52 protein-coding genes and 1 tRNA gene (1 of these 53 running past the window's edge) are annotated in these 57176 nt (G+C 58.6%); 17 read left to right on the plus strand and 36 right to left on the minus strand.

The genetic code is table 11. From position 1 onward, the window contains the following. Nucleotides 1-375 precede the first annotated feature (375 nt). Nucleotides 376-2577: a catalase/peroxidase HPI gene (gene katG, locus ACR0AJ_RS20150; protein WP_480741764.1), complete on the minus strand. Its 2202-nt coding sequence runs from the start codon at nt 2575-2577 to the stop codon at nt 376-378. A 397-nt stretch (nt 2578-2974) separates the two neighbouring features. Here katG and ACR0AJ_RS20155 point away from each other — a divergent pair, with 397 nt between their 5' ends. Beyond that, complete coding sequence (locus ACR0AJ_RS20155) at nt 2975-4591, plus strand: GMC family oxidoreductase (RefSeq protein WP_480741766.1); 1617 nt, start codon at nt 2975-2977, stop codon at nt 4589-4591. 3 nt (nt 4592-4594) lie between these two features. Here ACR0AJ_RS20155 and ACR0AJ_RS20160 read toward each other — a convergent pair whose 3' ends face one another. Continuing rightward, nucleotides 4595-5440, minus strand: coding sequence for an SDR family oxidoreductase (locus ACR0AJ_RS20160; RefSeq protein WP_170349453.1), 846 nt, complete (start codon nt 5438-5440; stop codon nt 4595-4597). A 90-nt stretch (nt 5441-5530) separates the two neighbouring features. Between ACR0AJ_RS20160 and ACR0AJ_RS20165 the strand changes: the two genes are divergently transcribed. Further along, nucleotides 5531-6163 (plus strand): class I SAM-dependent DNA methyltransferase, encoded by a 633-nt coding sequence (locus ACR0AJ_RS20165; RefSeq protein ID WP_170349455.1) that lies wholly within the window; start codon nt 5531-5533, stop codon nt 6161-6163. 4 nt (nt 6164-6167) lie between these two features. On the opposite strand, the gene ACR0AJ_RS20170 is transcribed toward ACR0AJ_RS20165, so the two are convergent. Then, the gene (locus ACR0AJ_RS20170; RefSeq protein WP_170349457.1) at nt 6168-7157 is read right to left on the minus strand and encodes a sterol desaturase family protein; all 990 of its coding nucleotides are present in this window, start codon (nt 7155-7157) and stop codon (nt 6168-6170) included. An 11-nt stretch (nt 7158-7168) separates the two neighbouring features. Next, a complete protein-coding gene (locus tag ACR0AJ_RS20175; RefSeq protein ID WP_480741768.1) occupies nt 7169-7924 on the minus strand; it encodes a class II aldolase and adducin N-terminal domain-containing protein in 756 nt (251 codons plus the stop codon). 116 nt (nt 7925-8040) lie between these two features. Here ACR0AJ_RS20175 and ACR0AJ_RS20180 point away from each other — a divergent pair, with 116 nt between their 5' ends. From ACR0AJ_RS20180 to ACR0AJ_RS20195, 4 genes are all read left to right on the plus strand, one after another. Beyond that, entirely contained in the window at nt 8041-8916 is an 876-nt protein-coding gene (locus ACR0AJ_RS20180; protein ID WP_170349460.1) for a LysR family transcriptional regulator, read from the plus strand. Between the two features lie 144 nt (nt 8917-9060). Continuing rightward, nucleotides 9061-10863 carry an adenine deaminase gene (ade, locus tag ACR0AJ_RS20185; RefSeq protein WP_170349462.1) on the plus strand — a complete coding sequence of 601 codons (1803 nt, stop codon included), beginning with the start codon at nt 9061-9063 and terminating at the stop codon, nt 10861-10863. Continuing rightward, on the plus strand, nt 10860-12323 hold the full coding sequence (locus ACR0AJ_RS20190; protein WP_480741770.1) for an AMP nucleosidase: 1464 nt from the start codon (nt 10860-10862) through the stop codon (nt 12321-12323). Before ade ends, ACR0AJ_RS20190 begins: the two co-directional genes overlap by 4 nt. 130 nt (nt 12324-12453) lie before the next feature. After that, complete coding sequence (locus ACR0AJ_RS20195; RefSeq protein ID WP_170349467.1) at nt 12454-12741, plus strand: HU family DNA-binding protein; 288 nt, start codon at nt 12454-12456, stop codon at nt 12739-12741. 61 nt (nt 12742-12802) lie between these two features. Here ACR0AJ_RS20195 and ACR0AJ_RS20200 read toward each other — a convergent pair whose 3' ends face one another. The 3 genes from ACR0AJ_RS20200 to ACR0AJ_RS20210 form a co-directional block, all read right to left on the minus strand. After that, nucleotides 12803-13036, minus strand: a complete 234-nt coding sequence (locus tag ACR0AJ_RS20200; protein WP_480664474.1) for a hypothetical protein — start codon at nt 13034-13036, stop codon at nt 12803-12805. A 170-nt stretch (nt 13037-13206) separates the two neighbouring features. Next, nucleotides 13207-13560 (minus strand): hypothetical protein, encoded by a 354-nt coding sequence (locus ACR0AJ_RS20205; protein ID WP_480649344.1) that lies wholly within the window; start codon nt 13558-13560, stop codon nt 13207-13209. A 145-nt stretch (nt 13561-13705) separates the two neighbouring features. Further along, the gene (locus tag ACR0AJ_RS20210; protein WP_170349838.1) at nt 13706-14902 is read right to left on the minus strand and encodes a BCCT family transporter; all 1197 of its coding nucleotides are present in this window, start codon (nt 14900-14902) and stop codon (nt 13706-13708) included. A 182-nt stretch (nt 14903-15084) separates the two neighbouring features. Here ACR0AJ_RS20210 and ACR0AJ_RS20215 point away from each other — a divergent pair, with 182 nt between their 5' ends. Then, nucleotides 15085-15972 carry a DMT family transporter gene (locus tag ACR0AJ_RS20215; protein ID WP_170515191.1) on the plus strand — a complete coding sequence of 296 codons (888 nt, stop codon included), beginning with the start codon at nt 15085-15087 and terminating at the stop codon, nt 15970-15972. Here ACR0AJ_RS20215 and ACR0AJ_RS20220 read toward each other — a convergent pair. Further along, a complete protein-coding gene (locus tag ACR0AJ_RS20220; protein ID WP_480649347.1) occupies nt 15948-16469 on the minus strand; it encodes a glutathione peroxidase in 522 nt (173 codons plus the stop codon). The genes ACR0AJ_RS20215 and ACR0AJ_RS20220 overlap by 25 nt on opposite strands. Before the next feature lie 142 nt (nt 16470-16611). Here ACR0AJ_RS20220 and msrB point away from each other — a divergent pair, with 142 nt between their 5' ends. Both msrB and msrA read left to right on the plus strand, forming a co-directional pair. Next, nucleotides 16612-17061: a peptide-methionine (R)-S-oxide reductase MsrB gene (msrB, locus tag ACR0AJ_RS20225; RefSeq protein ID WP_170349474.1), complete on the plus strand. Its 450-nt coding sequence runs from the start codon at nt 16612-16614 to the stop codon at nt 17059-17061. Continuing rightward, nucleotides 17058-17567, plus strand: a complete 510-nt coding sequence (msrA, locus tag ACR0AJ_RS20230; protein WP_170349476.1) for a peptide-methionine (S)-S-oxide reductase MsrA — start codon at nt 17058-17060, stop codon at nt 17565-17567. The genes msrB and msrA overlap by 4 nt, the downstream gene beginning before the upstream one ends. Before the next feature lie 21 nt (nt 17568-17588). Here the strand turns inward: msrA and ACR0AJ_RS20235 are convergent, their stop codons facing one another. From ACR0AJ_RS20235 to ACR0AJ_RS20265, 7 genes are all read right to left on the minus strand, one after another. Continuing rightward, nucleotides 17589-19592, minus strand: coding sequence for a hydantoinase/oxoprolinase family protein (locus ACR0AJ_RS20235; RefSeq protein WP_480741773.1), 2004 nt, complete (start codon nt 19590-19592; stop codon nt 17589-17591). 72 nt (nt 19593-19664) lie between these two features. Next, complete coding sequence (gene queG / locus ACR0AJ_RS20240; protein ID WP_480741775.1) at nt 19665-20702, minus strand: tRNA epoxyqueuosine(34) reductase QueG; 1038 nt, start codon at nt 20700-20702, stop codon at nt 19665-19667. A gap of 74 nt (nt 20703-20776) precedes the next feature. Further along, a complete protein-coding gene (gene fzlA / locus ACR0AJ_RS20245; protein WP_170349481.1) occupies nt 20777-21442 on the minus strand; it encodes an FtsZ-binding protein FzlA in 666 nt (221 codons plus the stop codon). Nucleotides 21443-21500: 58 nt separating this feature from the next. Then, complete coding sequence (mtgA, locus tag ACR0AJ_RS20250) at nt 21501-22235, minus strand: monofunctional biosynthetic peptidoglycan transglycosylase (protein WP_170376661.1); 735 nt, start codon at nt 22233-22235, stop codon at nt 21501-21503. Between the two features lie 116 nt (nt 22236-22351). Then, a complete protein-coding gene (gltB, locus tag ACR0AJ_RS20255; RefSeq protein ID WP_480741778.1) occupies nt 22352-26884 on the minus strand; it encodes a glutamate synthase large subunit in 4533 nt (1510 codons plus the stop codon). Further along, nucleotides 26881-27315, minus strand: a complete 435-nt coding sequence (locus ACR0AJ_RS20260; protein ID WP_170550445.1) for a GFA family protein — start codon at nt 27313-27315, stop codon at nt 26881-26883. The genes gltB and ACR0AJ_RS20260 overlap by 4 nt, the downstream gene beginning before the upstream one ends. Nucleotides 27316-27344: 29 nt before the next feature. Further along, the gene (locus ACR0AJ_RS20265; RefSeq protein WP_170349487.1) at nt 27345-28778 is read right to left on the minus strand and encodes an NAD(P)-dependent oxidoreductase; all 1434 of its coding nucleotides are present in this window, start codon (nt 28776-28778) and stop codon (nt 27345-27347) included. A gap of 229 nt (nt 28779-29007) precedes the next feature. Between ACR0AJ_RS20265 and ACR0AJ_RS20270 the strand changes: the two genes are divergently transcribed. Next, on the plus strand, nt 29008-29811 hold the full coding sequence (locus ACR0AJ_RS20270; RefSeq protein WP_170349488.1) for an undecaprenyl-diphosphate phosphatase: 804 nt from the start codon (nt 29008-29010) through the stop codon (nt 29809-29811). Here the strand turns inward: ACR0AJ_RS20270 and ACR0AJ_RS20275 are convergent, their stop codons facing one another. After that, nucleotides 29812-30795, minus strand: a complete 984-nt coding sequence (locus ACR0AJ_RS20275) for a complex I NDUFA9 subunit family protein (protein WP_480741780.1) — start codon at nt 30793-30795, stop codon at nt 29812-29814. 199 nt (nt 30796-30994) lie between these two features. Between ACR0AJ_RS20275 and ACR0AJ_RS20280 the strand changes: the two genes are divergently transcribed. Both ACR0AJ_RS20280 and ACR0AJ_RS20285 read left to right on the plus strand, forming a co-directional pair. Further along, nucleotides 30995-31081, plus strand: a tRNA-Leu gene (locus ACR0AJ_RS20280). Between the two features lie 442 nt (nt 31082-31523). Next, on the plus strand, nt 31524-31709 hold the full coding sequence (locus ACR0AJ_RS20285; RefSeq protein WP_170349490.1) for a hypothetical protein: 186 nt from the start codon (nt 31524-31526) through the stop codon (nt 31707-31709). Nucleotides 31710-31764: 55 nt separating this feature from the next. Here ACR0AJ_RS20285 and ACR0AJ_RS20290 read toward each other — a convergent pair whose 3' ends face one another. The 15 genes from ACR0AJ_RS20290 to ACR0AJ_RS20360 form a co-directional block, all read right to left on the minus strand. After that, nucleotides 31765-32460, minus strand: a complete 696-nt coding sequence (locus ACR0AJ_RS20290) for an RraA family protein (protein WP_170349491.1) — start codon at nt 32458-32460, stop codon at nt 31765-31767. Beyond that, a complete protein-coding gene (locus tag ACR0AJ_RS20295) occupies nt 32457-33152 on the minus strand; it encodes an alpha/beta fold hydrolase (protein ID WP_170349492.1) in 696 nt (231 codons plus the stop codon). Before ACR0AJ_RS20295 ends, ACR0AJ_RS20290 begins: the two co-directional genes overlap by 4 nt. Continuing rightward, nucleotides 33149-34273, minus strand: coding sequence for a cobalamin-independent methionine synthase II family protein (locus ACR0AJ_RS20300; protein WP_170349493.1), 1125 nt, complete (start codon nt 34271-34273; stop codon nt 33149-33151). Before ACR0AJ_RS20300 ends, ACR0AJ_RS20295 begins: the two co-directional genes overlap by 4 nt. 10 nt (nt 34274-34283) lie before the next feature. Further along, on the minus strand, nt 34284-34886 hold the full coding sequence (locus ACR0AJ_RS20305) for a class I SAM-dependent DNA methyltransferase (protein ID WP_480668250.1): 603 nt from the start codon (nt 34884-34886) through the stop codon (nt 34284-34286). Continuing rightward, nucleotides 34883-35842: a cupin domain-containing protein gene (locus ACR0AJ_RS20310; protein WP_480741783.1), complete on the minus strand. Its 960-nt coding sequence runs from the start codon at nt 35840-35842 to the stop codon at nt 34883-34885. The genes ACR0AJ_RS20305 and ACR0AJ_RS20310 overlap by 4 nt, the downstream gene beginning before the upstream one ends. A gap of 153 nt (nt 35843-35995) precedes the next feature. Continuing rightward, nucleotides 35996-36985 (minus strand): nuclear transport factor 2 family protein, encoded by a 990-nt coding sequence (locus tag ACR0AJ_RS20315; RefSeq protein ID WP_170349496.1) that lies wholly within the window; start codon nt 36983-36985, stop codon nt 35996-35998. After that, on the minus strand, nt 36982-38025 hold the full coding sequence (locus ACR0AJ_RS20320; protein ID WP_217353036.1) for a LacI family DNA-binding transcriptional regulator: 1044 nt from the start codon (nt 38023-38025) through the stop codon (nt 36982-36984). Before ACR0AJ_RS20320 ends, ACR0AJ_RS20315 begins: the two co-directional genes overlap by 4 nt. Further along, complete coding sequence (locus ACR0AJ_RS20325; protein ID WP_480741785.1) at nt 38025-38789, minus strand: SDR family NAD(P)-dependent oxidoreductase; 765 nt, start codon at nt 38787-38789, stop codon at nt 38025-38027. The genes ACR0AJ_RS20320 and ACR0AJ_RS20325 overlap by 1 nt, the downstream gene beginning before the upstream one ends. Then, a complete protein-coding gene (locus ACR0AJ_RS20330) occupies nt 38789-39841 on the minus strand; it encodes an ester cyclase (RefSeq protein WP_480649366.1) in 1053 nt (350 codons plus the stop codon). Before ACR0AJ_RS20330 ends, ACR0AJ_RS20325 begins: the two co-directional genes overlap by 1 nt. Beyond that, nucleotides 39838-41169 carry a histidinol dehydrogenase gene (hisD, locus tag ACR0AJ_RS20335; protein WP_170349500.1) on the minus strand — a complete coding sequence of 444 codons (1332 nt, stop codon included), beginning with the start codon at nt 41167-41169 and terminating at the stop codon, nt 39838-39840. The genes ACR0AJ_RS20330 and hisD overlap by 4 nt, the downstream gene beginning before the upstream one ends. Nucleotides 41170-41180: 11 nt before the next feature. Beyond that, the gene (locus tag ACR0AJ_RS20340) at nt 41181-41711 is read right to left on the minus strand and encodes an ester cyclase (protein ID WP_170361133.1); all 531 of its coding nucleotides are present in this window, start codon (nt 41709-41711) and stop codon (nt 41181-41183) included. Nucleotides 41712-41837: 126 nt separating this feature from the next. Continuing rightward, entirely contained in the window at nt 41838-42992 is a 1155-nt protein-coding gene (locus ACR0AJ_RS20345; protein ID WP_480649368.1) for a carbohydrate ABC transporter permease, read from the minus strand. A gap of 1 nt (nt 42993) precedes the next feature. Continuing rightward, nucleotides 42994-44016 (minus strand): carbohydrate ABC transporter permease, encoded by a 1023-nt coding sequence (locus tag ACR0AJ_RS20350; RefSeq protein ID WP_170349503.1) that lies wholly within the window; start codon nt 44014-44016, stop codon nt 42994-42996. 67 nt (nt 44017-44083) lie between these two features. After that, on the minus strand, nt 44084-45295 hold the full coding sequence (locus tag ACR0AJ_RS20355; protein ID WP_170349504.1) for an ABC transporter substrate-binding protein: 1212 nt from the start codon (nt 45293-45295) through the stop codon (nt 44084-44086). 48 nt (nt 45296-45343) lie between these two features. Further along, entirely contained in the window at nt 45344-46417 is a 1074-nt protein-coding gene (locus ACR0AJ_RS20360) for an ABC transporter ATP-binding protein (RefSeq protein WP_170376623.1), read from the minus strand. 164 nt (nt 46418-46581) lie between these two features. Between ACR0AJ_RS20360 and ACR0AJ_RS20365 the strand changes: the two genes are divergently transcribed. Both ACR0AJ_RS20365 and ACR0AJ_RS20370 read left to right on the plus strand, forming a co-directional pair. Continuing rightward, nucleotides 46582-47580 carry an ester cyclase gene (locus ACR0AJ_RS20365; RefSeq protein WP_480741789.1) on the plus strand — a complete coding sequence of 333 codons (999 nt, stop codon included), beginning with the start codon at nt 46582-46584 and terminating at the stop codon, nt 47578-47580. Continuing rightward, nucleotides 47577-48440: an amidohydrolase family protein gene (locus tag ACR0AJ_RS20370; RefSeq protein WP_480741791.1), complete on the plus strand. Its 864-nt coding sequence runs from the start codon at nt 47577-47579 to the stop codon at nt 48438-48440. The genes ACR0AJ_RS20365 and ACR0AJ_RS20370 overlap by 4 nt, the downstream gene beginning before the upstream one ends. Nucleotides 48441-48581: 141 nt before the next feature. Here the strand turns inward: ACR0AJ_RS20370 and ACR0AJ_RS20375 are convergent, their stop codons facing one another. From ACR0AJ_RS20375 to ACR0AJ_RS20385, 3 genes are all read right to left on the minus strand, one after another. Further along, the gene (locus ACR0AJ_RS20375) at nt 48582-50120 is read right to left on the minus strand and encodes a tripartite tricarboxylate transporter permease (RefSeq protein ID WP_170349508.1); all 1539 of its coding nucleotides are present in this window, start codon (nt 50118-50120) and stop codon (nt 48582-48584) included. A 10-nt stretch (nt 50121-50130) separates the two neighbouring features. Continuing rightward, nucleotides 50131-50562, minus strand: coding sequence for a tripartite tricarboxylate transporter TctB family protein (locus ACR0AJ_RS20380; RefSeq protein WP_170361122.1), 432 nt, complete (start codon nt 50560-50562; stop codon nt 50131-50133). Nucleotides 50563-50634: 72 nt separating this feature from the next. Then, nucleotides 50635-51603 (minus strand): Bug family tripartite tricarboxylate transporter substrate binding protein, encoded by a 969-nt coding sequence (locus ACR0AJ_RS20385; RefSeq protein WP_170349510.1) that lies wholly within the window; start codon nt 51601-51603, stop codon nt 50635-50637. 152 nt (nt 51604-51755) lie between these two features. Between ACR0AJ_RS20385 and ACR0AJ_RS20390 the strand changes: the two genes are divergently transcribed. The 3 genes from ACR0AJ_RS20390 to ACR0AJ_RS20400 are packed head-to-tail and all read left to right on the plus strand — an operon-like array spanning nt 51756 to nt 54848. Next, nucleotides 51756-52427: a response regulator transcription factor gene (locus ACR0AJ_RS20390; protein ID WP_480649375.1), complete on the plus strand. Its 672-nt coding sequence runs from the start codon at nt 51756-51758 to the stop codon at nt 52425-52427. After that, a complete protein-coding gene (locus ACR0AJ_RS20395; protein ID WP_480649377.1) occupies nt 52420-53817 on the plus strand; it encodes a sensor histidine kinase N-terminal domain-containing protein in 1398 nt (465 codons plus the stop codon). Before ACR0AJ_RS20390 ends, ACR0AJ_RS20395 begins: the two co-directional genes overlap by 8 nt. After that, nucleotides 53814-54848: an ABC transporter substrate-binding protein gene (locus ACR0AJ_RS20400; protein ID WP_170376611.1), complete on the plus strand. Its 1035-nt coding sequence runs from the start codon at nt 53814-53816 to the stop codon at nt 54846-54848. Before ACR0AJ_RS20395 ends, ACR0AJ_RS20400 begins: the two co-directional genes overlap by 4 nt. 4 nt (nt 54849-54852) lie before the next feature. On the opposite strand, the gene ACR0AJ_RS20405 is transcribed toward ACR0AJ_RS20400, so the two are convergent. Together ACR0AJ_RS20405 and ACR0AJ_RS20410 are read right to left on the minus strand one after the other, a co-directional pair. Next, nucleotides 54853-56394, minus strand: coding sequence for a heme biosynthesis protein HemY (locus ACR0AJ_RS20405; RefSeq protein WP_170349514.1), 1542 nt, complete (start codon nt 56392-56394; stop codon nt 54853-54855). Between the two features lie 10 nt (nt 56395-56404). After that, nucleotides 56405-57176, minus strand: part of the annotated coding region (locus ACR0AJ_RS20410) for a COG4223 family protein (RefSeq protein ID WP_480741793.1) (this coding region is incomplete at its 5' end). The annotated region continues 356 nt past the right edge of the window; 772 of its 1128 annotated nt are in view.

A 57176-nucleotide genomic window follows, 5' to 3' on the forward strand; every position in this document is an offset into this window, starting at 1 on the left:
ATAACCTCAGCGCGCCCGCCTAACAAATCCCTCAAGATGCCCCCAGTCTCTCCTGAGCGTCTCCGCCGTCTCCAGCGTCCCAACACCGCCTCAGCAGCGCCGGTGAAGGGGTATTTACGGATTAGGTCTGGGACCTGCAACCCCCATTTTGAAAAAACTACGCTTTTCCCCTCAGAAACTTACCCACCTTAATGAAATCAATAAGTTAACTTAACAATTCGTGGGAAAAACCCGCTTACAGGCCACTGAAATTGGGGGAAGGGTTGATCTATGGGCGGAATCGTACCCAATGCTTGGTATGCGCCCCGGGGCTGGGCCAAAGAAAACGCCGCCCGAGTCTCTTCGGACGACGCAATCATTACGTTAGTCGCGTGTTTACGACAGATCGAAGCGATCCGCGTTCATCACCTTGTTCCAGGCCGAGACAAAGTCGCAGACGAATTTGCCCCCGGCATCGGCCTGACCGTAGACCTCGGCCAGCGCTCGCAGTTGCGAGTTTGACCCAAAGACCAGATCAACACGTGTTCCGGTCCACTTGACCGCCCCGCTGGTGCGGTCGCGGCCTTCATAGACGCCGTTGCCCGCAGCTTTCCACTCGGTACCCATGTCCAGCAGGTTGGTAAAGAAATCGGTGCTGAGCGTGCCGACGTTGTTAGTGAACACACCATGTGTTGTGTCGCCGAACGTCGCGCCCATTACCCGAAGCCCGCCAACCAACGCCGTCATTTCCGGGGCTGACAGAGCCAGCAGCTGCGCCCGATCGATCAACAGTTCTTCGGGCGATACGCTGTAGTCGGACTTTTGATAGTTCCGGAAGCCGTCTGCAAATGGCTCCATCACCGAGAACGACTCGACATCCGTCTGATCCTGCGTCGCATCTGTGCGGCCCGGGGCGAACGGTACCTGAACCTCATGACCCGCCGCTTTGGCGGCCTGTTCAATACCGGCTGCACCGCCCAGAACGATCACATCGGCCAAAGAGACCCGTTTGTTGCCCGACTGCGCATCGTTAAACGCTTTCTGAACGCCTTCCAACGCATCCAGCGCTTTGGACAGCTTCATCGGTTCGTTCACGTCCCAGTCTTTCTGCGGCGCAAGACGGATGCGGGCGCCATTGGCTCCGCCGCGCTTGTCCGACCCGCGGAATGTCGAGGCCGAAGCCCAGGCGGTCGACACCAGTTCAGAGACCGACAGGCCGGCTGCCAGAATCTTGCTCTTCAGGTCAGCCGCATCCGTGTCGTCGATCAGGTCGTGATCCACGGCCGGTACATTGTCCTGCCACAGCAACTCTTCGGTCGGGGCCTCATCACCGATATAGTTCGAGCGCGGGCCCATATCGCGGTGGGTCAGCTTGAACCAGGCACGGGCAAAGGCGTCCGCGAACTCTTCCGGGTTCTCGTGGAACCGCTTTGAGATCGGGCCATAGATCGGGTCCATGCGCATCGCCATGTCCGCCGTTGTCATCATTGTCTTGACCTTTTTCGACGGATCATGCGCCGCAGGGGCCATATCTTCTTCTTTCACGCCGACCGGTTCCCAGATCCAGGCGCCCGAGGGGCTTTTGGTCAGGTTCCAGTCATAGCCGAACAGCAGGTCGAAATAGCCATTGTCCCATTGGATCGGGTTCGCGGTCCACGCCCCTTCGATCCCGCTGGTGGTGGTGTCGTCACCCTTGCCCGAACCGAACTTGTTTATCCAGCCAAGGCCCATTTCCTCGATCGGCGCAGCCTCGGGTTCCGGACCAACTAGATCGGGATCACCTGCGCCGTGTGCCTTGCCAAAGGTGTGACCACCCGCGACCAATGCGACTGTCTCTTCGTCATTCATTGCCATCCGACCAAACGTGTCGCGGATGTCACGACCAGAGGCCAACGCATCAGGCTGCCCGTCGGGGCCCTCGGGGTTCACATAGATCAGGCCCATCTGCACGGCGGCCAGCGGGTTTTCCAGATCACGCTCGCCTGAATAGCGGCTATGGGGATTGTCTGTCGGAGCGAGCCATTCCGTTTCCGTACCCCAATAGATGTCTTCTTCGGGTGCCCAGATGTCTTCGCGGCCACCGGCAAAGCCAAAGGTGTTGCCACCCATGGATTCGATGGCGCAGTTACCGGCCAAAATAATCAGATCTGCCCAGGAAATCTGATTGCCGTATTTCTGTTTGATTGGCCACAACAGACGGCGCGCCTTGTCCAGGTTGCCGTTGTCCGGCCAGCTGTTCAGCGGCGCAAAGCGTTGGTTGCCGGTCGACGCGCCACCACGGCCATCTGCGGTCCGATACGTTCCGGCGCTGTGCCAAGCCATCCGGATGAACAGTCCACCGTAATGACCGTAATCTGCCGGCCACCAATCCTGAGAATCCGTCATCAGCGCGTACAGGTCTTCCTTCAGCGCCTTCATGTCCAGCTTCTTGAACTCTTCCGCGTAATTAAAATCGCCCCCAAGCGGGTTCGACGCGGGCGCATGCTGGTGTAGGATCGACAGGTTCAGTTGGTTGGGCCACCAATCCCGGTTTGACCGGGTTCCGGCGCCATGCATCACCGGGCATCCGCCCGTTTTGGGGTTATCACTTCCATCCATATCGATCTCCATTCCTGGCTAATTTCCGGCAGGTTCGCACGGTTCAAACTTGGTCGATCAAGAACTCATGCAGATGACACCTTTACCCGCCCTTAACGCGCGCCCAGGGGCACGCGTTTTTCGCTCGGGGGGATCGGCGACTCTTTGGTCTTGTCACCACCAGAAGTAGCAAATCAAAATCATGCATAAAAGTTTTGTTTAATGATGAATGTGATAGGAAATGATTATGATATTTTCATAATCCACTGCGTTACGACCCGTTCACCGGCAGCACCACAAAATAACCTTGGGTCACATCCTAATAGCGCCAATTGTTTTTTTCGACCGCTGCGCCACAGTCAGACCCACGGAAGGTTACAGGCATAGCCATGCCCGATCCGGCACTGAGGGAGTCAAGATGGAATTCGACTACGTCATCGTTGGCGGCGGGTCCGCGGGTTCGGTACTGGCCAATCGCCTCAGCGCCGACCCAAACACCCGCGTTTGCCTGCTTGAGGCCGGCGGTCGTGGCGACAGTATTCTGGTCCGTATGCCCTCGGCCGTGGTCGCTGCCCTGCCCGGGCGGCCAAAGATCAACAACTGGGCGTTCGAGACCGTGCCGCAGCCGGGCCTGAACGGACGCCGGGGGTATCAGCCGCGCGGCAAGGCACTGGGTGGGTCCAGTGCCATCAATGCGATGCTTTACATACGGGGGCAGCGTCAGGACTATGACGGCTGGTCCGATCTGGGCTGCACCGGCTGGGATTGGGAGAGCGTGCTACCCTATTTCAAACGATCCGAGAACAATGAGGACGGAGCCGATGATCTGCATGGTGACAGCGGTCCGGTTCAGGTTTCACACCAAAAAGAGCCGCGCCCGATCACTCATGATTTCATCCGCGCAGCCGAACAATTGCAGCACCGCCGCACGCATGACTTTAACCGTGGCGACAATGAGGGGGTCGGCCTTTACCAAGTGACACAATTTCACGACCCGGTCCGAAATGGAGAGCGTTGTTCAGCAGCTGCGGCCTATGTCTTTTCGGTGATGGACCGCCCGAACCTGAAAGTCATCACTCATGCAGTGGCAAAAGAGCTGACATTCGACGGCAAGCGCGCGAGCGGCGTGATCTACAAGAAAAAAGGCAAAGGGCCCGACATCGCGGTTACGGCCAGACGAGAAGTGCTGATTTGTGCCGGTGCGCTCAAATCTCCGCAATTGCTGCAACTGTCAGGAATTGGGGATGGCGCGGACCTTGCCCGACACGGCATCACGGTGCGCCATAACCTGCCCGGCGTTGGTCAGAACCTGCAGGATCACCTAGATTTTATTCTGTCCTACAAAACAAAAGACACTGACAATTTCGGGATCGGGGCGACCGCATCGGTGAACCTGCTGCGGCACCTGCTGCGTTGGCGTAAGACCGGCGTTTCAATGGCGGCCACGCCGTTTGCCGAAGGGGCGGCTTTTCTGAAAACATCGCCTGATCTGGATCGGCCTGATATTCAGCTGCATTTCACTATTGCCTTGGTCGACGATCACGCCCGCAAACTGCATTACGGTCACGGATTTACTTGCCACGTCTGCAAATTGCGCCCCGAAAGCCGGGGCACGGTGGGGCTGCACAGCGCCGACCCATTCGCCGCCCCTGCCATTGATCCAGCGTTCCTGTCTGACGACCGTGATCTGGAAACGCTGATCAAGGGCGCGCGGATGACGCGTGACATCATTCAGGCCCCGGCGCTGGAGAAGTATCGGCACAAGGAAATGTTCGGAACCGAAACCGCGCAAACCGATGCCGATTGGGAAAACCACATCCGCGATCGCGCCGACACGATCTATCACCCGGTCGGGACCTGCAAAATGGGTTTGGATGACATGGCCGTGGTCGACCCGGAATTGCGCGTACGTGGTATTGATGCGCTGCGCGTGATCGACGCTTCGGTTATGCCGACGCTGGTGTCCGGCAACACCAATGCTCCCACCATCATGATTGCCGAAAAGGCCGCTGAACTGATCAAGGCTGCTGGCTGAGCGTCAGGTGTCTTTCATCAGGGCCTCAAGCCCGGTGCGGTAATCAGGATAAAGCAGACGTACGCCCAGTTCGTCCTTGATCCGATCATTCCTGACCCGCTTGTTTTCGTTATAGAAACTGCGGGCCATTGGGGTCAGATCAGCCTCGTCGAACGGCACCTCTGGCGGTAAGGGCAGGCCCTGCAACTCAGCGGCATAGGCGATCACGTCCTGCGGTGGCACCGGCTCATCATCGCAGACGTTATATATGGCACCAGGGTTGGGCGCGGCCATCGAGGCGGCCAGAACCTGTGCGATATCCGCGACGTGAATGCGCGAAAACACCTGACCGGGCTTGATAATACGCCGCATCCCCGCCCGCTTGAGCTTGGAAAACGGACCGCGACCGGGACCATAGATGCCCGCCAGCCGGAAAATATGTGTGGGCAGATCAGGGATGCTCATCCACTGCTGTTCAGCCTTCACCCGCCATCTGCCACGCTCAGCCGTGGGCGCAGGCGGGGTAGTTTCATCCACCCATGCGCCTTGATGATCGCCATAGACTGCGGTCGTCGACAGGTATCCCACCCATTCAAACTGCGCAGCCCGCGCAGAAATCTCATCTTGCAGGGCAGCCAGCACCGGGTCTCCGTCCGCTTTCGGCGCCGTCGAAATCAGCAAATGCGTCACCCCGTCCAGATTCGGCACCTGCCCTGGCCAGACCAGCGGGTCTGCTCCGGATGCGCGAATAGCGGGGGATTGGGCCGGGTCGCGTGTGGTGCCGCAGATACGCCAACCTTGTGGTTCAAGTAGCTGGGACAAGGCTTGCGCCGAATATCCGTGGCCGAACGAAAAAAGAGTTCCTGTCATGGCGCCTTAGATGATCCGCAATCCCGGCGGATGCAAGCAATTGCGCCGGAATACTTGATTCGAATCCCTCAATGCGCCTTTCTTTTGAGTATGAGTGACAAAACACCCAATCTGCACGCTGCCTATGCCCTGGACTCACCGGAAGAACACAAACGGCTCTATGCCGAGTGGGCCGGGGACTATGACGATTCCTTTGCAGCACTTGAAGACTATCAACTGCACATCCATACGGCCCGTGCCTTTGTGAGCGCGGGTGGGCAAGGCCCGGTTCTGGATGTGGGCGCAGGCACAGGACTGTGCGGTGCGGTTCTGGCCGGTCTGGGCGTCGGGCCAATTGACGCCACGGATATCAGCGCCGAAATGCTGGATCAGGCCATGCGCAAGGATATCTACCGCGATGCGATTGAGGCAGACCTGAACCAGGGTATCCCGGTCCCGCGCGACAGCTATGCGGGCATCGTATCCTCGGGCACTTTCACCCATGGCCATCTGGGCCCTGAGGCCCTGCCCGCCCTGCTGCGCATCGCCCGCCCCGGCGCACAGTTCGCCCTGTCGATCAACGCAAAACACTATGAAAAAATGGGCTTTGCCGAAACCTTGCATAAAATGGCGCAGGGCCAGATTCGAAACCTGACCCTGCCCGAGGTGCGCATCTATGGGGACCTCGCCGCAGGCCCCAACAAGGATGATACCGCTCTGATCGCCTTGTTCGAGCGGAGCTGACCTTTCAGGTATACATCTGCTTTTTGAAAGCGCGCGTCCGCGTCGTCGCCTCGGCCGAGCCGTCGTGATAGGTGCCAAACCACTTGTCGAACGGAATCTCAGAGGTGCCGTAGTTGCACTCGAAATACCGATGATGCAGCTGGTGGAAGAAGTCCCCTGCGCGGGCGGCATCGGTTTCCCGGGCACGCAGCTTTTCAAATCCGGAATGCGACAGGACCGGGCTGACCTGTTGGAAATAGGCATGGAACAGCAGGTGCAGCGGATGCGAGGGCACGATCAAGTGGATGAAGTAGGTGGTGAAGTACAGGATGTTTTCGAACCAATGGTTTGAAATGCCTGACCACGGCCCCGTATTTACGTTGCGGTGATGCACGGCATGCACGTGTTTATACAGCTTGGGGTGATGTTCCAGCCGATGCACCCAGTAAAAATGCAATCCCGACCACATCGGTATGAATGCCAGCCAAACCACGCACCAGACCGGTGCGCTGGCCCAAGTTACGGTGGGCACATAGCCGTTCGCCATCGCCCAGTAGATGATCCACTGATACACTGTCGCGACTGTCATCGCGCTGCCCAGCGTCCACCAGATATTGTCCCAAACCTGATTGCGAAAGGTGAACGTGCCGTTGCTGCGGGTCAGGTCGCGGCGGTCGAACTTTTTGTACATGCCCTGCCCTTTGCGCATGTACAGCCACCAGTGCAGACCACCCGCGATTAGAATCTGAGGCACCATGTTCAGCAGCCAAATGCGGAACATCCAGCCGGGTGCAAAGCTTGTCATCGTCTCTAACGCTGGGAAAAAGAGTACATAGGCTGTCACCGCCACCACCAAGCACAGAGTCAGCGACGTGATCTGCAACCAGGCACCGCTATACCATTTCAGCACGGCAGCGGGGCGCGGGGGCCAGTTGAACAACGGGTTCAATCCCACTGGCCCCTCGGGGTGGTAATTCCAGCGGGCGGCTTCGGGGTCCTGAGTGGAATCAGTCATAGCATTACCCTTTATGAGGCGTAGTCTGAGCCATCGGCATCCAGCAGAGCCTTGATTTCACGCAGATGCGCATCGGCCTGGTCGGGATACTCGTCCAGTTCCTGTGCCGTCTTTTCGGCAATCTCATCCGACAACACGCGCAACGGCTGGCCGGTTTGCAGCGCACGGATATACGTTTCGGCCGCGCGTTCGAAATAGTACAACCGGTTGAACGCATCCGCGGGATCGCTTCCGATCACCAACACGCCATGGTTGCCCATGATCATGACCTTCTTCTGCGGATCCGACAGCATTGACGCGCAGCGCTCACCTTCGCTTTCAAAGGCCAGACCACCAAATTCGTTATCCACCACATAGCGATTGTAGAAGGTGGCCGTATTCTGATCGATCGGCGGCAGGCGACTGTCGGCCAGCGAGGCCAGAACGGTGGCAAAGATCGAATGCACATGCATCACACAGCGCGCATGCGGGCAATGGCGGTGGATCGAGCCATGCAATCCCCACGCGGTTGGGTCAGGCGCACCGGGCTGAGACATGAGGTTCGGGTCATTGGCATCCAGCAGCAACAGATTCGAGGCCTTGATACGGGCAAAATGCATCTGATTGGCATTCATCAGAAACTGCGTGCCATCATCATTCACTGCCAGACTGAAATGATTGGCGACGCCTTCATGCATGTTCAGACGTTCTGTCCAACGAAAGGTGGCGGCAAGATCTACGCGGTCCTCCCAGTGGTCGATATTGGGGCGCAGGTTTGTGATGGCCATTGCGGGCTCCGATAGGGTAGTTAGGGCTGCGGAAAAGCCTGCCTGCGCTTTAAAAAATTGACCAACGAAAAAAACAGTCCTAATTCATAAGTTGAGCTAATGGCAGGATTATGCGAATGCAGAAACAGCTTCCTCCGCTGGGGTGGTTACGCACGTTTGAAGCCGCTGCGCGCCACTTGTCCTTCACCGGCGCTGCCCGCGACCTGAACATGACCCAAAGCGCGGTCAGCCAGCAGATCAAATCGTTGGAGGGATATCTGGGCCAGCCCCTGTTCCTGCGCCGCCCGCGCGCGCTGGAACTGACCGAGGCCGGCATCACCTATCTGCCGGTGGTGCGCGAGGCGTTTCGAACGCTGGTCCGCGGCACGCAAGCCGTCACAGGCGCGCAGCAAAACGCCGTTCAGGTGCAAAGCAACATCACGTTTGCCGTCAATTGGCTGGCCCCGCGCCTGCCGCAATTCCGCGAGGCACACCCAGAAGTCCAACTGAACATTTTTACCGAATTATGGGAGCCGCGGGAGATGGCCGAAGGGGCCGCCGTGGAAATCCGATTTTCTCTGCGCCCATCCGATATGGTGCGAACGGAATTGTTGCGGACCGATTATTATTACCCAGTCTGTGCGCCGGGCTATGAAGTGATGCTGGACACGCTGCAACTAAAGCCGTTGTTCGATTGTTCGAATCTGCTGTCAAACTGGGCAAATTGGGCCGAAGAACAGGCTCTAATTTGGGGAAATCCGCCTATCACTTACTCGACAACCTATTTGGTCAGCCTGTCCGTCGCGATGGCAGGCGGGGGGCTATGCCTGACCCACGACACTATTGCACGCGGCTTAATCGAACAGGGGCGGCTTGTGGCCCCCTTTGCCCATCGCGCTCCAATGCCCGAAGCCTATTATCTGTTATTGTCACCCCAAGCCGAAGAAACCCCGGGGGCGCTGGCTTTTGCAGATTGGTTGCGCCGCGAGATGGAGGCAGACGCGCAGTCTTGATAAGGGGTACTCCCGCCCATCGTCACTGCCGCTGTGCGGCACTTCCTCTGGTTGGGTCCGGCAGCGCTGACGCGCTGCGTGACGGTTTCATGACAGCTGTACGGTGGGGGTTGAACCTTTCTCTGCATTCAGGAAAGTTGAGCCATGGAATACACACCTTTCCCAAGCTGGCCCGATGTCGCCCCTAAATTGATTGCCGTTGCCGCGGGACGGGAGGCCGCGGATTTGGTCATTCGCGGCGGCACTTGGGTGAATGTACATAGCCGCGAAACCCTACCCGATCACGACATTGCCATTGCCGCCGGGCGCATCGCGTATGTTGGGTCCGACGCGTCCCATTGCATTGGCCCCGACACGCAGATCATCGAAGCACATGGTCGCTATATGCTGCCGGGACTGTGCGACGCCCATATGCATATCGAATCGGGGATGTTGACCCCGGCTGAGTTTGCCCGTGCGGTGATTCCGCATGGCACCACCTCGATGTTCACCGACCCGCATGAGATTGCGAATGTGCTGGGGCTAGACGGCGTGCGCATGATGCATGATGAGGCGCTGATGCAGCCGGTGAACATCTTCACGCAGATGCCGTCATGTGCGCCGTCGGCACCGGGGCTTGAGACCACAGGTTATGAAATTACTGCTGAGGATGTGGCAGAGGCCATGAACTGGCCGGGCATCATCGGGCTGGGCGAGATGATGAATTTCCCCGGCGTTATTCACGGCGATCCGAAGATGCTTGCTGAAATCGCTGCGACCCAGCGAGCCGGGAAAACAGTCGGTGGGCATTACGCTTCGCCTGATTTAGGGCCTGATTTTGCAGCATATGTGGCCGGCGGACCAGCGGATGATCACGAAGGCACTTGCGAGGCCGATGCCATTGCCCGCGTGCGGCAGGGCATGCGGTCGATGATGCGGCTGGGCTCGGCTTGGTTTGATGTGGAAAGCCAGATCACAGCGGTCACCAATAAAGGATTGGACCCGCGCAATTTCATCCTGTGTACCGATGATTGTCATTCCGGCACCCTGGTCAATGACGGACACATGAATCGGGTTGTGCGCCATGCAATTGCTTGTGGTTGCGATCCGCTGGTGGCCTTGCAGATGGCAACGATCAACACGGCCACCCATTTCGGGTTGGAGCGTGAGATCGGTTCGATCACTCCGGGACGGCGAGCGGATATTATTCTCAGCTCGGACCTGACCGAGCTGCCCATCGAGATGGTCATTGCCCGCGGTCAGATTGCCGCCGAAAAGGGCGCAATTTCAGTAGATTGCCCGCATCTGAACTGGCCGGGTACTGCGCGCGACACCGTACATTTGGGGCACGCACTGACCGGTGCGGATTTCGAAATCAATGCCCCCGCAGGTGCCAATCGTGTGCAGGCCAATGTGATTGGCGTTGTGGAAAATCAGGCCCCCACAAAGGCGCTGAAATGCGAGCTGCCAATCATCGGCGGGTTGGTCGAAGGCGAAGGCGAGGTCTGCCAGATCGCGCTGGTCGAGCGCCACCGCGCCACCGGGGGGGTGACAAACGCCTTTGTCTCGGGCTTTGGATATCAAGGCAAAATGGCGATGGCTTCGACTGTGGCGCATGACAGTCACCACATGATCGTTGTCGGCACCGACCGTGACCAGATGGCACTGGCAGCAAACCGTTTGGCCGAGGTGGGGGGCGGCATCACTATATTCCGCGATGGCGCGGAACTGGCACTGGTGGAACTGCCCATTGCAGGCCTGATGTCGGATAGCCCAGCGACTGAAGTGGCGGCGAAAGCAGAACAGATGGTCGCGGCGATGCAGGCCTGCGGCTGCCAGTTGAACAACGCGTATATGCAGCACTCGCTGCTGGCCTTAGTCGTGATTCCCGAATTGAGGATTTCAGACCTTGGGCTGGTGGATGTGCGGACCTTTGAAAAGATCGACCTTTTGGAACCCCTTGCATGACAATAATCAGAACACCCGACGTTCCTACACCCGAGAAGTTCACCGACCCCGCGGCGGCGGTGGCTCGTCTGGAAGAGATTTACGATCAGGCGACCCAGTTCCTCTGCGACAGCTTTGCAAAGGCAATAGAAGGGGAGGCACCGCCCGAACGATTCAGAGCCTATTACCCGGAAATTCGCATCAAAACGGCGACCTATGCTCAGGTCGACAGCCGGCTTAGCTTTGGTCACGTCTCTGAACCCGGCACCCATGCCACCACGGTGACACGGCCCGAATTGTTCCGGTCCTACCTGACGCAGCAGATCGCCCTTTTGATCCGCAACCACGGCCAACCTGTGTCCATCGGCGCGTCGGACACGCCGATCCCGGTGCATTTTGCCGTCGCTAACAATCCCGACCTGGTGGTTCCGCATCAGGGAGCAGCCGGGTTTACGCTGCGCGATGTGTTCGACGTGCCGGATCTGACAACAACCAATGATGACATCGTTAACGGGGTTCATGATCACGAAGGGGATCACGGCCCGCTGGCCTTGTTCACCGCGCAACGGGTGGATTATTCGCTGGCACGGCTGGCGCATTATACGGCGACCGATCCCAGCCATTTCCAGAACCACGTGTTGTTCACCAACTACCAGTTCTATGTGTCCGAATTCGAAAACTACGCCCGATCACAGCTGGCCGATCCGGAAAGCGGCTATACCAGCTTTGTTTCAACCGGAAATGTCGAGATCACCTCGCCAGATGGCACATTGGACCAACCCCTGAAACTGCCGCAAATGCCGACCTATCACCTCAAACGCGAGGATGGGTCCGGGATTACTCTGGTCAATATCGGGGTGGGGCCGTCGAACGCCAAAACAGCCACCGACCATATTGCCGTCCTGCGCCCGCATGCCTGGTTGATGGTGGGCCATTGCGCCGGATTGCGGAACACCCAGGCATTGGGGGATTTCGTGCTGGCCCATGCCTATCTACGCGAAGACAAGGTACTGGACGACGACCTGCCCGTCTGGGTGCCGATCCCGCCCCTGGCCGAGGTTCAGGTCGCGTTGGAACGCGCCGTGGCCGAAGTCACCGAACTGGAAGGCTATGAACTCAAGCGGATCATGCGGACAGGTACCGTCGCCTCGGTCGACAACCGCAACTGGGAACTGCGCGATCAGTCCGGCCCAGTCCAACGCCTCAGCCAATCCCGCGCGATTGCGCTGGATATGGAAAGCGCCACCATCGCCGCCAATGGCTATCGGTTCCGGGTTCCATACGGCACATTGCTGTGTGTGTCCGACAAACCGCTGCATGGTGAATTAAAGCTTCCCGGGATGGCGTCGGCGTTCTATACCACTCAGGTCAGCCGCCATCTGGCGATCGGAATCCGTGCGATGGAACACCTGCGCGGCATGCCGTTAGAGCGTCTGCACAGCCGGAAATTGCGTTCATTTGACGAAACGGCCTTTCTCTGAAGCAAAAAAGCAACGAAATCCCCCTATTTTTAGGGTTTTCGACGCTACTATTCGTTGTGTTCGCCCACAATATCCCGTTACAGTTACGCGGTGAGGCCCTATTTATCGGGCACGTTAAGGAGACCAAGAAATGGCAAAGCCTATGACAAAGACTCAGCTGGTTGCTGCTCTCGCTGAGGAAATGGGAACCGACAAGAAAGCTGCAAACGCTGCGCTTGAGGCCGTGACCGGCCTGATCACCCGCGAAGTGTCGGCTGGTGGTGCGGTAACCCTGCCCGGTGTTGGCAAAATCTACTGCCGCGAGCGCCCCGAGCGCATGGTGCGCAACCCCGCCACCGGCGAGCAGTTCAAGAAAGAGGCCGACAAGGTGGTCAAGATGACCATCGCGAAGGCTCTGAAAGACAGCGTGAACGGCTGATCCCAGTCTAAACGGACAAGCGATTGAGGGCCGCCGATTGGGGGCCCTTTTTCTTTGCCTCTCAGTGCAGGCTTAGCAGCACTTCCAAATCGCGGCGGTTGAGGCGGGTCATCAAAGCCCTGTCATCAGCAGACAGTTTTGCCCCGTTGCGAATGTATGCCTCGAGATACGCGGCAATTTCACTGGTCGAGCGATAGTACAAATCCGGCGAAGACCGGCTGAGTTCATCCACAAGCCTAAACAGCAGTTTCTTCTGTTTTTCCGAGTCCAGATCTTTGCGTTTTTCTTCCAGCATGAAGTTTCCTATCACCCTTACAGACGAGGTAGGGCTTCATAGCTCTTCAACAACTCTTATGCGTTGTTTCTTTCCGGTATTTTGGGCGCTTTTTTTTGCACCTAGCGACTAGAAGCAATTTCGATTGCGATGAGTTCTTTCGACCCAAAGATCAAAACCCTGTTTAAAACTTAAATTGGCAACCAGCAATCCGCCTCGTCAAAATAAAACCTCGTGAAAACTGGAGGCGCAAGGAAGGGATTTGGCCTCAATAAGACTTCTATCAAAGCTGTTTCATCTGGAAGCTTTTCACTACTTACTAAAGAACTTTCGGCGTCAATAACCCAGTGGTGCAAGTTTTTTGATGTTAAAAACTCGACGAAAGCGTGCTTCTTCAAACAGCCAACTTTCGCGGTTTCATCAATCAAACGAATGTAGGAAGTTTGTCGACCGCTCAGGCTCTCAAGAGCCGCCAATCGATAGGACTGATAAGCAAAAGCAAAGGCAAGCAATGAGAATAGCAGTAAAAGAATTATTCTTTTCATAGTCTTAAGCTATGCATACACATTTGATTTCACAAGCCGACGCAAAGCAATAATCTTACTCTGCAATGCTGCGAAAACTGCCTGCTTTTCCGATGGAAACAACGGGCGCCTTGGCGCCCGTTTTTTGGTTAATCGCCAAAGTTGATCAGTGAACCGTTTCAACCTTGTGGAAGTCCAGATCGCGGTCTTCGGGCATCGAGTCGATGCTCAGCACCTCTTTGCGCTTGGCGATCAGGATATAGACCACGCAGGCCAGGTACAGGCCGACGACCACCGCTCCGATCCATTGGATCTGCAACCACTGGCTCTGGAACAACAGGGTCAGCACGAACAGCAGCACGACATTGCCTGCGACATAAATCGCCTTGCCGAACCGCTCGACCGTCATGTTCAGGTTGTCGGTGTAGAGCCTAATAAGAGAGTCCAGCGAGTTGATCACAAAGGTCACGCCCACAATCACCATCGCGATGTTGGTGATGCCTGCGGTGCTGATGCCGTTCAGGTGGTAGTAGTAGAGAACGGTGAACCAGATCGCCAACGGGATCGACGGGAAGATCAGCAGTGCCGCCAGCAATTGCCAGGTCTTCAACCCACCCACAAAGCGCGAGGTGAACTGGCCAATCATGATCGACCACGCAAACCACCAGAACAGGTAGAAGGCGTGATAGTCTGTCAGCGGCAGGACGAATTTGTGCAGGTTGGCGAAATAGGCCCCGATATTGCTGCTGGTTTCCGCAAAACCGGTAAAGCCCATGCCAGCTGCAACCCACATGCCAAGGATCAGCGCCAGAAACAGAAAGGTCGAGCCCACCGAAAGGATACGCACGTATTTCAGGTCGGTCGACGAATAGGCCGCCGCCAGAATGACCACAAATACGATGACATAGAAGGTGGTGACCACGGATTCGCCGTCTCCGACCTCGGGCAGGTAGCCGGGCAGGTAGATCAGGAACAGGCTGGCGGTAAAGGCGCAGGTGCCGATGATCACCACGTTGTTGATCAGCTTGACCAGCGGGATCTCAAAGAACTTGACCCGCGGTTCGATCACGCAGAAGTAGAACGCGGTCAGGAAATAGAAGGCCCAGATCAGAAAGCCCCAGAAGCCGAACTCGATCGCCAGCGGATTGGCAAAGGCATAGGCTGGATCTTCGGCATAGCCGCCGAACTCGGTCAGCGGGAACATGATCAGGCCGACATCCAGACCGGATGTGAACAGGATCGCGATGAAGGTGAACAGATGAACAGGCGTCACACCGACGCAGCGCAGATTCCACCATTTCACTACGAAGAAAGCGACCAGGCCCAAAGCCAATAGGACGCCAAAAGACAGAATGTATTCCAGAAGCACTGACAAACCTCCCATAATCAGCCAGATTTTTCGCATTTATCTTTAATTGGCCGGTCAATCAATAAAAACGTCGCAGTTTTCACGCTTGCCCCAAAGGTGTGGTTTTTTGGCAAGGGGCGCTTGCGGCCTGATGGAAATTCGGAAACAGTCGCCGCGTTCTGACTGGGGGATGCTCAATGGATCTGCGCGCCATCGCCATGGGGCTGGTTTTTGCTTTTATCTGGTCCTCGGCTTTCACCTCAGCCCGGATCATCGTTGCCGATGCGTCGCCTCTGTTCTCGCTGGCACTGCGGTTCTTGATATCGGGATTGATAGGCGTGGCTATCGCACGGGCCATGGGGCAAAGCTGGCACCTGACCCGATCCCAGTGGCGCGCTACAATTCTGTTCGGAATTTGCCAGAATGCCCTTTATTTGGGTCTGAATTTCTATGCGATGCAAACAGTCGAAGCCTCGGTGGCGGCTATAATCGCGTCCACCATGCCGTTACTGGTCGCTTTGGCCGGATGGTTGTTTTTGGGTGAAAAGCTGCGCCCGGTTGCGGTGCTGGGTCTGATCGCCGGATTTGCTGGCGTCGCCCTGATCATGAGCACCCGCATCGGCGGTGGCCTCGACCTGTTTGGTGTGGCTTTGTGTTGTATCGGGGCGCTGGCGCTGACTTTTGCCACACTGACCATTCGCGGCGCCACATCGGGCGGCAATTTCATGATGGTAGTCGGATTGCAGATGCTTGTGGGCTCAGCCGTTCTGTTTGTTGCCGCCCCCATATTCGAGACGATCTTTATCCACCCAACCGTGCCTCTGGCGCTGGCTTTCACCTATACCACTTTGTTCCCGGGCCTGTTGGCCACGCTAATCTGGGTTCTGCTGCTGGACCGGATCGGAGCCACCCGCGCGGCGACCTTCCATTTCCTCAACCCGGTCTTCGGCGTTACCATCGCCGCTATTCTATTGGGCGAAAAGCTAGGCCCGCTGGATGCTGTCGGGGTTGGGATCACGACACTGGGCATTTTAGCAGTGCAGCTTTCCCGCCAACCTGCTCAGGGCAATAAAGCCTCGACCTGACGCAGCAGCTTTGGTGAGTCCGGTTTCACATTTGCACCATATGTAACGACGACTTCCCCGTTGGGGTCGAGCAATATTTTGTTAAAATTCCAACTAGGCTCAAACCCGGTTTGCGCCTTTACCTCCTTGTAAAATAGATGGGCATCGGCACCCCTGACCGGCGTAATATCCGTCATTGGCAATGTTAGTCCATAATTCAACTCGCAGAATTGCCGGACTTCTTCAGCAGACCCTAACTCCTGATTGAACGAGTCTGACGGCACGGCCAAAACCACAAGTCCGCGGTTAGAATAAACCTCATGCACCTTTTGCAGAGATTCATATTGTCCGGTAAATCCGCAGTGTGACGCAGTGTTGACGACAAGAACCGGTTGTCCCCTCCAATCTGCGATCGAAATGGTGCCACCATCGATTGACGCGAATTCTCCGCTCAGCGGCGCGGCCTGAACGGCGCGACCAAGCATTATCAAAGCCGTTAGTAGAAGCATTCTGATCATTACATGGCCTCCCTTTGCTCTCATTACGTACGGAAACCGATTGCAGATCACCTGCACGACTGCGCGAGGACACTGAAATAGGGCTTTGAATTCTGCACCCCTGCCCCCAGATTATGCCACAAGTTTAATGACCGGAGGACCCATGACCCAATTCACTAAATCCCCCGAAGCCATCGCGGCATTGTCGCCCGAAGAGTTTCACGTCACGCAGCGCAGCGGAACTGAGCGCCCGGGCACCGGCAAATACCTGAGCAACAAGGAACCGGGTATTTACGTGGACATCGTCTCGGGCGAGCCGTTGTTCGCCTCGACCCACAAATACGAATCCGGTTGCGGCTGGCCCAGTTTCACAAAGCCCATCATCCATGAGCATGTGGAGGAGTTTCACGACGCCACCCATGGTATGATCCGCACCGAAGTCCGCTCGAAACACGGCGACAGCCATCTGGGACATGTGTTCCCGGACGGCCCGCGTGAACATGGCGGGCTGCGCTACTGCATCAACTCTGCCGCCTTGCGATTCATTCATCGCGATGAGATGGAGGCCGAAGGTTATGGCGAGTACCTGATCCATGTGGAGGACATCAAATGACCGAACAACGCGCCGTTCTTGCCGGGGGCTGTTTCTGGGGCATGCAAGACCTGATCCGCAAATTGCCGGGCGTGTCGCGCACGCGCGTTGGCTATACTGGCGGTGACGTGCCCAATGCCACCTATCGCAATCACGGCACCCATGCCGAAGGGATTGAGATCTTTTTCGATCCAGCCAAGATAACCTATCGCGAATTGCTGGAGTTTTTCTTTCAGATCCACGACCCGACCACGCCGAACCGTCAGGGCAATGACCGCGGGATGAGCTATCGCTCGGCCATCTATTTTGTCGATGACGAGCAAAAACAAGTGGCGCTGGATACGATCGCCGATGTGAATGCCAGCGGTCTGTGGCCCGGCAAAGTGGTGACCGAGGTCGAGCCCGTCAGTGATTTCTGGGACGCCGAGCCCGAACATCAGGATTACCTGGAACGTATCCCAAACGGTTACACTTGCCACTTCCCGCGCGCGGGGTGGGTTCTGCCCAAACGCGACGCGGCTGAATAATACGGGTAGCCCCCTGCGGGGCTATTCCGACGCAACGCGGGGCCTGCCACTGGCCTCAACGGTGACCATAGCCTCGACGAATACCTCCTGCGCTTCGATACGGGCAGTGCGGATGTCCCGGTCAACCACGACCCGTATATCCGCAGCCCCGGCCTGACGCACAGCGCCCTCTGCCTCGTCCCGCAGCACCGATTCAAGCATGTCCAGCGCCTTGTCGGATTCGGTGAAATCCTGTGGACCGTCCTCAAGATGTACCCTGAACCGCCCCTCGGACGGGGATGTCACCGTGCCGGACCGGCGCAGGGTCAGCCGTCCGACCACAGCACCGATGGCGTTGGCCACGCCCGCGTGTTCAGGCAGGATCATGCGGGCGTGCAGTCGTTCCCCAACCGCTGGGTAGTAGCTGGGGGCCGAGGCCCCAAGACCCACCACACCCACATTCAACGCTGTATCCAGCGCCAAAAGTCCACGATGGCGCGCCAGCCCTTTTTGCGTCAGAACGTGACGGGCAAGATCGGCAGAGGGCACGCCAAAGTCATCGGCCTCTTCAGCAAAAGCACTCTCTAGCAAGGTCAATGCGGTCTGTTCGGTCAACTGGTCCACGATCATCTGCGCCAGCTTTTCCGGTGATGCGGCCAACATGTCGCCGGTTCCTACACGCTTGCGCGCGACAATCTCCAACGCTTTACGCGCCGCATCCGCATCCCACGCATCCAGCCGGCCCAACATATGGCTGGCATCCGAAGGCGTCACGCCAGAGACCTGAACGATCCCGCGATCCACCAGGCGCGTCAGGGCACCGTTTTCCATCCGGGTGCGCAATAGATCGCTGAGCGGCATGACATTATTGCCCAACCGCTCCATCAACGCCTCTTCCCGCGCGCCCAGGCCTTCGGCGTGGATGCCTGGGACTTGGCGGGCAAACCGGGTATCATGTTCGCCCACCGTTGTGGACCGCAATTGCATATCCAAAACCGCGTGGACAACATCTGGTGCCTCAGATGCAATCAGGGAAACCGGCAAAACCCGTCGCGGCCCCAAAAACACACCGCCACCCAAACCTTCGGTCACCACATGCATCTGACTGTCACCACCCAGACCATGGGTACGCATCGCCACGGCTTCAACCATGGTGCGGAAACCGCCGACCTGAGCGCCCGCTGGGTCAATTGCAGGTTTGCCATCGCGGATCAGGGCCACATCCGTGGTCGTTCCACCGATATCCGACACCAGCGCATTCTCTGCCCCGGTCAGCCAACTGGCTCCGACGATAGACGCAGCAGGTCCGCTGAGGATGGTCTCAATCGGGCGTTCCCTTGCCTGTTCGGCACTCATCAACGCACCATCTCCACGCACAACCATCATCGGCGCGGTGATGCCCAATTCCAGCAACCGATCCTGTGCGCGCCCGATTAACCGGTCGATCATCCCGATCAAACGGGCGTTCAATACCGCCGTCACCGCCCGTTTCGGGCCGTTCAATTTGGCTGACAGATAATGTGAGCATGTCACCGGTGCGCCGGTCCTGTCGGTGATGATCCGTGCGGCCTCCAGCTCATGTGCGGGGTTGCGGGTGGCAAATTGCGAGGCCACCGCAAAGCCAGATATGCCTTTATGAGAGTCTAAAAATGCGTCCAACGCGGTCACATCCAACGGCGTGGTCTCTCCCCCGGCATGGGTGTGACCCCCGGAAATTACCAGCGCCGGATCGCCCTTCAGCGCATCCCGCAATCCGTGCTTATCCAGATCGCCATCCTTGAACCCGATGTAGATTAACGCAACCCGTCCACCCTGCCCTTCAACGAGCGCATTCGTGGCCAGTGTGGTCGACAAGGACGCCATGGAAATCTGCCCCGGTGCCACCTGCGCCGCATCCAGAACCGCCTGAATAGCCTTACCCACACCGATCGCCAGATCAGCTCGCGTGGTCAGGGACTTGGCCGAGGCGATCACCTCACGCTCATCCCGGATCAGCACCGCGTCGGTGTATGTTCCACCCGTATCCACCCCCAAAGCCAGCGCCATCGGGTTCTCCTTCCTGTTCGCTGCTGATGGGTGTAGCGGTTTGGACCGACACGTCCAGCCTGTTTGCGGCACTTACGCCAGTTGTTCGACCGCCCAGCGCGCGGCATCTGCCACCGTTGGGTCTGGATCTTCCACCAATCCTTGCGCCACCGGTCGCAACGAAGCCATTCCCGAATTGCCGATGGCATACAGAACATTACGCACGAACCGATCGCGCCCGATCCGTTTGATGGGCGACCCGGAAAACTTCGCCCGAAACGCGGCATCGTCCAATACCGCCAGCTCCGCCAGGGGTGGCGCTTTCAGATCGTCCCGTGCGGCGTACCGGACATCGCTGGCCGCAACGGCGAATTTGTTCCACGGACAGGCTGCCAGACAATCGTCGCAACCGTAAATCCGATTGCCCAGCTTGCCGCGCAGGTCTTCCTCAATCGGACCTTTATGTTCGATTGTCAGATACGAAATGCAGCGCCGCGCATCCAACTGATACGGGGCCGGAAACGCATCCGTTGGACATGAATCCAAACAAGCCCGGCATTTTCCACAATGATCGGTTTCGGCCACGTCGACCGGCAAGTCCAATGTCGTGAAAACAGAGCCTATAAAGGCCCAATTTCCCCAATCTCGGCTGACAAGGTTGGTATGTTTCCCCTGCCAACCCAGCCCTGCGGCATGGCCTAACGCCTTCTCTGGAACAGGCGCGGTATCAACAAAGACCTTAACTTCTCCGCCGCATTCGGCAATCAGCCAGCGCGCCAGCCGCTTCAACCGTTTCTTGACCAGATCATGATAATCCTTGTTCTGCGCATAAACAGAAATCGCTGCCCTGTCCGGGTAATCGAATACGTCCGTTGGATCATGCTCGGGCGCATAGCTTTCAGCCAGCATGATCACCGACCGCGCCTCGGGCCACAGGGCCGCCGGATCACCCCGCCAATGGGTACGCTCAGCCATCCATCCCATCTGCCCATGATACTCAGCCTGAAGAAATGCCTCCAGCCGTGACGGCACCTGCGGTACATCCCAGGGTCGACAGATCCGGCAAGACACAAAGCCCTCGCTCAGTGCCTGCGCCACCAACTTTTCCTTTAGATCCGATCCGCTCTTCATCTGGCTAAAAATATCCTTGGGGGTGAATTGGCCTATAGGGCCAAAAAGGGGCAAACAGCCCTTGTTCTACCCTATCAGAAATCCAGATCGGCGTAATGCGCAGGGGGTCGGAATCCAGGCACCTGATCCGCAAGAATCGACCGAAACGCGGGGCGTGACTTGATCTTGGCATACCAGTCTTTCACCGCTTGCGATCTATTCCAGTCCACGTCCGAGATATAATCCAGCGCTGACAAATGCGCAGCAGCGGCAAAATCGGCCAATGTCATCTGATCCCCCGCCAGCCAACGGCGGTGATCCAAAAGCCAGGCCATGTAGTCCAGATGATATTTGATTGCCCGCGCGCCTTCCTTGACGTTCTTGCTGTCCGGATAGCCTTCACCGGTGACTTTCTTGTTCACCCGTTCATAAAGCAGTTTCGAGGTCACCTCGTGGTGGAACTTATCATCGAACCATCCCACCAGACGCCGCACTTCGTACCGGCTTTCGGGTGTTTTCGGCATCAACGCAGGCTCCGGACGCGTTTCCTCGATATATTCACAAATCGCCGCGCTTTCCGCCATCACCTGCCCGTCCAACCGTAACACCGGCACCTTTCCGGCAGGGTTGCGGCGCAGGAAATCCGGGTCTTTCTCCCAGTATTTCTCTTCGACCAGCTCAACCTCGATCTTCTTTTCCGCCAAAGACAGACGAACCTTGCGGCAATAAGGGGACAGGGGAACGTGAAACAAACGCGCCATGAGCTTCCAATCGAACCAGTGTATACCCCCCAGCTTTAGCCTTGAGGGGTGTTGAGTTTCAATCCTCGAAACAATCCGCGCGACCATCTGCGCGGATGGTGGCCGCTCCATCCAGGATCGACGCGGCCCGTCTGCGCGTCCGCACTGATGGATCAGTGACTGAGCGATTGCGGGGTGAGGGCAAAATCGCCGCGATCCGGGCCGCCTGAACCGGACTCAGCCGGGCAGCGGATACGTTGAAATTGCTTTGGGCCGCCGCTTCGACCCCAAATACGCCCTGTCCGGTTTCAGCGACGTTCAGATAGACCTCGAGAATACGCTGTTTGCTCCAGAAGATTTCGACAACCGGCGTGATCGAAGTTTCCAGCGCTTTGCGTACCCAGCTGCGGCCCTGCCACAAGAACACGTTCTTCACCACCTGCTGGGTAATTGTCGACGCCCCACGTGATCCGCCATCTTCCAGCGCATCGCGAATTGCCTCCACGTCAAAGCCCCAGTGTTGGCAGAAATTCGCATCCTCGGCCGCGACAACCGCGCGGGCCATGACGGGCGAGATTTCGTCGATCGGGACCCAATCACGCTCGACCTTGCCCAGCCTACGCCATTCCGACCAGATCGTGTGAGTCACGGGCGGGTTTACCACCGAATACAAAGCGACCAATGCAACGACCAACACAACGGCCGCCAACAAGCCACGACTGACCCATCGGCGAAGCCGTTGCATCAGTGGGGTTTTGGCTTTGGATGCCTTTTTTTTCTTACCGCTTTTTTTGCGGACTGCTGCTTTTGCCATGTCACAGCTATACGACGTTGGGCGCGCGTTTGAAACGGGTGTTGTCGGTATAAGGATTTAAGAAAACCCGCGCAGCCAATTGGCGCGCGGGTTTGAGACTAGTCTGTTGCAACCCGTTATTCAGCCGGAACAGCCGTTGCTTCGGTGGTCAGAGGGTGGCTGAGCTTGTTCAGCATCTCTTTTGGGCAAACCTGCAAGAAGTTGGCCTTTTCAACATCCCAATGCTGCAGAATGTCGGCGGCCTTGCGGCTGAAGGTCTCGGCCTGATGGGTTTCGATCAGCGATTTCAGCTGATCTTCCCAATGGTCGACGGTCACCGGACAGGTCACCAGCGTTTCCATATTCATCAGCGCCTGCGCCTTGCCTTCCGGGTCGTACAGATAAGCCATGCCGCCGGTCATGCCCGCGCCAAAGTTGGCACCAATATCACCCAGGATCACCGCGATTCCGCCGGTCATGTATTCACACCCGTTCGAACCGCAGCCCTCGATCACAACCTTCGCGCCCGAGTTGCGCACCGCGAATCGCTCGCCCGCGCGACCTGCGGCAAACAGGTGGCCATCGGTGGCGCCGTACAGGACGGTGTTGCCGATGATGGTGTTGTCATCCGCCTTCAGCGGGCTGACCTGTGGTGGGCGCACGACGATGGTGCCGCCCGACAAACCCTTGCCGACATAGTCATTGGCGTCACCCGACACTTCCAGCTTCAGACCGGGTGCTGCAAAAGCTCCCAGCGACTGACCGGCCGAGCCCTGCAGTTTGACGTGCAGGTGATCGGACTGGAAAGTGTTCCGCATGCCAAAGTTCTGCACGATATGGCTCGAGACGCGGGTGCCCACAGTCCGGTGCGTGTTCTGCACCGCATAGGACAGCTGCATTTTCTCGCCGTCTTTCAGGAACCGCGCGGCATCCCGCACGATTTCAGCGTCCAGCGTATCCGGCACCGCGTTACGGTCCTTGTCGCGGTTGTAGACGATATCATGCGCGCCATCGACGGTGATCAGCAGCGGGTTGAGGTCCAGATCGTCCAGATGCGCCGATCCACGGCTGACCTGCGCCAACAGGTCGGCCCGGCCGATGATTTCATCAATCGAACGCGCGCCGAGGCTGGCCAAAAGCTCGCGTACTTCCTGCGCATAGAAGGTGATCAGGTTCACCACCTTGTCTGCGTTGCCGGTGAACTTGGCGCGCAGGTCCTCGTCCTGCGTACAGACACCGACGGGGCAGGTGTTCGACTGGCACTGACGCACCATGATACAGCCCATCGCGATTAGGGCGGCAGTGCCGATTCCGTATTCCTCGGCCCCCATCATCGCGGCCATGACGATATCGCGACCAGTCCGCAGACCACCATCGGTCCGCAGGGTGACGCGATCACGCAGGTTATTCATTGCCAGAACTTGATGCGCCTCGGTCAGGCCCATCTCCCACGGCAAACCGGCATATTTGATCGACGTCGCAGGCGACGCACCTGTACCACCGTTGTGGCCCGAGATCAGGATCACATCCGCCTTGGCCTTGGCCACACCGGCGGCAATCGTGCCAACGCCCGAAGACGCCACCAGTTTCACCGTCACCTTGCAGCGCGGGTTGATCTGTTTCAGATCATAGATCAGCTGCGCCAGATCCTCGATCGAGTAGATATCGTGGTGCGGCGGCGGCGAGATCAGCGTCACGCCCTTGGTCGAATGGCGTAAACGCGCGATCAGGTCGGTGACCTTCATGCCCGGCAGCTGACCACCCTCACCCGGTTTCGCGCCTTGGGCGACCTTGATCTCCAGCTCTTCACATTGATTCAGGTATTCCGCAGTCACACCGAATCGGCCCGACGCCACCTGTTTGATCTTGGCCGATGGATTGTCGCCATTGGGTTCCGGTACGAAATGGGCCGGATCTTCACCACCCTCGCCCGAGTCGGATTTCGCACCGATCCGGTTCATCGCTACGTTCAGCGTCTTGTGCGCCTCGGGGCTGAGTGCGCCCAGCGACATACCCGGCGTGACAAAGCGTTTGCGGATCGAGGTGATCGATTCCACCTCTTCGATCGGCACCGGTTTGCCCATGGGTTTGAAATCCATCAGGTCGCGCAGATGGATCGGCGGGTTCGACTGCATCTTGGTCGAATATTGCTTCCACAATTCATATGAGGCCCTATTACAGGCCATCTGCATCATATGCATCGAGGTTGCTTCCCACGCGTGAGTCTCACCCGACTTGCGTGCTTTGTAGAAACCACCGATGGGCAGCACATCCAGACCGCTGTCCCAACCCTTGGCGTGAATTTCTTCGGCTTTGACGCGGATGCCGTGAATCCCGATGCCCGAGATACGGCTGATCATGCCCGGGAAATACTCGGCCACCATGGCACGGCTCAGACCAACGGCCTCAAAGTTCAGACCGCCTCGGTAAGAGGAGACAACCGAGATACCCATCTTGGCCATGATCTTGAGAAGACCCTGATCGATTGCCTCGCGATAGCGGGCCACATTTTCAGTCAGCGAGCCATCCAGCAGGCCACGTTCAATGCGGTCGGCCAGCGAATCCTCGGCCAGGTAGGCGTTCACAACTGTCGCGCCACAGCCAATCAACACGGCAAAATAGTGCGGGTCGATACATTCCGCCGACCGCACGTTGAGCGAGCTGAAGGTCCGCAGACCCTGACGTGTCAGATGGCTGTGTACCGCGCTTGTGGCCAGGATCATCGGCATCGCCACTTTGTCCGGCCCGGAATACTGATCGGTCAGCACCAGATGCCCTGCACCAGAACGCACGGCCTCTTCCGCTTCGGCTCTAATACGGATCAAAGCGCGGTCCAGCGCGCCCTCACCGGGTTCAAAGCTGCAATCGATCTCAGCCAGCGGCGCGTTGAAGTTTTCGGCCAGAATTTCCCACTGAGCGTTGCCGACAAAAGGGCTTTCCAGAACGATGATCTCGGTCTGGCTACTGTCCTCGTCCAGCACGTTCTTGAGGTTCCCGAACCGCGTCTTCAACGACATCACGCGGTATTCGCGCAAGCTGTCGATGGGCGGGTTGGTCACCTGGCTGAAATTCTGCCGGAAGAAATGGCTCAGCGGACGGTACTGCTTTGACAGCACAGCCGAAGGCGTGTCATCCCCCATCGAGGCCAAAGCCTCTTTGCCGTCCTCGGCCATGGGTGCAAGGATCTGCTCAAGTTCTTCGATCGAATATCCAGCCGCGATCTGACGCTTGCGCAGTTCCTCACCCCTAAACAAGGGCTGTTCGGTTACACTGCCCAGCGTAGTGTCCAGATCGTTGATTTTGCCGACCCAGTCGCCGAACGGCAGGGCGCGCGCCAGCTTGTCCTTGATTTGCTTGTCACGGAACAGCTTGCCCTTCTTCATATCCACGGCCAGCATCTGCCCCGGACCCAGCGCGCCTTTTTCTGTCACAGTGGCCTCATCAATCGGCACCATGCCAGCCTCAGAGCCCGCAATCACCAGACCATCGCCCGTCACCACATAGCGCATCGGGCGCAACCCGTTCCGGTCCAGACCGGCACAGACCCAGCGGCCATCGGTCATCGCCAGCGCGGCAGGACCGTCCCACGGCTCCATTACCGAGTTGCAGTAGGAATACATGTCACGCCAGGCCTGCGGCAGTTCCACCGCCTGCTTGGACCAGCTTTCCGGCACCAGCATGGTTTTCGCCATCGGGGCCGAGCGGCCCGCGCGCACCAGAACCTCGAAAACCGAGTCTAATGCGGCCGAATCTGACGATCCACCCGCGATGATCGGCTTGATGTCTTCGGCATAGTCGCCAAAGGTGCCACTGGCCATGCGGATCTCATGACTTTTCATCCAGTTGACGTTGCCCTTCAGGGTGTTGATTTCACCATTATGGGCCAGCATCCGGAACGGTTGCGCCAACCACCATTGCGGGAAGGTGTTGGTCGAATAACGCTGGTGATAGATCGCAAAGGCGGATTCGAACCGCTCATCCATCAGGTCGGGGTAGAAAACCGCGACCTGCTCAGCCAGCATCATGCCTTTATAGATGATCGAGCGGCAGCTCAGCGACGCCAGATACAGGTCCGAAATCCCGGAAGCGGCGGCAGCTTTTTCAATACGGCGACGGATGACGTATAGTTCACGCTCGAACGTCTCTTCATCTACACCTTTCGAGTTCGAGATCAGGATCTGTTCGATCTCGGGCCGGGTCGCGTTGGCCTTTTCACCCAAGCAGGTCACATCGACCGGCACGTGCCGCCAGCCGTAGATGTAATAGCCCATGCGCAGAACTTCGGTTTCTACGATGGTCCGGCACTGTTCCTGCGCGCCGAAATCGGTACGAGGCAGAAACACCTGACCGACAGCGATCAACTGGTCCAGATTGGGCTCATGACCTGTGCGGCGGATTTGGTCATAGAAAAAACGAACCGGGATCTGCACGTGGATGCCCGCACCATCGCCGGTCTTGCCATCAGCATCCACGGCGCCGCGGTGCCAGATCGCTTTCAGCGCATCAATACCGGCGTCGACAACCTTGCGTGATGCTTTGCCGTCAACGGATACAACAAGACCCACGCCACAGGAAGAATGCTCTTCTTCCTCGGAATAGAGACCGTTTTTCGCCATCCATTCACGTTTGGCTTCTTCGGCCCGTACCCAATCGGCATCATATTTGGTCATTGGCTGTCTCCTTCTTCCGAGGGGGCAAACATCGCCTCGACCTCAGCTTTGGTCATTTGCTTGCGCTCACCTGCGAACGCATACCCTTTGGGCTTTTTGTCGATAAAAAGTTCCAGTTGCAGTCCGTGGCCCGTATCTTCGAACAGGCCCGCTGCCATTTCTGTGTGTCCGTGCATGTCGCCGGGCGCGGTGACCCGATACCACAGGGCCGAGCCGCATTCGGCGCAAAAGGCGCGCTCGGCCCAGTCGGACGAGGTAAAGGTCTTGACCGGTCCCAGCGCGGCATACCCCTCTTCGGCTTGAAAACTCACCAGCATTGAACTGGTCCAGCGGCGGCACTGGTCGCAATGACAGGCACCCAGCGCATCCTTCGCTGGGGTGGCGGTGACGGTGACCGCACCGCACATGCATTGGCCTTGCAGTTCAGGCATTCCTGACCCTCCTGTCGCTGGGCTGGGTGTTACTCGGCTGCGACGGCAGCCTTGCTGTTAAACCTGTCGATGATCGCATCGGCACAGTCGCGGCCGTCACGGATCGCCCAGACCACCAGCGAGGCGCCACGCACGATGTCACCAATGGCATAGACACCGTCCATCTCGGTTTCGCCGGTTTGGAACGCGGCCTTAACGGTGCCCCAACGGGTTACGGGCAGGTCGGGCTGACCAAACAGCGTAGGCAGGTCTTCGGGCTCAAAGCCCAGCGCCTTGATGACCAGATCGGCCTCTTCGACATAGTCCGCACCTTCGATGACCTCGGGGGCTTGGCGGCCAGTGGCATCTGGCTGACCCAGACGCATCTTTTGCACCATCACGCCAGAAACCTTGTCATCGCCGGTGAACCCTTTGGGGGCGCTCAGCCATTCAAAGATCACGCCTTCTTCCTCGGCATTCTGCGTTTCACGCTGCGATCCCGGCATGTTTGCCCGGTCACGGCGGTACAGGCATTTGACCGAGGTCGCCCCTTGACGGACCGAGGTGCGTACGCAGTCCATCGCGGTATCGCCGCCACCAATCACAACAACTTTTTTACCGTTGGCATTCAGCCGGCCATTGTCGAAATCCTCGACCGCGTCACCAAAGCTTTTGCGATTCGAAGCGGTCAGGAAATCAATGGCAATTTCGATACCATTCAGGCCACTGCCTGGCATGGACAGATCACGGGACTTGTAGACCCCGGTTGCGATGATCACTGCATCATGCTTGGCGCGAATGTCGTCGAATTTGGCGGCGTCCACGTCGCAGTTCAGCTCGAAATTGACCCCGCCATCAGCCAGCAATTCGTTGCGACGCTGAACAATGTCCTTTTCCAGCTTGAAGCCTGGAATACCGTACATCAACAGGCCACCGGCACGGTCGTGACGATCATACACAGTGACCTGAATGCCAGCCCGGCGTAGCATGTCCGCAGCCGCCAATCCACCGGGTCCGCCGCCTATGATACCGACGCTTTCGCTGCGCTCGGCACCAGGTGCAACGGGGGTCACCCAGCCTTTGTCCCAGGCGGTGTCCGTGATGTACTTCTCAATCGTTCCGATGGTAACCGTGCCGTGACCTGATTGTTCGATCACACAATTGCCTTCACAAAGACGATCCTGCGGGCAAATGCGGCCGCAGATTTCCGGGAAGGTATTGGTGGCCTGGCTGGTCTGATACGCCTCCTCCAGACGGCCCGTGGCGGTCAGGCGCAGCCAATCAGGAATGTTGTTGTGCAGCGGGCAATGCGACTGACAATAGGGAACACCGCATTGGCTGCAGCGACTAGCCTGTTCTTCCGCCTTGGCTGCGGCGTATTCAGCATAGATTTCGTCAAAGTCTTCTTTGCGGTCATCGGCGGCACGCTTTTCAGGCATGACGCGGTCGATCTGCACAAATTTCAGCATCGGTTGCTTGGCCACGGGTCAGACTCCATGAATTGGCTTGGTCGCGCCTGTTTAAGAGATACCTTACGGAATTAAAAGTCAATTATGCTGACCTAAATTAAAAAAATATACGACGTCAGGAAAAGTAATTGGAAAATGTCGTCATTTTTAGTTCCGTTTCGGACCCTTTTACGTGCTTTCCTTTTCGGCACCGCACTTATACCCATTTCCCCTAACAATACGCGGCGGCAGCACGGCAGGTTAAATGAGTCTATTTCAGTTGATTCTCGCGGCGATTATTCAGGGGATAACTGAGTTCTTGCCGATCTCTTCCTCGGGTCACCTGATCCTGCTGCCCAGCTTGACCGGTATGGAAGATCAGGGGCTGGCCATCGACGTCGCCGTGCATGTCGGCACGTTGGGCGCGGTTATCCTGTATTTCTGGTCCGATGTGAAACAGGCCGCTGCCGGCCTGCCACGCGCCCTGACCGGGCAGATCGACACCCCGCAAGCACGGCTGGCGATGAGCCTGATCATCGCAACGATTCCCACGGTCATTGTCGGTGCCATTTTGTTCACAACCGGGCTCAGCCAGTCCCTCCGCTCAATGGCGGTGATTGGCTGGACCATGCTGGGCTTCGGATTGTTACTGTATTGGATGGACCAAAAGGGCCCCCAAACCAAGAAAACCAACGATTGGGGCCCGCGCGATGCGGTCATCATGGGTTTGTGGCAGGTTCTGGCGTTGATCCCCGGCACCTCGCGGTCAGGCATCACCATCACCGGCGCGCGGCAGCTGGGCTATAGCCGCGAAGACGGCGCGCGGATCGCGATGCTGATGTCGATCCCGACGATTCTGGCCTCGGGCGTATTACTGTCGACACAGGTGATCCGCGAGGCTGATGCCCAACTGGCTAAGGACGGTGCCATAGCCGCTTTTTTTGCCTTTATCTCGGCCTTATTGGCGCTGTCCCTGATGATGCGCCTGCTGCGCAGCGTCAGCTTTACGCCTTATGTAATATATCGCGTGATTCTTGGGGCAATCCTGCTGGTGATTGCCTATAGCTGATCAGGTACGCAGGTTGTCTGCCGATTTCTGGATCTCATCATACTGGCCCGAGGGACGGAACTTCCACAGGTAGTCCGGCAAGATGGATTCCAAAGTAGCCGGTTCGATCCCCAAGTCGCCAAAGCCTTTGGCATCGCCCGACACCACATTGTCCCGGCGCAGATTCGTCAGCTGATCGCGCGTCAGAATGTGGTTGGGAAACAGCTGAAAACTGACAAATTTGGCTATATCCAGCACACCCGCCATGATCCGGGCGGCCCAAAACGGCACACCAACAATCACCCGGCGGCGGTGAATCACCCCCAGCATCTGCTGCATCAGCGCGCGGAAGGATTTCACCTCGGGGCCGCCCAGCTCATAAGTGCCACCCTCGGCCTGCCTCAGAACGCCCTGCACGGCGGCTTTGGCGACATCATCCACATAGACCGGCTGGAACTTGGTCTCTGCGCCGACCAAGGGCAGGAACGGCCCCATCCGGGTCATCCCGGCAAAGCGGTTAAAGAACTGGTCCTCGGTTCCGAAAATAACCGACGGGCGCAAGATCACAGCGTTCGGCATATGCGCCAGCACACCGGCCTCGCCCTGTGCTTTGGTGCGGGAATACTCGCTTTTGGCCGTGGCATCCGCGCCGATGGCCGAGATATGCACCATCCGCGCAACACCCTGTTCGGCAGCGATGCGCGCGATCCGCTCAGCCCCTTCGGCCTGTACCGCGTCAAATTCGTTCTTACCCAGCTCGTTCAGCACACCCACGCAGTTCACCACCGCATCGGCCCCATGCATCACGGCAGCAACCGACGCATCATCGCGGATGTTGCACAAAATGGGTTCAACCTGACCAACCACGCCATAAGGTTTGACGAACATCGCCTCATTCGGGCGCCGCACTGCGACCCGCACACGCCATCCTTCATTTGCCATACGCCGGGCGATATACCGACCGACAAATCCCGATCCGCCATAAATCGTGACCAGTTTGGACATGCGAGGGCTCCTGCTGATTGGTCTTGATCCGATCTACCGCCCAAAGCACCGGCAAACAAGGCGCAATAACGCCGCGCGTCCGCGAAAACCCCGGCAATTTCCCAAGCGTTTCGGAGGTGGGTCAAAAAACTTGTGAAAATCTTCCCGAATCTGGTTGACGCCCCCCGTCAGTAGGCTTAAACGCCGCTCCACGACACCTGCCCAGGTGGCGGAATTGGTAGACGCGCTAGCTTCAGGTGCTAGTGTCCGTATGGACGTGGAGGTTCGAGTCCTCTCCTGGGCACCAAATCCCCGACAGATTTTTGGCTTGTCTCTAATCGTATCAGATACGTGTTCGGGTGACGTATTCCCCCAATTTTTATCTATTAGACGTCTCTCCCTTCCGGCTATGCTTTGCCAGATTACTGCGGAGACAGACTGGCTAAATGGTCCCGTTCAGGCCTTAGCGAGACCCGCATCTTTCGTGACGCTACGTCACAAAAACTGGCCGGGTAAGTGAGCATCTTTACGTAAAGGTAAGCTTTCCAATCATTTTTTGACTGGTCGGTTAATAAATGACGCAAAAACCCGGATTCTTCCCCCTTACGGTGGCAAACGACCTGCCTAAATGCGCTCTGTCGCTGCGGATCATCACTCACGGATTAATGATCCTCGAGCTCTCGACCATAGGGTTCGGGTCGGGTCCGCAGCGGCAAATTTTTACGCTTTGAATTTGAAGGACCGCAACAATGAAGAAAATTTCGTTTCTCAGTCGCTTCAAGTTAATGAAAGCGCACCGGATGGACGTTTCAGAAGATGACCTGTCTTCGGATTATCGGCGCAGGCTGCCCCTGGTGAAGAAATCTGAACTCAAGGTGCTCTTTCGAACCGTGCTGGAAGAAAAGCGGGCGGACCTGCCATCGCGACGCCGGTGATGGCATACCAACGACGGTTTAGAGCCCTCCGTTTGAACGGGTCAAGCTTACCCTGTCAGACCCGGGATTTTTCGAACTTTTCCCAAGCGGATTGAAACGCATTGAAATCAAACCCCGGCTGTTCGGCAGCGTCGAGGACGATGCGTTCGGTGGACAGCAATTTCTGGATTGCGCCCTCTAGTTGGTCAACAACATCTTCTGGTATCACCAGCGCTCCGTGCTGATCGGCATGGATCAGATCACCAGGATTGACCGAAAGACCAAAGATCGAGACCGGCGTATCGACCGCGCGCACGTGGACAAAACCATGGCTTGGCCCGACCGATCCGGCAACCACCGGGAACCCCTGTGGCAGATCGCCAAGGTCGCGCATGACACCGTTGGTCAGCGCGCCGGACATGCCGAACCCCTTGTGTACGGTGGTGTTGATCTCACCCCAATAGGCACCGATACAGTTGGGGAAATCGACATCCTCGATCACCGCAACCGAGGGTGCGGGACCTTCGGCCATGTATTTGTAATAGTCCATCCGGCGTTCCCTGATGACCTCGGGCGCCTCGGACGGAGGCTGCACAGCGGCGATCTTTGCCGTACGGGCGTAGCCCACGATCGCAGGTTCCGACGGGGCCGAACACAGCATGGTGCCGCGCGAGAAGCCGTCAAATCCGCGCTTGCCCTGCGCCACCTCGATGGCGTTGCAGACGGTGGGGGTGTCAACCTTGCGCAACAGGGTCAGAAGGGAAGGTGTCATGGGGCCTCCAGCCAGCGGATCAGGGCCGCTGTTGTGTCATTGGGTTGTTCCAGAGTGGGCAGGTGCCCTGCCTCTTCGATGATTTGTAACGTGCTATTGGGCAGAAGGTCGTGCATCAACTGGTGTCGCTCGACCGGGCACAGGCCATCCTCGCGCCCACACATCACCAGTGAGGGGCCCGTGTAGACAGCCAGTGTTTCGGTCTGGTCCGGGCGATCCATCAAAGCGCGGGATTGGCGAAGGAATACGTCCGGACCCAGATCAACGGCCATCGCCATGCATAGGTCCAGAATGGCCCCCTGATGCGGACCGTCGGCCAGGTAATTGGGCTTCATCTCGTCGCGCATCACCTGCCGCAACTGACCTTCCTGAACGGCCTTCATCTGCGGCCCACGCCGGGCTTTGACATCGGGCTTTTCGGCCAACGGATTGGTGTCCATCAACGCCAACCGTTCAACGCGATCCGGGGCTTCCCGCACCACCTCCATCGCAACGATGCCGCCCATCGACAGGCCGGCCAGCGCAAAGACCGACGGTGCGTTTGACAAGATTTCGGCTGCCATCTCCTGAACACTGTCCTGCGTCACCAGAGGGAAGGTCATCAGCGGCCGTGACCCGGACAACGCAGCGATCTGCGGCTGAAACAACCGAGCATCACACATCATACCCGGCAAAAGAACCAGCGGTGTCATGCCGAGGCCAGTATTGCACCCTCGGACAATGCCGTCAGCTTGGCATAGGCAATATCGGGATCCACCGCGCCAAATCCTGCAAAGGTGCCAAACCCACAATCACTGCCTGCGATCACCCGATCGGCACCGACGATATTGGTAAACCGCGTGATCCGCTGCGCCACTAATTCAGGGTGTTCGACAAAATTGGTGGTGGTGTCGACCACACCGGGAACTAGAACCTTGTCGTCCGGAATCTCGGAATTACGGTCGCGGAACACGGTCCATTCATGGGCGTGGCGCGGGTTCGAGGTTTCAAACAGCACGTAGCGGGATTTGGTCGCCATCAGAGTGCTGAACACCTTATCCATGGCGATGTCACAACAATGTGGCCCTTCGTAATTGCCCCAGCAGATATGCACCCGCACCCGGTCCTGCGGAACATTCTGCAGCGCGTGGTTCAGGGCCTCGACATGCATGTCGGCGATCTTGACGAACTCTTCATCGGTCAGGTCGGTGAACAGCATGTGCCGCGACAGGGCCAGATCAGGGCAATCCAGCTGCAAATCCAACCCGGCGGCCACGATGGTTTCGTATTCCTCCTTCATCGCATCGGCCAGCGCGGCCAGATAAGCCTCACGCGTGGGGTAGAAATCGTTCTGCAGAAACAGCGAGATGACCCCTGGTGAGGCGGCATTCATAAAGCCCTGCCCGGCCCCGTGCTGCGCCATCGCAGCCTTGAGGTTGGCGATGTCCTTCTCAAGCTCACCCTGCCCTTTCGACCGCACCTCGCCGGTACATTGAGGCCGCGCGTATTGGGGCGTACCGCCATCATCAGCCAGCCGTTGCAGAAAACCGGGGAACATCTTCAGATCGGCGGGCGCATTGCGCGGGCTATCGCCTGAAAACCCGGTGTAACGGTCCTTGACATAGGTGGCATAAGAAATCTTTGAGGTCTCGCCATCGCTGACAATATCCACACCGGCCTCGATCTGCTTGCGCACGGTCTCGGCCACGGCGTTAGTCATGCAGGCGTCAAATGCGGCGGGGTCAAAGGGTTCCTCCCGCTCGCGCGCAAAAATGAAATCCACCACGTCCTGAGTTCGTGGCAAGGATCCGACATGTGTTGTCTTTACGGTCATGAAACCTCCATTAATTCTTGCGTGCCATCAGTACTGTGTGGCTTTGGGTCTCCGGATCCTTGGCTAGAAATCCGGTCATGATCATCCCGTTTTCTTCAAGGCAGGTGGCGTAACCGGCGGGTGAGAGAGAGGCGTGATACACGGGTTCGCCGCCAACAGTTCCCTGTTCCTCGCCCGCGCTGGGGCCAACGGTCAGCATCAACATTCCGCCCTCGCGCAGATGGCGGGCCATCCGGGCGATGCAGTCTTTCTGCTCGTCCGCGGTCAGATGGAAAAAGCTGTTCCAGGCGACAATACCATCAAAGCTCTGGTCCAGTTCGAAATTACGCATGTCGGCCTGCCGCCAGTCTCCATCAGGCCAACGGCTATGGGCGATCTCAAGCATGGCCTCGGAAAAATCGACACCTGTGACGGTGAACCCTTCGGCCTTGAACCATCGGGCAATGGGCTCACCGGTGCCGCAGCCCAGATCAAGGACGTGATCGCCGGGCTTCAGACTGGCGGTGAAGCGCGCCAGCCAGCGCGCTTCGAACAAAGCCCGCGAGCGTTGCTCGTCATAGGCTTTGGCCTGCCGTTCATAAACGGCGTGGGTATCGTTCGGATCGACGGTCATCCGACCCATGTGGCTCCGGCGGGGTCATCGGTCGCCGTGATGCGGTACAGGCCTGCCTGCCCGGTCATGGACGGCGCGACGGTGTAAGCCTCACCCGGCATCACCAGCGCGGTATCACCGTTGGACAATGTGACCTCATATCCGTCTACGGTGATACGCCAATGGCCGCTGGCCGGCATCAGAACCACAGGCTTTTCAGCTTTGACCGGATCATTCACAGCCGAACCACGGGTCAGGAAATCAACCTCGAACCCCGGCTTGTCCTTGATAAGACCGGTCTCACCAATCACCAGCGCAGGTTTTTCAGCGCCCAGCGCCATCAGGTCCCAATAGCGGGCGACGTATTTGCCGATCACCGCGTCGACCGGCACCTCGGGATAGGCTTGCAACTCTGCTTCGTTCAACAAGGACATCGGCCGGACATTGTGGGGCAGTTCCTGACCCTTTTTGCTGTCGTAAAGCACACCGTTGTCGCCCAGCATCAGACCATGCGCCTGTGCGTCCTCGATCACCTGCGGCGCCCACGTGACACCGCCACCGGCATCATCGCCACCGAGGATCGACATGATCATGCCGTAGTCCTGACCGACATTCTCGAACCCGCGGAAGATACCGGTGGGAATGTTGAAGATATCCCCCTCTTCGGCAATGAATTCTCCGGCCGTGCCATAGCGTCCCCAGAAGAACCGCCAGCGGCCTTTCGCGACAAAGAACACCTCGGCCGTGGTGTGGCTGTGCAGCGAGTTTCGGCATTTCGGCGGCTGACCCGCCGCGCCGATGTTAAAGCCGATCTTGTCGATGATGTGGACGTGCTGATCGGGCGATTCCGACACGCCGCCACCGATGATGGTAAAGTTCTCTTTCTGATCGCTGCCCGGAGTGTGAGCGTCGATAAAGGCAGTTTTACAGGGTTGCAGCTCGCCATAACGGACGATGCGTTGTTGAATGGTACTCATGACGGTGTCTCCTTGGATTTTGGGGGAAAGATGGGATCAATTCCCGCCCCCCGGAGGCCGATTGTTCAGACGTCGTGCGCGCAGCGACGCACGATGGGTATGATAGCGCCGTGCAGTCTGGCTGGCGTTCAGGGATGAGACCATCGCGGTCACCTAGCCCTCTCCACCCTGCAGCAGGATCTGTTTCCAGACCGAAGTTTCGTCGAACAGCGTGTACTCGCGCCGCAGCTGTGGCTGACCGCCGATCAGCGCACCAAACTCAGCATGGCTGATCCCCAGAACATAGACCTGCGCGCCGGTTGGGGCGCCAAATGCACCCCAGCCATCATGTTTACCCCACAGGCTCCAGCGCACGGCAGCACGGGGCGGCATGTTCGGATCATCGCGACCAATCTGGTGTTCAACCTTGAATTCCGCATTGGGGAAGCTGGCCCGCAGACCCATCCAGAACCGATCCACCGCATCCCAGCCATGGCCAGTGACACCGCCGACATATTCTGATTGCACGGCGCGGTCATACTCGGCCTCGATCACGCCCATATCGGCATTCATGATCTTGGTCAGGATATAGGCATAGCGCTGACCCCATTCATTGTCATTGCCCTTGCCTTTATAAGGGCCGGGCTGGTCGGTTTCCGGCGTCAGCGGTTTGACGCAGTTCTCTGGCCCGCCCTCGCGCGCGATCAGGTCGGCAGCGTATTCCTTGGGGTCCCAGCCCATCTGCCGGACGATGGCACCCTGATCGCGGATCAACCATTCATCGTCGATCTGATTATCTTTGGCGTGACAGTCGGCCAGAATCCGATAGCGCAGCTTTGTGCCGGTCGGCTTGCCATACACCCCTTCGGCCAAATGCGTCGCGGTGGAGATAATCCGATGCGAGCTTAACATCCCCTCTTCCGGCGTGCCGGACCAGATCACATCCTCGCCCAACAGCTGCCGATCCGGAAACTCAGCCAGTGTTGCCATGGTGGCGCCGATGACGTTCTGATTACCCAGAACAACGGACCCGGGCGAGCGCACGACGATATCCTTGCTGTAGTAGTCGTGCAGCGTTGCGATGCCCCGGTCTTCCCAAATTTCCTTGGTGATACCGATGATATAGTCGGGAAAATCCCGGAACTTCGGATCGAAGCCTTTCATATGTCTGTCCTTTGTGGGGTCCACCCTTTTGGCAACCGGGCCGAGGTACGTACAATCAGCGGCCCGTCTATGGCCACCTTGCGCGCCGCGGCGGCTGCCGGATTTTCGATATGATCCAAAAGCGCGTCTACGGTTTCAGTAACCATCAGATTGGCCCGCTGTCGGATCGTCGTGAGGTTATAGGCAAGCCACCCCGCCTGCGGGACATCATCGTACCCGATCACCGAGACATCTTCGGGCACACGCAGGCCAAGCTCAAAGCGGATGACATCCATGACGGCCAGCGCCATATGGTCATTGGCCACGAACACGGCATCCGGCCTGTCATCCGGTGCAACATCAAACATGCGACGTGCAGCCGTTCGGGCATTTTCGGTGTGAAACTCACCCACACCATGGGCAAACACGGTCTCACCGGCCTCAGCCAATGCCGCCCGGAACCCGGCCTCGCGGTCACGCTGGGTCGAGGCACCCTGCCAACCCGCGATATAAGCAATGCGACTGTGGCCAGCGGCAACCAGGAACTCGGCCACCTTGCGGCCACCGGCATAATTGTCAGACGTGACCGACGTGATCCCGTCCAGGTCCTGACTTCGGTTGAACAGCACCACGGGTACACCCGCCTGTTGACAGCGCGTTGCAATATCTGACGACATCGCAACCGAGGCCAAAACAACGCCATCCACCTGATAGTCGAGGATTTCCTCCATCACGTCATCAATGTTACCCGCCGTGCGAGAAGCCATGAAGATCAGCACGTGATACCCCTGTTCTTGCAGAGCGTTGGACAGTTTCTCAAGCGCTTCGGGATAGAAGTAGTTGTCCAGATAGGCGACCACCAGACCGATGATACGGCTTTTGCCCGACACCATTGCGCGCGCCAGAACATTGGGTCGATACCCCAGCTCTGCCGCCGCCTTGCGCACCTTTTCTTCAGTCTTTTTGCTGACCGAGGCACCCGGCGTGAACACCCGGCTAACCGCCGACTGACTGACGCCTGCCAGTTGCGCAACCTGAAGGGATGTGACTTTTTCTGCCATCAATCCGCTGTCCACCCCCCGTCAATCAACATCGAAGTTCCGGTCACCAAAGCCGAGGCGTCCGAGGCCAGATAGGTCACCGCGCCCATGATGTCTTCGACCTCACCGACACGGTCCAGCTTGATCTTCTCCATGATCCAGGCGGCGCGCTCGGGGTCATCGAAGGTGGCTTGCGTCAAGGGTGTGCGAATGAAGGTCGGGCAGACCGTGTTGATGCGGATGCGCTGCTTTCCCCATTCGATTGCCATGGCTTTGACCATACCCTCAAGCCCGTGCTTGGTGGCACAATACAGCGCCCGATCGACCCCGCCGACATGGCCCATCTGGCTTGAGATATGGATGATCGAGCCCGGCCTGCCCGTCGCCATCAATGCCTTGGCCGCATAGGCCGACAGGAAATAAGCCGACCGCAGATTTACATCCGTGACCGCATCGAAATCCTCGGGCGTGGTGTCGATCGCCGCGCTGTGGCGCGCGGTTCCGGCGGAATTCACCACGACGTCAAAGACGCGCCCATCAAACAGCTGTTGCAGGGCATTCAAATCGCCCTGATCCACAACCGCAGCTTCGGCCGACCAGCCCTGCGCCAGCAACGCCGCGACGGTTTCAGCCAGCCGGTCTGCCCCACGCGCGGCGCAGACCACATGCGCCCCGGCCTCGGCCAAGGCCACCGCACAGCCCTGTCCAATCCCCGAGGACGCGCCGGTCACAAGGGCGGTTTTGCCGTTCAGCGAAAACGAAGGGGTGCGGGGCAGGTCAGTCATCAGCTCATTCCATCAGGCGTTTCAATGCGGCCCAGATTCCGGGCCTTGTTGAATTCACGCAGACGGGCGAAAACGTCAACGCCAAGCTGGCGGTAGGCATCCAGAAGATCGACCAGCACCCAGTTTTCGCGTATGCGCCCGTTTTCCAATCGCCAGAAATCCAGACTGCACATGGCGATTTTCTTGCCCGAGGGCGCAATCCCCATCCATCCGTCATGGGTAACCGTCTGGATCATGTTCGGCCAGCCGGTCACAGCCGCATACTCGCCATCACCAAAGAAATGATAGGTGATGTCGTCCACATACTGCCCGCGATCCGGCATGCCGTTCAGGAACGGAATCTGATGCCAGTTGCGAAACCCTGCGTAACCGCGCCCGGTGCCGATGCCCGAAGGCCCGTACCAGTTCATGCGTGGATGCCAGAACCGCTCCATCTCCATCACTTCGGGGCCACCTTGTGACGGGTGTTTTTTCAAGTGTTCCAGCATGTCGATAATGTGTTGGCACGTCGCCTTGCCCTTGGCCGCATCGTAAGGTCCGGGCACGAACCCGTCCTGAGTGGCTGGTCCGGGCACATGCCATTCACGGCCAAGGCTGGGGGCCATCGGCCAGGCGTTGGCCTGCATCATCACCTCAGGGATGTCCCAGAGCGCCTGAACCTCGACGACCTGTCCGTCCACGAAACGATAGAATTCGTGAAACCGCATGGTGACCTGATGGCCCGTCGGTGGGATATCCAGCCAAGGCCCGGTGAAGGTACCGGTGTAATACCCCCCGCACCCGACCCAATCCGCGCCGTTTTCGTCCGGCCCGGCCATGACGATATAGTCGCGACGCTCCAGATCGGGCCATGCGTCCAGCAGGTCCTTATAGGCGAAGTCGTAATATGCATCGCTGCCGATACTGTCACCAAAGGGATGGCATAGGTGGAACACTGCATCCGATGTCGTGACCTCAGCCAGCGCCTTGCGGACGCCGGCTTCGGAAAAGTCATACATCGCGGCCCTGAGCAAAGCGATCAGGGCCTTATGCTGTGTGTGCTTGTCGCTCATTCAGCGGCATCCCGATACGGTGCGGGCTTGCCGTAAGGCACGTTGATACCGCCATAGCGGCGCACCCGCACGTTGCACTGTTCAGCATGGCCCACAAAACCTTCAAGCATGCACAGGCGCGACCCATATTCGCCAATCAACGTCGCCGCCTCGTCGGTCAGAACCTTTTGATAGCTATGCGTTTTCAGATACTTACCCACCCAAAGACCGCCAGTATAGCGCCCGGCTTTCTTCGTTGGCAGGGTGTGGTTTGTTCCGATCACCTTATCCCCGTTCGAGACATTGGTGCGCGGACCAAGAAACAACGCGCCATAGCAGGTCATGTTCTCAAGGAACCAATCATCCCTATCTGTCATCACCTGCACATGTTCGGATGCGATATCATCGGCGACCTGCAGCATCTCATCATATGTGTCGCAAACGATCACTTCGCCATATTCGTCCCACGATACTTTCGCGGTGCCTGCCGTGGGTAGGATTCCCAGCAGACGGTCGACCTCGGCCATCGTATCCTCGGCCAGTTTGCGCGAGTTGGTCAGCAGCACGCAAGGACTGTTATAGCCGTGTTCCGCCTGACCCAGCAGGTCGGTCGCGCAGAGTTCCGCATCGGCGGCAGTCTCGTCGGCGATGACCATGGTCTCGGTCGGGCCAGCGAACAGGTCAATGCCGACACGGCCGAACAGTTGCCGCTTGGCTTCGGCCACAAAGGCGTTGCCCGGACCGACCAGCATATGCACGGGGTCAATCGTTTCGGTACCCAGCGCCATCGCGCCGATGGCCTGAATGCCGCCCATGACATAGATCTCATGGGCGCCGCCCAGATGCATCGCGGCAATCACCGCTGCGTTCGGCTTGCCATTGAACGGAGGTGTACAGGCGATGATGCGCGGCACGCCCGCCACCGAAGCCGTCGCCACCGACATATGCGCCGAGGCGACCATCGGGAATTTGCCACCGGGCACATAGCATCCCACCGACTGCACGGGGATGTTCTTGTGGCCCAGAATGACGCCGGGCAGGGTTTCGACCTCGATATCCACCATGGAATCGCGCTGCGCTTGCGCAAAGTTGCGCACCTGTTCCTGCGCGAATTTGATATCGGCCAGTTCACGGTCGGTCAGTTGCCCGATGAGGTCGTCAATGTCCTGCTGAGACAGGCGGAACGACGGGGGCGAATAGTTGTCGAACTTTTCGCTCAGCTCGCGCACGGCCACATCGCCACGGGTTTCGATGTCTTTCAGGGTCGCTTCGACCACAGCGCGGGTTTTGGCGTCATCTTCGGCCCGGTCAGCATCAGATTTACCGCGTTTGAGATACTCGATTGTCATGTTTCCAATCCTCAGTTTTCCGGCCGGGGCGCTACTTTTTCACCCCGGTCAAAAGCTTCCCAGCCTTCCCCGTTGAACAGATCGACACCCAGCTGCGCCGCGACATGTGCGAAATCGACGTTCACCCAGTTGTCGACGATCTTGCCATCGACCACTTTCCAGAAATCCATGTACCGGATCTCGACCCGTTTGCCGGTGGGGGCGATGCCCAGAAACTCACCGGAATGGGTCGCCTCTTGGCGGCCAAACGCTGCGGCCCATTCGCCCATATACAGGCGGGCCTCATCAATGCAGGTCTTGTCCGAGAACGCGGCCTGAAACGGGCGCTGCCAGTTGTCCTGAAACTCTTGCAGGCCGGTCTTGGTGCCACAGCCCTGATTGCCCATCCAGCGAAAGCCCTGGGCAAAGAACTCGCCAATGTCATCAATGCGGTGGTCATTCAGGCCATCGACCATGGTTTCGATCACGCGGCGCGTGTCTTCGGTTTTGTCCAGGTCCGTGTCGCGGGTTAGAACCGCTTGTTCGGGGCGGGAACCTTTCATCTTTCTATCCTTTCAGGTTGCCGAGGGAGGGATTGGGTCAAGAAACCCCAATGCTTAGAAAATCCCTGGGCATCCTGTTCAGCGCCGGGTGGCGCGACAGGGCGTTATGGCGTGCGTTCTTGCTCATTACCCTTTCACCGCTCCGGCGGTCAGACCGCTGACGATCTGGCGCTGGAAGATCAGAACAAGAAAGATCAGCGGCGCGGTGATCGATACGGCGGCTGCCACAGCGACCACCTGATCGGTTGTCGTGGTCTCGCGGTTGAACATGCCGACAATGGCGGGAACCATGGTCTGGTTCTGCGCATCCAGCAGCAGCGACGTGACGAGGATGTCGTTATACGCCAGCAGAAAGCTGAACAGCCCGGTGGTGATCACGCCCGGCCACATCACCGGCATGATCACGCGTCGGAACGCCTGGAAGTGATTGCAGCCATCAACGCGCGCGGCCTCATCCAGTTCGGCCGGGATATTCTGGAAGAATGACCGCAGCATCCAGATCGTAAAAGGCTGGTTGATCGCCACCAGCACCGCAATCACGGCAAATGGCTTACCGTACAGCGTCGGTGCGTTTTCCCCCAGGATCGGCGCCAACCATTCGGATGAGCTGATGAAGACCGGCAGATAGCTAGCCACCAGCGCCGAGGGCGGCAGCGCGCGGAAGATCAGCGCGACGATCAGCAGCCAGAACGCAAGGGTCGATCCGGACCGGGCCAACCCATACCCCGCCAGCGTCCCCACCGACAGCGATAAGACAACAACTCCCGTGGTTACGATCAGCGAATTCTTGAAGTTGTTCGAAAATCCACGGTCGATCCAAACGGTTTTATAGTGTTCGGTCGTCAGCCCCAATATGTCCCGCCCCAGAGGGCCAAAGAGCGGGTTCAGTATGCTCAGAACGGCGGGCAGGATCACGAAGAATACGATCAGAAAGGCCACCACGGCGGCCAGAATGCCAATCACCCAGCCAAACCACTCCTGACCTTCTTTGGAATAGGCTTTGATCATCCCAGGCATCTTTTTGGTCACCAGAGCAATCGTGCCCCAGATCACCCCGATCCCCAGAATGATATCGAGCAGCGAAATCCCCTTGCCATTGGCCAGCGTTGCCGGCCCGAAGATCACGTTCAGGGCATTACCGTCAAAGGCGTCGACTGGGGATTTGAAGCTCATCACCGTGATCCAGAAGATCGGAAAGATGGCGACAATGCACCAGAAGGCCAGGAAGATGTTTGAAGTCAGCCGCAGGCTGAGCGGTTGGCGAAGCGCGCGCGAGGACATGTCAGTGACCTCCTTTGTGATCGCGCCATGTCCGGCGCAGCGGGAAGATAAGCAGGATGGCAATACCGATCATGGTGAGCATGGCGCTGGCCGAAGCCCGGCTGATCGAACGGTTGCCCGCCTGATCAGGCACCAGGAAGTCATAGGTCAGCCATTGTAGTGAGATGACATAGCCTTGGCTGGCGAAACCGACGATCTCTTCGAACACCCGATAGCTGTCCATCAAGTGGATCATCGACACAAAGATGATCAGCGGCATCAGATGCGGGATGACGATGTATTTCATCCGCTGCCACCGGGTTGCGCCGTCAATCACAGCACTTTCCAGACTGTCCTGATTGACCGTTTGCAAACCGGCGTAAAACACGATGGCGGCAAAGGGGGCGACGTGCCAGACGCGGTACAGCATCATCAGCACCTCAATTGTCCAGGCCTGCGCAAACAGCGCGATATCGCGGTTCAACCACCACTCCAGCAGTGCCGTCAGGATACCGTCGCCGCGAAACAGCCAGTTGACCGACAGCACCCCGATCACCGGGGTAATGATGAAGGGCAACAGCGAAATAAAGATAACCGGCCCTTTTATCGCCTGCGCGGCATTGTTGATCAAAACGGCGATCCCCAGCCCGCAGACGATGACCAGCGGCAGGGTGATCAGCGTGAACGTCAGCGTGAACCGCAGCGCTTTCCAGAAGTTGATGGTGGACAACACATTCCAGCTGCCCTCGCTGATCGCGCGCCATGCACGTTCAGGCTCCAGCACGTTGCGGTAGCTTTCCAGCCCGACATACTGGGTCTGCATGATGACCTTACCCTCTTCGTCGAGTTGGGGTTGCGAAACCGTCTCGGTCACACAGGTCTGGGTCAGAAAGCCGGGGGTGCAGGTTTCAACTTCCACCGTCTCATAGATCGGTTGGGTGACATAGAAACTCTGCTTGAACACGCTGATCAGCGGGAACGCGATAAAGAGAAGCATCATAAAGACAGAGGGGCCAACAAAGGCGGCAAATGTCCGGAAATTCATGGCTCTGCCTTTCTCATGGTTCTCAATGGGAAGGGTGCAGGAGGACCGAGGCCCTCCCGCGGGAGGATCAGTTGTTGATCAAACCGGCTTCTTTGGCTGCGGTGATGTAATCCGCCTCGATATCGGCCAGTGTGGTTTGCGCGTCCTTGGCGCCGGTCATGAAATCAGCCAGACCGTTGCCCAATGCAGTGTGCATGATGCCCATCGGGCCCGAAGCCGGGTATGCCTTGGCCCCGGCTTGGGCGGATGCAGCCGCACCGGCGGCCAGTTCACCTGCCTTGTAGGCCGGGTTCAGCCAGACGGCAGCGTCATTGTTGGCACTGACCATTTCCTCATCCATGCCTTCAAGCATGACACGGAAGGCGGCGTCGGCCTCTTCATCGCTCATGTTCGAGGCCAGAACGAAACCGTCCCACCAGATCGTGGTGGCCGGTGCAGCCGAGCCCATCGGAGCCGCCGACATGGTAACCTTGCCCACCACCTGGCTTTCGGCTTCGTCGTTCATTGCAGCGGCGCGGCTGGCCCACAGGTTTGCCATGGCAATCTTGCCCTGCTGGAACTGCTGCTGAACGTAAGTTGAATCCGAGACCAGATATTCCGGATCCATATAATCGGTCATGGCCTTCAGGGTTTCCAACGCCTTAACGCCCTGCTCGTTATTGATCGCAGGCATGTTGCCGTCGCCAAAGAAAGATCCGCCTTCACCCATATACATGTTGATGAATTCCTGGCCGAGGTTCCAACCGGTCTTGAAGGTGCCGCCGATCGGGTATTCCATAACACCCGCATCTTTGATCTTGGCGGCGGCGGCCAGAACGTCATCATAGGTTGCGGGCTCGGCAATACCCAGGTCGGCCAGAACGTCGTTGCGGTACATCATGTGCTGTGCGTTCACCATCATGGCAATCGCCATGGTCTTGCCATCCACTTTGATCAGCTGGTTTGGCAGCAGGTTCTGTCCGTATTTCTCGACCAGATCATCCAGCGGCCGGATCGTGCCTGCATTCAGCAACGGGATCAGTGTCGTGTTCGACACCCCACCGATCTGATAGAGCGACGGGCTGGCTGCAAAAGCCTCGGGCTGTTTCTCGCGGAATTCCTGGTCCAGCGAGGCATTGAAATTGCCGCATTCGGCCATCGCATCGGTGACGGCTTTCCAGGCCTCGAAACCAGCCGAGAGCGATTTGAGCGGTACGTCATTTTCAAACGAACAGGCAGCCCATGTGCCACTTGCCGCGATGGACATGGCACCTGCCATGAGGATCGTCTTGAGTTTCATGCGTTTCTCCCTGTCAGGATCGGTCCGTCGTCGACGTCCGGACCGGTGTTATGCCCGTATGGGCTGTTCGTGGGGTTGTTCCCCGATCCGCGCACCGCTTCCAGCTTCGAAGAGGTGACAGATTTCTTTGGGCACCGAGAACGAGACGGAATCTCCAATCTCGGCGCGGAAGGCTTTGTCGGCTTTGACCGATACCAGCGCACCGCCGACCCGGACCGAGATCATGGTCGCGTCGCCCAGCAGTTCCAGCGTGTAGATCGGTGCGGTGATTTCGCCCTGCCCTTCGGCAAGGCCAGCATCTTCAGCGCGGAAGCCCAATGTCATCGGACCGTCCGGTGCGTCGACCGGAATCGCTACATGTTCGGCGCGGAACACACCGCCCGAAACCTCGCCATCCATCAGGTTCATCGCCGGTGAGCCGATAAAGCTGGCCACAAAAGTATTGGCGGGCCGGTCGTAAATATCGGTCGGGCTGCCGACCTGCTGCACCACGCCTTGTTTCATCACAACAACTCGGTCGGCCAACGTCATCGCTTCGATCTGGTCGTGGGTCACGTAGATGGTTGTCACCGCCAGCTCGTGGCTGAGGTTCTTAATCTGAGCTCGGGTCGAAACACGCAGCTTGGCATCCAGGTTCGACAACGGCTCGTCCATCAGGAACACGTTCGGTTCCCGTACGATGGCGCGGGCCAGCGCCACACGTTGCCGCTGACCGCCTGACAATTCGGCGGGTTTGCGGTGCAAGAAATCGTCCAGTTCCACCATCGCGCTGGCCCGACGCACCTTGTCGTCATGGGTCGACGGGTCGATGCCGCGCACTTTCAAAGGAAAGCGGATGTTTTCGTAGACGTTCATGTTGGGATAGAGCGCGTAGCTCTGGAACACCATCGCCACATCGCGGTCCTTGGGTTCCAGATCGTTGACCACCTTGCCATCAACCAGAATTTCGCCCTCGGTGACGTCCTCAAGACCGGCGATCATGCGCATCGTGGTGGTCTTGCCACAGCCCGAGGGGCCCAGCAGAACCAGAAATTCGCGATCCGCGATGGTCAGGTCGAAATTGTGGACCCCAATGAATGACCCCCAGCGCTTGCCGACGTTGCGCAATTGAATTTCCGCCATGGTGCCCCCTGAAAGGATTCGTTTGCATACGTTTGCAAAACAGTAATTCGCATATATCAAAACAGGCAAGACTTTTTTGCATACGTATGCAAAAATACACGAAACCACCGAGTCGAATTCGCGGAATAGACCCCGCAAAACACTGATAAAGAACGGAAAGCACCGTGAGTTTTCAAACTGAAAAAAAGCTGATCCTGTCCTTCCATGACGCGCTTAGCCGCGCTAATGGGGATGAGTTGGCCACCGTCATGAAGCAGTATTGCGCACCGAATCTGGTGTGGCGCGGATTTCACCCGTTCGACGAAATCGCAGGCCCTGACGCGGTGGCGCGCAGGTTCTGGCAGCCGCTGAAACACAGTCTGACCCATCTACAACGCCGACAGGATATCTTTTTCGCGGGCCGAAATTCTTTGACCGAAGGGGGGGTCTGGGTGGTGTCGATGGGGCACCTCATGGGTCTGTTCGACGCGCCATGGCTGGGCATCCGCCCCACTGGCAAGATGGCCCTTCTGCGGTATTGCGAATTTCACAATGTTGCAGATGGCAAGATTTCCGAAACGGCAATGTATTTCGACATTCCGCACCTGATGGTTCAGGCCGGTCAGAACCCCTTTCCGCCACAGACCGCAGCGCATCTGGTGCAGCCCGGACCTATGACACATGACGGCATTCTGACCGAAGATCAGCCCGTCGACGAAGGTCACAAGACGCTGGAGGTCATCAACGCCATGATCTCGGACCTTGGGCAGTGGGACAGCGGCTTGTCCCTGACGGATGAGCTGGCGCAAACCTGGCACGAAGACATGATCTGGTGGGGGCCCGAAGGGATCGGTGCCACCTACACAATCGCGCGTTACGCGCAGCAGCATTCCGGCCCGTTTCGCGCGGCCTTCACCGAACGCTCAAAGACCCAACATATCTGCCGCATGGCCGAGGGGCACTATGGCGGCTTTTTCGGCTGGCCCAATTTCACCGCCGTGCCTACGGGCGGTTTCATGGGGATGCCCGCCACCGGAAAGGCGGCTGAGTTTCGGGTGATCGACATCTATCGCCGTGCGGATGACAAGCTGGCCGAGAACTGGATCTTCATCGATCTATTGCATTTCTGGAAACAACAAGGCGTCGATATATTGGCCCGCACAACCGGGATTGAAACACCATGAGGATTGATGCGCATCACCATCTGTGGGACCTGACCGCGGTGCATTATCCTTGGTTGATGGAAAAGGGCGCGGTGCGATTCTTCGGTGACCCCAGCCCCATTCAGCGGAACTATCTGCTGCCCGAGTTCCGAGCTGACGCTCAAGGATTTTCCGCCTCGGTCCATATCCAGGTAGGTGCGGCCGATCCCTGGGCCGAGGCGCAATGGGTCCAGTCTGTTGCCGATCAAAATCCCGACTGGCCACTGGTCCAGGTTGCCTTTTGTGATCTGACTGCACAGGACGTAACCGCGCAACTGGACCGTTTGCAAACCCTGCCCTCTGTGCGTGGGGTGCGTCAGATCATCGGCCGCGCACCGGGCGAGGATCAACTGTCCGGCACAAACGACCTGCTGGACAATCCAAGGTTTCTGGACGGGTTGAAACAACTGGGCGACCGCGGACTGTCATTTGACCTGCAATTGCTGCCAGAATTGATGGAGCAGACCGCCGCCGTTCTGGCGCAGGCCCCTGCGACGCGGGTGGCGCTGTGCCATGCAGGGTCACCCCATGACCGGTCGGAACAAGGGTTGCAACGGTGGGCGCAAGCACTGCATCACCTCTCGGCGCTGCCGCAGGTGACATGCAAACTGTCCGGTCTTGGCATGTTCGATCACAACTGGAGCGCCGACCGCGTGCGGCCCATCGTGGACACATGCCTGACCCAATTCGGGCCCCATCGGTGCATGTTCGGGTCGAATTTCCCGGTCGACAGCCTGTCTTCCACCTATGCGGTTTTGGTTGAAAGGCACGGCGCGCTGGTTCCCGAGCAAGACCACGATCTTGTCTTCGGAGGCACAGCGCGCCAGTTCTATCGCATCTAAGCAATCAGGGTCAGAAAACCGGCTGCATATGTGTTCCAACGACGCCTCAGCTCGGCATCCGAAACTACAATTCAGGCGAATCACCAAATCGAAAGACCCTGGGACGGCGCCGCCTACACGTGATCGGCGACGCCTGATCCATCAATCGCTGATCGCGCCTTCTTCATCGCGGCGCTGGTGCATCTTGGCTTTGACCCGTGCGCCCACGATCAGGGGCAGAACAAAGCCGATGATGGCAATGGTCCACAGCGCGATGGACAGCGGGCTGTCGATCAGGGTCCACCAGTTGCCGTTGTCGATGGTCACCGCACGACGCAGGTTGTTTTCCATCGAGTTGCCCAAAAGCGTGCCCAAGATAACCGGCACCAGCGGTACGTCCAGCTTGCGCAGAACCCACCCCATGACACCGAACCCGATCATCACCAGCAGATCAAAGCTGGAGCCCGAAATGCCATAGATACCCACAAAACTGACCATCGCCACGACGGGCATCAGAATGCGCGACGGCACCATCAGAACCCGCGTGAACAGGCCCACCATCGGGATATTCATCGCCAGCAGCATAAAGTTCGCGATGAACAGCGCCGCGATCAAGCCCCAGACCACATCTGGGTTCTGCGTGAACAGCAGCGGCCCCGGCGTGATATTCAGCGCCAGCAGGACCGCCAACAGCACGGCCGTGGTTCCCGAACCCGGTACGCCCAGCGCCAGCATTGGTACCAGAGCACCCCCGGCAGCGGCGTTGTTCCCGGCCTCGGGCGCCGCCACACCGCGCGGATCACCGGTGCCAAAGGTGTTTTCCTTGTCGACCAGCCGCTTTTCCATCGAATAGGAAATGAACGAGCCCAACGAAGCGCCTGCACCCGGTAAAACCCCGGCTATAAAGCCCAGGAAAGAGGTGCGCAGCATGGTCGGTGTGCATTTCCTGACCATCGACATCGGCGGGTAAAGCCGACCGATATTCAGCTTGCGCCCCTCGGCATCCGATCCGCCGTGGCGGTGTTCAAGAAAGATGAACACTTCGGACAAGGCGAACAAGCCGACGATGGCGACTAGAAAATCCAACCCGTCATACAGATGCACCTCGCCAAAGGTGAACCGCGGCACGCCGGTTTGTGTGTCGACACCAATGGTTGCCAGCCCAAGTCCCAATGCGGCGGCAAATGCCGATTTCGCCTGATTGGTCGACGACACGCCGCCCAACGTCATAAAGGCCAACGCGAACAGGGCGAAATATTCCGCCGGTCCAAACAACAGCGCGATCTTCACCAGCTGCGGTGCCAGAAAGATCAGGCCCCAAGTGGCCAGAAACGCCCCAACAAACGACGCGATGCCGGACAGCGACAGTGCCTCACCTGCGAACCCTTTTTTGGCCATCGGATGCCCGTCCAGACAGGTCATCATCGCGGGCTCATCCCCGGGGATATTCAAAAGAATGGATGAAATCCGTCCCCCATACATTGCACCGTAATAGACGCTGGTCAGCAGGATCAGCGAGGGTGTCGCCCCCAGACCTAGCGTGAACGCCAGCGGGATCAGAATAGCCACACCATTGGACGGGCCCAGACCGGGCAACGCACCCATGATTGTACCCAGAAAACAGCCCAGCAGGGCCAGCATCAGGTTCTGCCATGTCAGCGCGATGGCGAAACCGTCCCCAAGGGATGCTAATGTTTCCATGCCCCTCTCCTCAGAAGCCCAGCGGGCCGCGGGCCAGTGACAGACCCAGAACCAGATGGAAAATTACGTAAATACCTATGGATGTGCCGACGCCAACCAACACGCTTTCCAGCGGCCCGGCCCCCAGACGCCAGGCCAGATAGGTGGCGGCAAAGGCGGTGGCGATGACAAATCCCACAACGGGCAGCAATTCGGCGTAAAGGATCATCATGACTACGGCAGCGCCGATCTCAACCAGACGGCCCAGCGCGGGCCATTCGGGTTCGGTATCAGGGCGCAGGGCGATGACGATGCTCGACAGGCCTAGAATGGCAGCAATGATCAGCGGGAAGGCCTTGGGCCCGACGGCGTCAGACAAAAAGCTTTCCTCGATCGCCAGTGCGGAAAAGGCAAATCCGATGGCAAGTAGCAGTCCGACGACCCCGAAGATACGGTCACTCATCGGTGTCTCCTATAGTTCGGGTAAATGATTGGATCCGGGCACAGCCAGGTGCCCGGATCACAGTGAGTGGTGTTATTTGATAATCCCGATCTCTTTCGAGATGGTCTGGATCTGACCCACGGATTCAGCCACGAAGTTCTGGAAATCCGCGCCTTGCAGGTCCAGCGGTGCCAGACCGTTGGCGGCCATCACCTCTTTCCATTCATCCGAAGCGTAGAGATCACCGATCTTGCCGACCCAGTCTCCATAGGCGTCATCGGTCATGCCACCCGGGGCATAGAAGCCACGCCAGTTGGCGCCGATCGCGTCAATGCCTTGTTCCTTGGCGGTCGGGAAATCGGCGAATTCGCCGGGCAGACGTTCGGGTGCCAGCACCGCGATCACCTTGATGTCGCCCGAGTCTACGAAACCCTTGGCCTCGGAGATATCGCCGGTAAAGGCCTGAACCGACCCGGCCAGCAGCTGGGTCACGGCCTCACCACCGCCGTCAAAGGCGATGTATTTGACCGAGCGCACATCGTCGATGCCATATGCATTGGCCGCAATCAGAACCTTCAGATGATCCCAACCGCCCACGGCCGAGCCACCCGCAACCGACACGGCGGTTGGGTCGGCTTTGATCTGGTCCAGCAATTCAGGCAGCGTGTTGACCGGGCTATCTGCCGCAACGGCAATCACGCCGTAATCCGCGCCGATGGCCGCCAGCCACCGCACCTGATCCATGGTATTGCCGGGGTAAGCCCCCTGCGCCAGACGGGTGGCAGTGGCCGCACTGGCCGCCACGATCAGCTCATTATCCTCGCCGCGCTTGTTCACCACCTCGGCAAAAGCAACGCCGCCGCCGCCACCGGCAAGGTTCACCACTTGCATGGTCTGGTCGATCAGGCCCAGATCCTGCAGCGATTTACCCACCTGACGACAGGTGAAATCCCATCCGCCACCGGGGTTGGCCGGGGCGATACATTCCTGCGCGCTGGCCGCAACGCCGGACAGGGCAAAGACAGCAGCCGCAATCGCGCCACTGGTTCCAAACAGTTTCATTCGTGTCTCCTCCTCTGGTCTTTTTGGACTGCGCGTGCAGCCGAAACCGATCCCCGCAGGACACAAGGCCCGTTCTTGCAGGTTGAATCTGTTTACCGAATAATGCTGTCACGAACCTGTCAGGGTTCAGGCGTTCGCCTTGGGGAGGGGTCATGCGCGTATTGATGATCGAAGATGCCGAAGATCTGGCCGAAGGTGTGATAGCCCATCTCGCCCGGTCCGGTGTGGTATGTGATCTGGCCACAACCGTCGAAGCCGCCGGTGATTTTCGTGCAGTCCAAAGCTATGACGCCATGTTGCTGGATATAAACCTGCCCGATGGGTCCGGGTTAAGTTTCCTAGGCAAGATCCGCGCGGCAGGTGACCGTATCCCTGTGCTGATGCTGACCGCGCTGACCTCGGTCGAAGATCGGATCGCCGCGCTGGACAAGGGGGCCGATGACTATCTGGGCAAGCCCTTCGACCAGCGCGAGCTTGAGGCCCGGTTGCGCGCTCTGGTTCGTCGCGACGCCGACCGAAAATCCGAGCAGATCACGCTGGGCCCGCTGATCTATGCCCCCAAGGACCGCAGCGCCGCGCTGGAGGGCAAACGCCTGAACCTGACCGCGCGCGAGGCCGCTGTGCTGGACACACTGATCCGGCATGAGGGGCAATTCCTGTCGAAAACCCGGCTGTACGATTCGCTTTACGGGTTCGAGGATGCCGATGTCGGCGAAAACGCGATCGAGCTGTATATCGCCCGCCTGCGCAAAAAGTTCACCGGCAGTACGGTCAGCATCACCACCCGGCGTGGTGTCGGATACCGGATCGGTCTGGATGGCTAAGCTGCACCTGCCCCACAGCCTGACTGCCCGTGTTCTCAGCGCGGTGATGCTGATTTTGATACTGGGCGGCTGCCTTGTCGCTTTGTCGATCTGGGCCAATGGCAGATTGGCGGCGCGGCAGGCTTATGACCGGCTTTTGCTTGGCGCCGCCAGCGACATCGCCGAATCCGTGCGGATTCAGGACGGCGTACCCGTCGTAGACCTGCCGGTTTCCGCCTTTCAACTGCTGGCGCAGGCCCCTGAAGATCGGATTTTCTATGCGGTTCAAGTACCAGATGGCCCTTTTATCACCGGGTTGGATCGCGACACGGTGATCGACATACCGCAACAGCCTGGTGCTGCTCCGATCTATTTCGCCGCTGATCTGAACGGAGAACCTGCGCGCTTTGTCCGCCTGGCCCGCCTGTTTGCCGAACGCGAGTTTTCGGGCGAGGTGGAAATACTGGTCGGGCAGACCTTGCGCGCGCGTCAGATGATGACCGTTGGCCTGATGCGCGACGCCTTGCTGCCGATGGCGGTGGCGGGCGTTCTGTTGTTGGCGATGTCATGGATTGTCACCCGATCCGCCCTGCGCCCGCTTGAGGCCCTGTCCGAGGATCTGACCCGCCGCGATCCTCACGATCTGACCCCTATGGCCAGCGACGGCCTGCCGCGCGAACTGCAGTTGATGCTGAACGCGATGAACCGCTTTATGGGACGGCTGGACCGGCAGGTGGACACCATGCGCAACCTGATTGCCGACACGGCGCATCAGCTACGCACGCCGGTGGCGGCGATCCGGGTTCAGGCGGAAATTGCGCAGGATGATCCCGAACCCCCCGCCCGCAAACGGGCATTAGACCGGCTACTGGGCCGCACGCGCTCGCTGGGCACTTTGCTGGACCAACTGCTGTCCCGTGCCATGGTGATCCACCGCATCGACAGTGCCCCGCGCCTTCCCGTTGATCTGCGCGAGGTGGCATTGGACGTGCTGGAACAAAGCGATCATGAGCTTGTCGCCCCCGGGGTCGAAGTGCGGCTGGAGATCGGAGAAAATCCCGTTCTGGTAAATGCCGATGCCTTTTCTCTGGCCGAAGCTGCCAAAAACTTGTTGGGCAATGCGCTGCGGCACGGGCAACCCCCGGTCAGCATCGGGGCTGCGCAAGAAAGTGGCCGTGCCGTATTGTGGGTGCGCGATCATGGGCCTGGCCCGGCCACCCCTGTCGCCGAACAAATCGGTGATCGGTTCAATCGCACCACCGGCTCGGGCGAGGACAGCAGCGGGCTGGGACTGTCCATCGTGAAATCGACAGCCGAGGCGTTTGACGGCAAGGTTGAAATGACCCGCGACAACATTGGCTTTCGCGCCGCACTCAGCTTTCCTGCCACGACCTCAAGGGGGGTGGAATGATCCGCGCTTTGATGACCTGCCTTCTGTTTGCCCTGCCCGGCCTTGCATGCGCGCAGGAGGCCACGGCCAGCTTCGGTGACGGAGACGACCCGATGCTGATCCGTTCGACCACTGATATCGCCATCATCGCCCCGGTTCTTGAGCGGTTTGCCGACCAGAACCCCGACCTGCGGATCACGTATGAGCAATGGGGGTCAAACGCGCTGTTCCAGCACAGCCGGACGGTTTGCAAGAATGGTGAGAACCCGGCCGATGTGGTCTTTTCCTCGGCCATTCAGCAAATGGTCTGGCTGGTTAACGCCGCCTGCGGGCATCGTTACAGATCACCCCGAACCGAAGCCCTGCCCGCGGCCCGGCGTTGGCGGGATGAGCTGTGGGGGATCACCACGGAACCCGCGGTTATTGCTTATAACAAATCTCTGCTGTCAGATCAGGATGTTCCGCGCAACCGGTTTGCCCTGTTGGACGCCATGCGCACCCAGCCCGACCTGTTACGCGGGCGGGTGGCCACCTATGATATCGCCGCATCCGGGCTGGGGTACCTGTTTGCTTATGGCGACAGTCTTGAGGCCACGACATTCGGGTCCCTGATCGAGGGGTTTGCCCGCATCGACGCCGTGGCCACCTGTTGTTCCGCCGAAATCATCCGCGATGTGGCCGAGGGGCGGTTCTTGATCGCCTATAACGTTCTGGGCTCTTACGTAGCCAATGCCGATGCCCCCGGTGTGGGGGTGATCCTGCCCGAGGATTACACGCTGGTCCTATCCCGCGCCTTCATGATCCCGGCACAGGCGGAAAACAAGGATGCCGCCACCGGGTTTCTGGATTTCCTGCTGTCGCCTGAGGCACAAACCCTGCTGGCGGCCTCGGGCCTTGTCGCCCCGATGGACGCGGCTGAGACTGGCCTGAACCCTAGCGCCCGCCGATTTATCGCCCTGTCCCCAGCGCTGCTGGTGGCGCGCGATCAGAACCGTCGGGCCGAGCTGTTTAAACTCTGGAACGACGCATTCAACGTAGAAACTGCGCGTTAAGGCGTCAGGCCTGTTTTTCCACCACGGGTTCGACATCGGGCCGCACCGGTTCAACGTCAGGGCGGACAGGTTCGGCCTCCATCTCGATGATCTCGGGGGCCTCGGCCTCTTCGACCACGTCCTCTTCCGGCTCGGCTTCGGGCTCGGGTTCCGGCTCGACTTTGTCCTCCAGCGCGCCGACGATCAGCGGCAGCATATGCACACCAGTGGCCGTGGCGATCTCAGGCGTTTGCGGGGTCTGCCAACTGAGCGTGTCAAAGCTGCCGCAGTTCTGGCACACCGGTCCCCATTCGGGCTGGATGTCGTGGCAATTGTCGCAGACCCATTGCGGCCCGCGCGGCGCGTTCAGCGCCTTGGCCAGCCAGCCTTGCACAACAGCGTCCGAGGACCCTTCGCCCCGTTCTATCGCTGCCATCAGGGTATAGGCCCGCGCATCGGCCTGTTTTTCCACCACATCGCCCAGCGCGCGGCGGGCTTCAGGGAAGTCCTCGGCGACGATGTTCAACTCAGCCAGGATCAGGCGGGTTTCCAGGTTTTCGGGGTGGATACGGGTCAGGGCAGTGAACCGGGAGATCCGGGCCGCCGGTGTTTCATCCGGCGCAATCTCGGCAAAGGCATGGGCCAGATCGGGATGCGGTTGCACCTCCCAAGCCTTTTTCAGGATCTTGGTCGCAGCACGCGGCTTGCCCTTTTCAATATAGGCGCGCGCGGCCATCGCGGCGGCAGGCACCAGATCGGGTGACAGGCGGTTGGCCTCGATCGCGTGTTCCTGTTGTTCGACCGTGGCGCTGTCATCCAAAATGTCCTTGGCTTCGGACAGGGCCAGAACCGCGTCACGGCGCTTGAACACGTCGCGCGGTAGTTGGCCCGCCTTCAACTTGGCCGTCAGGGTTGATCGCGCTCCGGCCCAGTCCTGCGATTTGGTCTGCAGGCCCAGCAAAATATCTTGGGTTTCAGCGTGACGCGGTTTGATCGCCAGCGCCTTTTCAGCAAGCTTTCGGGCTGTGTCATCATCACCCTCGGCCAGTTTCTGCTTCATGATGCCGCGCACACCGACAAAGCGGGTGGCGTTATTGGTGACTAGTTTCTTGTAGGTCTCTGACGCCTTTTTCGTATCGCCATTCATCTCGGCAGCCTGTGCCACCAGCAGATTGGTCAGTTCCGGCTTGTTCAGCAGTTTCTCCGCCTTGGCGGCCTTGTTCATCGCCACGCGCCCCTCACCCGAGGCCAACGCCATCAGGCCATCCGCCAGCGCCTGATAACCGCGCTTCTCGCGGCTGCGGTCGAAATAGCGCGACAGGGCAGTTTCGTCGCCGTTGAGGAAATGCAATGTCGCGATCAGCAGGGTCAACAGCTTGAAGATCACCCAGATGGCCACCACAAGCACGCCCAGCGCGATCACCGATTGCAATGGCCCCAATGTAAATTCGGTGCCCGCAACGGTGATCTGCACGCCACCACTGGTTTCCATCAGGAACATGGCGCCCATGGCCAGCAGGCCGATAATCGCTACAAAAACAAGGATCTTTAACAATGACCACAGCATGGCAGGTCCTTCAGTTCGAGTTTACGCTGGATTGCAGCGCATTTGCGGCGTCCACGGCAGCCACACGTGTCTGGGCCGCCTGTTCCCAATCGGCCAATGCGGCCTGTGCCGTGTCGGGCAGAGATTTAAGCTCGCTCAGCGCGGTGGCGATATCCCCTTCGGACAGGGCTGCCTGTGCCCGTGACAGGACTGCGTCCGGGCCGTCACCATCTTGCGGCGTTACCGATCGCGCGCCGGTCTGCCGTTGCAGAAAAGCGACCAGCCCGGTTGTCTTGTCAGCATCGCGTGCATCGGCCAGCGCAGTGCGGGCTGCAGGCACAAAGGACTCGCGCAAGGCAGCAAGAGTTGCAACACCTTCCGTGGACGGTGTTGACAGGGCCTCTGGCACGTTCACGCCACCTGCCGTCAATTGGTCTACCAGGTCGTTATAAGGCTGGCCCGCCTCCAACTGCCCATGCACCTGAGACAGAACCGCGGCATTGGTCGCGGCCTGTGCCTTGACTGCGGCCTGCGCCTCAAGCGCTTGTGCATCCGAGACCATTTTCTCGACCTCAGCCCGCTGCGCGGTCAACGAGTCCTGCAGTTTCTTCAGTTCGGCCTCAAAGGCGGCCGACACCTCAGGCGAGGCGCCTTGCGTCAGGGCGCCGCTTTCCAGATCGTTCAGACGGCTGGCCAAGGGGTCAACCTTGCCAGCCAGCCCATCCAGGCTGGTTTTCAACGCCGCCAGATCCGAACTGAGCGGCGTGACCTGATCAGTCAGGGCCGCGATCTTGCTGTCTACG

Source organism: Ruegeria sp. CJ9, assembly GCF_056536625.1.

What these genes read in the sequence shown, in the direction of transcription:
- ACR0AJ_RS20170 (WP_170349457.1), bottom strand. Translation starts at nt 7,157, where the DNA reads ATGACTGATTCCACTCAGGACCCCGAAGCCGCCCGCTGGAATTACCAC.
- ACR0AJ_RS20300 (WP_170349493.1), bottom strand. Translation starts at nt 34,273, where the DNA reads ATGACCGTAAAGACAACACATGTCGGATCCTTGCCACGAACTCAGGAC.
- ACR0AJ_RS20180 (WP_170349460.1), top strand. Translation starts at nt 8,041, where the DNA reads ATGCAGAAACAGCTTCCTCCGCTGGGGTGGTTACGCACGTTTGAAGCC.
- ACR0AJ_RS20405 (WP_170349514.1), bottom strand. Translation starts at nt 56,394, where the DNA reads ATGCTGTGGTCATTGTTAAAGATCCTTGTTTTTGTAGCGATTATCGGC.
- ACR0AJ_RS20295 (WP_170349492.1), bottom strand. Translation starts at nt 33,152, where the DNA reads ATGACACCGCTGGTTCTTTTGCCGGGTATGATGTGTGATGCTCGGTTG.
- ACR0AJ_RS20305 (WP_480668250.1), bottom strand. Translation starts at nt 34,886, where the DNA reads ATGACCGTCGATCCGAACGATACCCACGCCGTTTATGAACGGCAGGCC.
- ACR0AJ_RS20400 (WP_170376611.1), top strand. Translation starts at nt 53,814, where the DNA reads ATGATCCGCGCTTTGATGACCTGCCTTCTGTTTGCCCTGCCCGGCCTT.
- ACR0AJ_RS20320 (WP_217353036.1), bottom strand. Translation starts at nt 38,025, where the DNA reads ATGGCAGAAAAAGTCACATCCCTTCAGGTTGCGCAACTGGCAGGCGTC.
- ade (WP_170349462.1), top strand. Translation starts at nt 9,061, where the DNA reads ATGGAATACACACCTTTCCCAAGCTGGCCCGATGTCGCCCCTAAATTG.
- ACR0AJ_RS20375 (WP_170349508.1), bottom strand. Translation starts at nt 50,120, where the DNA reads ATGGAAACATTAGCATCCCTTGGGGACGGTTTCGCCATCGCGCTGACA.
- ACR0AJ_RS20175 (WP_480741768.1), bottom strand. Translation starts at nt 7,924, where the DNA reads ATGGCCATCACAAACCTGCGCCCCAATATCGACCACTGGGAGGACCGC.
- ACR0AJ_RS20390 (WP_480649375.1), top strand. Translation starts at nt 51,756, where the DNA reads ATGCGCGTATTGATGATCGAAGATGCCGAAGATCTGGCCGAAGGTGTG.
- ACR0AJ_RS20190 (WP_480741770.1), top strand. Translation starts at nt 10,860, where the DNA reads ATGACAATAATCAGAACACCCGACGTTCCTACACCCGAGAAGTTCACC.
- msrB (WP_170349474.1), top strand. Translation starts at nt 16,612, where the DNA reads ATGACCCAATTCACTAAATCCCCCGAAGCCATCGCGGCATTGTCGCCC.
- queG (WP_480741775.1), bottom strand. Translation starts at nt 20,702, where the DNA reads ATGAAGAGCGGATCGGATCTAAAGGAAAAGTTGGTGGCGCAGGCACTG.
- mtgA (WP_170376661.1), bottom strand. Translation starts at nt 22,235, where the DNA reads ATGGCAAAAGCAGCAGTCCGCAAAAAAAGCGGTAAGAAAAAAAAGGCA.
- ACR0AJ_RS20160 (WP_170349453.1), bottom strand. Translation starts at nt 5,440, where the DNA reads ATGACAGGAACTCTTTTTTCGTTCGGCCACGGATATTCGGCGCAAGCC.
- ACR0AJ_RS20275 (WP_480741780.1), bottom strand. Translation starts at nt 30,795, where the DNA reads ATGTCCAAACTGGTCACGATTTATGGCGGATCGGGATTTGTCGGTCGG.
- ACR0AJ_RS20155 (WP_480741766.1), top strand. Translation starts at nt 2,975, where the DNA reads ATGGAATTCGACTACGTCATCGTTGGCGGCGGGTCCGCGGGTTCGGTA.
- ACR0AJ_RS20380 (WP_170361122.1), bottom strand. Translation starts at nt 50,562, where the DNA reads ATGAGTGACCGTATCTTCGGGGTCGTCGGACTGCTACTTGCCATCGGA.
- ACR0AJ_RS20315 (WP_170349496.1), bottom strand. Translation starts at nt 36,985, where the DNA reads ATGAAAGGCTTCGATCCGAAGTTCCGGGATTTTCCCGACTATATCATC.
- ACR0AJ_RS20200 (WP_480664474.1), bottom strand. Translation starts at nt 13,036, where the DNA reads ATGCTGGAAGAAAAACGCAAAGATCTGGACTCGGAAAAACAGAAGAAA.
- katG (WP_480741764.1), bottom strand. Translation starts at nt 2,577, where the DNA reads ATGGATGGAAGTGATAACCCCAAAACGGGCGGATGCCCGGTGATGCAT.
- ACR0AJ_RS20235 (WP_480741773.1), bottom strand. Translation starts at nt 19,592, where the DNA reads ATGGCGCTGGCTTTGGGGGTGGATACGGGTGGAACATACACCGACGCG.
- ACR0AJ_RS20360 (WP_170376623.1), bottom strand. Translation starts at nt 46,417, where the DNA reads ATGGCGGAAATTCAATTGCGCAACGTCGGCAAGCGCTGGGGGTCATTC.
- ACR0AJ_RS20285 (WP_170349490.1), top strand. Translation starts at nt 31,524, where the DNA reads ATGAAGAAAATTTCGTTTCTCAGTCGCTTCAAGTTAATGAAAGCGCAC.
- ACR0AJ_RS20220 (WP_480649347.1), bottom strand. Translation starts at nt 16,469, where the DNA reads ATGATCAGAATGCTTCTACTAACGGCTTTGATAATGCTTGGTCGCGCC.
- ACR0AJ_RS20330 (WP_480649366.1), bottom strand. Translation starts at nt 39,841, where the DNA reads ATGAGCGACAAGCACACACAGCATAAGGCCCTGATCGCTTTGCTCAGG.
- gltB (WP_480741778.1), bottom strand. Translation starts at nt 26,884, where the DNA reads ATGACCAAATATGATGCCGATTGGGTACGGGCCGAAGAAGCCAAACGT.
- fzlA (WP_170349481.1), bottom strand. Translation starts at nt 21,442, where the DNA reads ATGGCGCGTTTGTTTCACGTTCCCCTGTCCCCTTATTGCCGCAAGGTT.
- ACR0AJ_RS20205 (WP_480649344.1), bottom strand. Translation starts at nt 13,560, where the DNA reads ATGAAAAGAATAATTCTTTTACTGCTATTCTCATTGCTTGCCTTTGCT.
- ACR0AJ_RS20195 (WP_170349467.1), top strand. Translation starts at nt 12,454, where the DNA reads ATGGCAAAGCCTATGACAAAGACTCAGCTGGTTGCTGCTCTCGCTGAG.
- ACR0AJ_RS20345 (WP_480649368.1), bottom strand. Translation starts at nt 42,992, where the DNA reads ATGTCCTCGCGCGCGCTTCGCCAACCGCTCAGCCTGCGGCTGACTTCA.
- ACR0AJ_RS20370 (WP_480741791.1), top strand. Translation starts at nt 47,577, where the DNA reads ATGAGGATTGATGCGCATCACCATCTGTGGGACCTGACCGCGGTGCAT.
- msrA (WP_170349476.1), top strand. Translation starts at nt 17,058, where the DNA reads ATGACCGAACAACGCGCCGTTCTTGCCGGGGGCTGTTTCTGGGGCATG.
- ACR0AJ_RS20325 (WP_480741785.1), bottom strand. Translation starts at nt 38,789, where the DNA reads ATGACTGACCTGCCCCGCACCCCTTCGTTTTCGCTGAACGGCAAAACC.
- ACR0AJ_RS20290 (WP_170349491.1), bottom strand. Translation starts at nt 32,460, where the DNA reads ATGACACCTTCCCTTCTGACCCTGTTGCGCAAGGTTGACACCCCCACC.
- ACR0AJ_RS20270 (WP_170349488.1), top strand. Translation starts at nt 29,008, where the DNA reads ATGAGTCTATTTCAGTTGATTCTCGCGGCGATTATTCAGGGGATAACT.
- ACR0AJ_RS20385 (WP_170349510.1), bottom strand. Translation starts at nt 51,603, where the DNA reads ATGAAACTGTTTGGAACCAGTGGCGCGATTGCGGCTGCTGTCTTTGCC.
- ACR0AJ_RS20215 (WP_170515191.1), top strand. Translation starts at nt 15,085, where the DNA reads ATGGATCTGCGCGCCATCGCCATGGGGCTGGTTTTTGCTTTTATCTGG.
- ACR0AJ_RS20340 (WP_170361133.1), bottom strand. Translation starts at nt 41,711, where the DNA reads ATGAAAGGTTCCCGCCCCGAACAAGCGGTTCTAACCCGCGACACGGAC.
- ACR0AJ_RS20165 (WP_170349455.1), top strand. Translation starts at nt 5,531, where the DNA reads ATGAGTGACAAAACACCCAATCTGCACGCTGCCTATGCCCTGGACTCA.
- hisD (WP_170349500.1), bottom strand. Translation starts at nt 41,169, where the DNA reads ATGACAATCGAGTATCTCAAACGCGGTAAATCTGATGCTGACCGGGCC.
- ACR0AJ_RS20260 (WP_170550445.1), bottom strand. Translation starts at nt 27,315, where the DNA reads ATGCCTGAACTGCAAGGCCAATGCATGTGCGGTGCGGTCACCGTCACC.
- ACR0AJ_RS20395 (WP_480649377.1), top strand. Translation starts at nt 52,420, where the DNA reads ATGGCTAAGCTGCACCTGCCCCACAGCCTGACTGCCCGTGTTCTCAGC.
- ACR0AJ_RS20355 (WP_170349504.1), bottom strand. Translation starts at nt 45,295, where the DNA reads ATGAAACTCAAGACGATCCTCATGGCAGGTGCCATGTCCATCGCGGCA.
- ACR0AJ_RS20350 (WP_170349503.1), bottom strand. Translation starts at nt 44,016, where the DNA reads ATGAATTTCCGGACATTTGCCGCCTTTGTTGGCCCCTCTGTCTTTATG.
- ACR0AJ_RS20310 (WP_480741783.1), bottom strand. Translation starts at nt 35,842, where the DNA reads ATGAGTACCATTCAACAACGCATCGTCCGTTATGGCGAGCTGCAACCC.